The organism is Halopseudomonas maritima (genome assembly GCF_021545785.1).
Classification (GTDB): domain Bacteria; phylum Pseudomonadota; class Gammaproteobacteria; order Pseudomonadales; family Pseudomonadaceae; genus Halopseudomonas; species Halopseudomonas maritima.
Genome location: NZ_CP079801.1, coordinates 574875 through 632207 on the forward strand (window position 1 = coordinate 574875; position 57333 = coordinate 632207).

The 57333-nt window shown below is 61.6% G+C and carries 55 protein-coding genes (2 of these 55 running past the window's edge); 25 read left to right on the plus strand and 30 right to left on the minus strand.

The genetic code is table 11. The features are described 5' to 3' along the window. Window positions 1-1441, minus strand: partial view of an MFS transporter gene (locus HV822_RS02590; RefSeq protein ID WP_238872110.1) — the 5' portion only. Its footprint begins 11 nt before the window's first position; only the first 1441 of its 1452 coding nucleotides appear in the window; it begins with the start codon at window positions 1439-1441; its stop codon lies off the left edge, out of view. Window positions 1442-1791: 350 nt separating this feature from the next. On the opposite strand from HV822_RS02590, the gene HV822_RS02595 reads away from it, so the two are divergent. From HV822_RS02595 to bfr, 4 genes are all read left to right on the plus strand, one after another. Continuing rightward, window positions 1792-2967, plus strand: coding sequence for a YbfB/YjiJ family MFS transporter (locus HV822_RS02595; RefSeq protein WP_238872111.1), 1176 nt, complete (start codon window positions 1792-1794; stop codon window positions 2965-2967). Window positions 2968-3030: 63 nt separating this feature from the next. Next, window positions 3031-3489, plus strand: a complete 459-nt coding sequence (locus HV822_RS02600) for an anti-virulence regulator CigR family protein (RefSeq protein WP_238872112.1) — start codon at window positions 3031-3033, stop codon at window positions 3487-3489. Between the two features lie 181 nt (window positions 3490-3670). Then, complete coding sequence (locus HV822_RS02605; protein WP_238872113.1) at window positions 3671-3883, plus strand: bacterioferritin-associated ferredoxin; 213 nt, start codon at window positions 3671-3673, stop codon at window positions 3881-3883. 122 nt (window positions 3884-4005) lie between these two features. After that, window positions 4006-4473, plus strand: coding sequence for a bacterioferritin (gene bfr, locus HV822_RS02610; RefSeq protein WP_238872114.1), 468 nt, complete (start codon window positions 4006-4008; stop codon window positions 4471-4473). A gap of 131 nt (window positions 4474-4604) precedes the next feature. Here the strand turns inward: bfr and pyrF are convergent, their stop codons facing one another. The 12 genes from pyrF to HV822_RS02670 all read right to left on the minus strand — a co-directional run bounded on the left by pyrF (window position 4605) and on the right by HV822_RS02670 (window position 19849). Then, window positions 4605-5303 (minus strand): orotidine-5'-phosphate decarboxylase, encoded by a 699-nt coding sequence (gene pyrF, locus HV822_RS02615; protein ID WP_238872115.1) that lies wholly within the window; start codon window positions 5301-5303, stop codon window positions 4605-4607. Window positions 5304-5340: 37 nt separating this feature from the next. After that, window positions 5341-6504, minus strand: a complete 1164-nt coding sequence (gene lapB, locus HV822_RS02620) for a lipopolysaccharide assembly protein LapB (protein WP_238872116.1) — start codon at window positions 6502-6504, stop codon at window positions 5341-5343. Between the two features lie 5 nt (window positions 6505-6509). After that, a complete protein-coding gene (locus HV822_RS02625; RefSeq protein ID WP_235846767.1) occupies window positions 6510-6809 on the minus strand; it encodes a lipopolysaccharide assembly protein LapA domain-containing protein in 300 nt (99 codons plus the stop codon). Between the two features lie 69 nt (window positions 6810-6878). Next, window positions 6879-7172 carry an integration host factor subunit beta gene (gene ihfB, locus HV822_RS02630; RefSeq protein ID WP_083726708.1) on the minus strand — a complete coding sequence of 98 codons (294 nt, stop codon included), beginning with the start codon at window positions 7170-7172 and terminating at the stop codon, window positions 6879-6881. A gap of 406 nt (window positions 7173-7578) precedes the next feature. Next, window positions 7579-9261, minus strand: a complete 1683-nt coding sequence (rpsA, locus tag HV822_RS02635; protein WP_238872117.1) for a 30S ribosomal protein S1 — start codon at window positions 9259-9261, stop codon at window positions 7579-7581. Window positions 9262-9414: 153 nt separating this feature from the next. Next, window positions 9415-10104 (minus strand): (d)CMP kinase, encoded by a 690-nt coding sequence (cmk, locus tag HV822_RS02640; protein ID WP_238873670.1) that lies wholly within the window; start codon window positions 10102-10104, stop codon window positions 9415-9417. Continuing rightward, window positions 10104-12347, minus strand: coding sequence for a bifunctional prephenate dehydrogenase/3-phosphoshikimate 1-carboxyvinyltransferase (locus HV822_RS02645; protein ID WP_238872118.1), 2244 nt, complete (start codon window positions 12345-12347; stop codon window positions 10104-10106). Before HV822_RS02645 ends, cmk begins: the two co-directional genes overlap by 1 nt. Continuing rightward, window positions 12340-13452 (minus strand): histidinol-phosphate transaminase, encoded by a 1113-nt coding sequence (gene hisC, locus HV822_RS02650; RefSeq protein WP_238872119.1) that lies wholly within the window; start codon window positions 13450-13452, stop codon window positions 12340-12342. The genes HV822_RS02645 and hisC overlap by 8 nt, the downstream gene beginning before the upstream one ends. A 149-nt stretch (window positions 13453-13601) precedes the next feature. Continuing rightward, window positions 13602-14699: a prephenate dehydratase gene (gene pheA / locus HV822_RS02655; RefSeq protein ID WP_238872120.1), complete on the minus strand. Its 1098-nt coding sequence runs from the start codon at window positions 14697-14699 to the stop codon at window positions 13602-13604. A gap of 5 nt (window positions 14700-14704) precedes the next feature. After that, window positions 14705-15790, minus strand: a complete 1086-nt coding sequence (serC, locus tag HV822_RS02660) for a 3-phosphoserine/phosphohydroxythreonine transaminase (RefSeq protein WP_238872121.1) — start codon at window positions 15788-15790, stop codon at window positions 14705-14707. A 2-nt stretch (window positions 15791-15792) separates the two neighbouring features. Further along, a complete protein-coding gene (gyrA, locus tag HV822_RS02665) occupies window positions 15793-18552 on the minus strand; it encodes a DNA gyrase subunit A (RefSeq protein WP_238872122.1) in 2760 nt (919 codons plus the stop codon). A 256-nt stretch (window positions 18553-18808) separates the two neighbouring features. Beyond that, window positions 18809-19849 carry a translation initiation factor eIF-2B alpha/beta/delta subunit family protein gene (locus HV822_RS02670; protein ID WP_238872123.1) on the minus strand — a complete coding sequence of 347 codons (1041 nt, stop codon included), beginning with the start codon at window positions 19847-19849 and terminating at the stop codon, window positions 18809-18811. Window positions 19850-19960: 111 nt separating this feature from the next. Here HV822_RS02670 and HV822_RS02675 point away from each other — a divergent pair, with 111 nt between their 5' ends. The 5 genes from HV822_RS02675 to HV822_RS02695 all read left to right on the plus strand — a co-directional run bounded on the left by HV822_RS02675 (window position 19961) and on the right by HV822_RS02695 (window position 24513). Beyond that, a complete protein-coding gene (locus HV822_RS02675) occupies window positions 19961-21301 on the plus strand; it encodes a TRZ/ATZ family hydrolase (protein ID WP_238872124.1) in 1341 nt (446 codons plus the stop codon). Further along, on the plus strand, window positions 21291-21998 hold the full coding sequence (gene ubiG, locus HV822_RS02680) for a bifunctional 2-polyprenyl-6-hydroxyphenol methylase/3-demethylubiquinol 3-O-methyltransferase UbiG (protein WP_238872125.1): 708 nt from the start codon (window positions 21291-21293) through the stop codon (window positions 21996-21998). Before HV822_RS02675 ends, ubiG begins: the two co-directional genes overlap by 11 nt. Then, window positions 21998-22678: an HAD family hydrolase gene (locus HV822_RS02685; RefSeq protein WP_238872126.1), complete on the plus strand. Its 681-nt coding sequence runs from the start codon at window positions 21998-22000 to the stop codon at window positions 22676-22678. The genes ubiG and HV822_RS02685 overlap by 1 nt, the downstream gene beginning before the upstream one ends. After that, window positions 22671-23411, plus strand: a complete 741-nt coding sequence (locus HV822_RS02690; protein WP_238872127.1) for a YciK family oxidoreductase — start codon at window positions 22671-22673, stop codon at window positions 23409-23411. Before HV822_RS02685 ends, HV822_RS02690 begins: the two co-directional genes overlap by 8 nt. Before the next feature lie 181 nt (window positions 23412-23592). Then, window positions 23593-24513 (plus strand): GGDEF domain-containing protein, encoded by a 921-nt coding sequence (locus HV822_RS02695; protein ID WP_238872128.1) that lies wholly within the window; start codon window positions 23593-23595, stop codon window positions 24511-24513. Between the two features lie 57 nt (window positions 24514-24570). Here HV822_RS02695 and rluB read toward each other — a convergent pair whose 3' ends face one another. The 6 genes from rluB to HV822_RS02725 form a co-directional block, all read right to left on the minus strand. Next, window positions 24571-25467, minus strand: a complete 897-nt coding sequence (gene rluB, locus HV822_RS02700; RefSeq protein WP_238872129.1) for a 23S rRNA pseudouridine(2605) synthase RluB — start codon at window positions 25465-25467, stop codon at window positions 24571-24573. A 69-nt stretch (window positions 25468-25536) separates the two neighbouring features. Continuing rightward, window positions 25537-26427, minus strand: a complete 891-nt coding sequence (gene scpB / locus HV822_RS02705; RefSeq protein ID WP_238872130.1) for an SMC-Scp complex subunit ScpB — start codon at window positions 26425-26427, stop codon at window positions 25537-25539. Further along, on the minus strand, window positions 26402-27277 hold the full coding sequence (locus HV822_RS02710; protein WP_239031117.1) for a segregation and condensation protein A: 876 nt from the start codon (window positions 27275-27277) through the stop codon (window positions 26402-26404). Before HV822_RS02710 ends, scpB begins: the two co-directional genes overlap by 26 nt. 3 nt (window positions 27278-27280) lie before the next feature. Next, window positions 27281-28459 (minus strand): tryptophan--tRNA ligase, encoded by a 1179-nt coding sequence (locus HV822_RS02715; RefSeq protein WP_238873672.1) that lies wholly within the window; start codon window positions 28457-28459, stop codon window positions 27281-27283. Window positions 28460-28562: 103 nt separating this feature from the next. Further along, window positions 28563-29207, minus strand: a complete 645-nt coding sequence (locus HV822_RS02720; RefSeq protein WP_238872131.1) for an L-threonylcarbamoyladenylate synthase — start codon at window positions 29205-29207, stop codon at window positions 28563-28565. Window positions 29208-29240: 33 nt separating this feature from the next. Next, entirely contained in the window at window positions 29241-30092 is an 852-nt protein-coding gene (locus tag HV822_RS02725; protein WP_238872132.1) for a PHP domain-containing protein, read from the minus strand. Window positions 30093-30282: 190 nt separating this feature from the next. Here HV822_RS02725 and HV822_RS02730 point away from each other — a divergent pair, with 190 nt between their 5' ends. The 5 genes from HV822_RS02730 (at window position 30283) to HV822_RS02750 (ending at window position 33519) form a co-directional block, all read left to right on the plus strand. Beyond that, complete coding sequence (locus HV822_RS02730; protein WP_238872133.1) at window positions 30283-30585, plus strand: YciI family protein; 303 nt, start codon at window positions 30283-30285, stop codon at window positions 30583-30585. Between the two features lie 14 nt (window positions 30586-30599). Next, window positions 30600-31007: a hypothetical protein gene (locus HV822_RS02735; protein ID WP_238872134.1), complete on the plus strand. Its 408-nt coding sequence runs from the start codon at window positions 30600-30602 to the stop codon at window positions 31005-31007. Next, complete coding sequence (locus HV822_RS02740; protein ID WP_238873673.1) at window positions 31004-31684, plus strand: response regulator; 681 nt, start codon at window positions 31004-31006, stop codon at window positions 31682-31684. Before HV822_RS02735 ends, HV822_RS02740 begins: the two co-directional genes overlap by 4 nt. 128 nt (window positions 31685-31812) lie before the next feature. After that, window positions 31813-32172, plus strand: coding sequence for a Spy/CpxP family protein refolding chaperone (locus tag HV822_RS02745; protein ID WP_238872135.1), 360 nt, complete (start codon window positions 31813-31815; stop codon window positions 32170-32172). Between the two features lie 15 nt (window positions 32173-32187). After that, window positions 32188-33519 (plus strand): HAMP domain-containing sensor histidine kinase, encoded by a 1332-nt coding sequence (locus HV822_RS02750; RefSeq protein ID WP_238872136.1) that lies wholly within the window; start codon window positions 32188-32190, stop codon window positions 33517-33519. A 9-nt stretch (window positions 33520-33528) separates the two neighbouring features. Here HV822_RS02750 and HV822_RS02755 read toward each other — a convergent pair whose 3' ends face one another. Next, window positions 33529-34092 (minus strand): nitroreductase family protein, encoded by a 564-nt coding sequence (locus HV822_RS02755; protein WP_238872137.1) that lies wholly within the window; start codon window positions 34090-34092, stop codon window positions 33529-33531. A 5-nt stretch (window positions 34093-34097) separates the two neighbouring features. Continuing rightward, window positions 34098-35138, minus strand: coding sequence for an AraC family transcriptional regulator (locus tag HV822_RS02760; RefSeq protein WP_238872138.1), 1041 nt, complete (start codon window positions 35136-35138; stop codon window positions 34098-34100). A 170-nt stretch (window positions 35139-35308) separates the two neighbouring features. Between HV822_RS02760 and HV822_RS02765 the strand changes: the two genes are divergently transcribed. The 3 genes from HV822_RS02765 (at window position 35309) to HV822_RS02775 (ending at window position 37982) form a co-directional block, all read left to right on the plus strand. Then, complete coding sequence (locus HV822_RS02765) at window positions 35309-35629, plus strand: Mpo1-like protein (protein WP_238872139.1); 321 nt, start codon at window positions 35309-35311, stop codon at window positions 35627-35629. Window positions 35630-35723: 94 nt separating this feature from the next. Next, window positions 35724-36296: an HD domain-containing protein gene (locus HV822_RS02770; protein ID WP_238872140.1), complete on the plus strand. Its 573-nt coding sequence runs from the start codon at window positions 35724-35726 to the stop codon at window positions 36294-36296. Between the two features lie 306 nt (window positions 36297-36602). Beyond that, window positions 36603-37982: an adenylate/guanylate cyclase domain-containing protein gene (locus HV822_RS02775; protein ID WP_238872141.1), complete on the plus strand. Its 1380-nt coding sequence runs from the start codon at window positions 36603-36605 to the stop codon at window positions 37980-37982. 62 nt (window positions 37983-38044) lie between these two features. Here the strand turns inward: HV822_RS02775 and HV822_RS02780 are convergent, their stop codons facing one another. Further along, complete coding sequence (locus HV822_RS02780; protein ID WP_238872142.1) at window positions 38045-38863, minus strand: UDP-2,3-diacylglucosamine diphosphatase; 819 nt, start codon at window positions 38861-38863, stop codon at window positions 38045-38047. Between the two features lie 168 nt (window positions 38864-39031). Here HV822_RS02780 and HV822_RS02785 point away from each other — a divergent pair, with 168 nt between their 5' ends. Then, complete coding sequence (locus HV822_RS02785; protein WP_238873674.1) at window positions 39032-41206, plus strand: patatin-like phospholipase family protein; 2175 nt, start codon at window positions 39032-39034, stop codon at window positions 41204-41206. Between the two features lie 29 nt (window positions 41207-41235). Here HV822_RS02785 and recQ read toward each other — a convergent pair whose 3' ends face one another. Continuing rightward, on the minus strand, window positions 41236-43362 hold the full coding sequence (recQ, locus tag HV822_RS02790) for a DNA helicase RecQ (protein WP_238872143.1): 2127 nt from the start codon (window positions 43360-43362) through the stop codon (window positions 41236-41238). A 109-nt stretch (window positions 43363-43471) separates the two neighbouring features. Between recQ and HV822_RS02795 the strand changes: the two genes are divergently transcribed. After that, on the plus strand, window positions 43472-44062 hold the full coding sequence (locus HV822_RS02795) for a UPF0149 family protein (protein WP_238872144.1): 591 nt from the start codon (window positions 43472-43474) through the stop codon (window positions 44060-44062). A 6-nt stretch (window positions 44063-44068) separates the two neighbouring features. Here the strand turns inward: HV822_RS02795 and HV822_RS02800 are convergent, their stop codons facing one another. The 5 genes from HV822_RS02800 to HV822_RS02820 all read right to left on the minus strand — a co-directional run bounded on the left by HV822_RS02800 (window position 44069) and on the right by HV822_RS02820 (window position 48662). Further along, on the minus strand, window positions 44069-44710 hold the full coding sequence (locus HV822_RS02800; RefSeq protein ID WP_238872146.1) for a DsbA family protein: 642 nt from the start codon (window positions 44708-44710) through the stop codon (window positions 44069-44071). A gap of 316 nt (window positions 44711-45026) precedes the next feature. Then, on the minus strand, window positions 45027-45947 hold the full coding sequence (gene trhO, locus HV822_RS02805) for an oxygen-dependent tRNA uridine(34) hydroxylase TrhO (protein WP_238872148.1): 921 nt from the start codon (window positions 45945-45947) through the stop codon (window positions 45027-45029). A 423-nt stretch (window positions 45948-46370) separates the two neighbouring features. Further along, window positions 46371-46682, minus strand: coding sequence for a BolA family protein (locus tag HV822_RS02810; RefSeq protein ID WP_238872150.1), 312 nt, complete (start codon window positions 46680-46682; stop codon window positions 46371-46373). Between the two features lie 40 nt (window positions 46683-46722). After that, the gene (locus HV822_RS02815; RefSeq protein WP_238872152.1) at window positions 46723-47703 is read right to left on the minus strand and encodes a DMT family transporter; all 981 of its coding nucleotides are present in this window, start codon (window positions 47701-47703) and stop codon (window positions 46723-46725) included. A 92-nt stretch (window positions 47704-47795) separates the two neighbouring features. Then, the gene (locus tag HV822_RS02820) at window positions 47796-48662 is read right to left on the minus strand and encodes an HPP family protein (protein WP_238872154.1); all 867 of its coding nucleotides are present in this window, start codon (window positions 48660-48662) and stop codon (window positions 47796-47798) included. Between the two features lie 198 nt (window positions 48663-48860). Here HV822_RS02820 and HV822_RS02825 point away from each other — a divergent pair, with 198 nt between their 5' ends. From HV822_RS02825 to HV822_RS02835, 3 genes are all read left to right on the plus strand, one after another. After that, complete coding sequence (locus tag HV822_RS02825; protein WP_238872156.1) at window positions 48861-49196, plus strand: 4a-hydroxytetrahydrobiopterin dehydratase; 336 nt, start codon at window positions 48861-48863, stop codon at window positions 49194-49196. Window positions 49197-49588: 392 nt separating this feature from the next. Then, window positions 49589-51556 (plus strand): bifunctional tRNA (5-methylaminomethyl-2-thiouridine)(34)-methyltransferase MnmD/FAD-dependent 5-carboxymethylaminomethyl-2-thiouridine(34) oxidoreductase MnmC, encoded by a 1968-nt coding sequence (gene mnmC, locus HV822_RS02830; RefSeq protein ID WP_238873675.1) that lies wholly within the window; start codon window positions 49589-49591, stop codon window positions 51554-51556. 83 nt (window positions 51557-51639) lie between these two features. Beyond that, window positions 51640-54375: a hybrid sensor histidine kinase/response regulator gene (locus tag HV822_RS02835; RefSeq protein ID WP_238872157.1), complete on the plus strand. Its 2736-nt coding sequence runs from the start codon at window positions 51640-51642 to the stop codon at window positions 54373-54375. Here the strand turns inward: HV822_RS02835 and HV822_RS02840 are convergent. Beyond that, on the minus strand, window positions 54356-55111 hold the full coding sequence (locus tag HV822_RS02840) for a sulfite exporter TauE/SafE family protein (protein WP_238872159.1): 756 nt from the start codon (window positions 55109-55111) through the stop codon (window positions 54356-54358). The genes HV822_RS02835 and HV822_RS02840 overlap by 20 nt on opposite strands. A gap of 72 nt (window positions 55112-55183) precedes the next feature. On the opposite strand from HV822_RS02840, the gene HV822_RS02845 reads away from it, so the two are divergent. The 3 genes from HV822_RS02845 to HV822_RS02855 all read left to right on the plus strand — a co-directional run bounded on the left by HV822_RS02845 (window position 55184) and on the right by HV822_RS02855 (window position 56843). Then, a complete protein-coding gene (locus HV822_RS02845; RefSeq protein WP_238872160.1) occupies window positions 55184-55432 on the plus strand; it encodes a YheU family protein in 249 nt (82 codons plus the stop codon). A 166-nt stretch (window positions 55433-55598) separates the two neighbouring features. Next, entirely contained in the window at window positions 55599-55892 is a 294-nt protein-coding gene (locus HV822_RS02850) for a hypothetical protein (protein WP_238872162.1), read from the plus strand. An 87-nt stretch (window positions 55893-55979) separates the two neighbouring features. Further along, complete coding sequence (locus tag HV822_RS02855) at window positions 55980-56843, plus strand: pirin family protein (RefSeq protein WP_238872163.1); 864 nt, start codon at window positions 55980-55982, stop codon at window positions 56841-56843. Window positions 56844-56852: 9 nt separating this feature from the next. Here the strand turns inward: HV822_RS02855 and recR are convergent, their stop codons facing one another. After that, window positions 56853-57333, minus strand: partial view of a recombination mediator RecR gene (gene recR, locus HV822_RS02860; RefSeq protein WP_238872164.1) — the 3' portion only. It continues 119 nt past the right edge of the window; 481 of the gene's 600 nt are visible here — the last part of the coding sequence; its start codon lies off the right edge, out of view; it ends in the stop codon at window positions 56853-56855.

The window sequence follows — 57333 nt, forward strand, 5'->3', positions numbered from 1 at the left end:
CCCCCATCACGCTCAGACGTGCCTCGCGGCGCAGCACCCAGCGATGAATGCGCTCCTGACGCTCGGCGGTCAGCGGGTAGCGCCAAGCAATCACAAAGGCCGTCATATACAGCGCAACCGGCCCCAGGATGTACAGCACTCGCAGCGACAGCAACTGCGACGCGGTGTGCTCCGCCGCCTTGGCGTCAAAGCCGACCAGTGCCAGCAGACCCAGCGACAGCCCAAGCCCCAGCGCCATCGCCGCCTTCTGCGCCATCCCGCTCATGGCAAAGAACAAACCGGTGCGGTGCTCGCGACTACGCGCCGTATCCAGATCGACGATATCCGCGAGCATAGACAGCGGCAGAAACTGGAAGGCCGCAAAACAGAACCCCTTGATGGCAAACAGCACGGCGAACGGCAAAAGCTGGCCGGCGCCCAGGAAGAACATGCCAAGAATACTGGTGCTGGAAATCGCCAGTGCGGCGCAGAACGCACGGTGTTTACCGATGCGCTTGCCCACGTGCAGCCAGAAGGGAATGCCCAGAATACCGATGCCAAAATAAAGCAGATACATCAGGCCGATCTGCGCCTGAATCTGAATCACGTGCTGCATGAAGAACACCGACAGCGCGTTGCGGAAGGATTCGCCGGTCACCACCACCAGCAGCATCAGGATCATGCGCTTGAACGGGCCGTTGTTCTTCATCACCCGCAGGCCCTTCTTCCAGTCGGTGCGCTCAACCGACTGCGGCGGCGCTTCCTTGACGGCAGCAACCACCCAGAAGACCGTCAGCGGCAACAGGATCAGCATCATCCAGGCCATCACCGCGAGAATCGGCCCGTACCCAATACCCAGCTCACCATCGCGGCCAAACAGCATCACTGCCGTTTGCATCACCCAGCCGTCGGTATGGCCGGCCTGAAAGCGCGCACCCAGTGCCTGCACCAGTGCGGGAGCCAACGCCGCCAGAAATAACCCGATGAGTACATAACCTTCGCGTGACGCCACTACCCGGCTGCGCTGATGATAAACGTTGGACAGCTCCGCCCCCCAGGCACCGTAAGGCAGTGTCACCATCGTCCAGCCCAGATACATCAGCATGGTCCAGAACAGTAGATGCCCTATCCCTATGCCGTCGGGCGGCATGAATATCATCACCGTGCCAGCCAGCATCAGGGGCACGCCCATCACCAACCAGGGCTTGCGGCGCCCGAAGCGGGTGCGCCAGCGATCGCTCAGGGTGCCGATCAGCGGGTCGGTGATGACGTCAGAAAGCCGGGCGATGACCAGTACCAGCGCCATCAGCGCCATGTTCAGCCCCACTTCCTGGGCGTAGAAGGGTGGCAGGTAAACCACCAGCGGATAGCCGATAATCGCCAGCGGCATGCCGATAGAACCATGAAGAAGAATTGTTGAGCGCTTGAGAACGCCGTTGGCGTCCGTACTGGACTGCGACATGCCACTCTCCCGAGAGTCGACGGGTCGGTAACCCGTATTTTTATATTTATTGTTTGCCCGGCGCCCAGGGCAGTTCAGACCGCCCACAGGTGCACGTTTGTATACTCTATACCTCAGCTGAAGCGACTCATACCAGTGCGCCGGCCGGCAGCCAGTGCCAATTCATGCAATATGTTTCCAGCGCCGTTATACTCGCGGCCGGCTGCACGCCGCGAGATTGAGCGTTGGCGCGGCCTGTAGCCAGACCGGTCGCCTGCGCGCACCTCCATCAGCTCTGGCTATAGCACTCATTCGCCGCGCTGATGGCGAGGTCAGCGCAGCTCGATCCAGGTTTAAGCAGGAGCCGAGTAATGCCCAGTCGTCAGCCTTCAACCTTGCACGCGGTCTTTGCTGCCGCAGCCCTGCTGCTGGTCGTTCACGGCCTGGGACGCTTCATTTTTACACCGCTGATGCCCCTGCTGGTCGACGATGGCCAGTTCAGCACTGGCGAAGGCGCCGCCATCGCAACCTGGAACTACCTCGGCTATCTGCTGGGCGCACTCGCCGCGATCCGCTGGCACCGACCCGGGCAGATTCGTGCCAGCATCCCCTTTGCGCTGGCCTTGCACTGCCTGACCCTGGTGGGGCTTGCCGTAAGCGAACAGCTGACACTGATTACCCTGCTGCGCCTGGGCAACGGCATCAGCAACGGCCTGATCTTTGTGATGGTGCCCGCGCTGCTGATGGAGTGGCTCGCCGCTCGGCAGCGGATTGGTCTGAGCGGCCTGATCTATCTCGGGGTAGGTACGGGCTTGCTGTTGTCTGGTGTACTGGCTCACCCTCCAGGTACATCACTAACGTCGGCCGCCCGCTGGTGGCCTGTGGCCCTGCTCAGCCTGCCTTTGGCGCTGTGGGGTGGCTGGCTGATGCTGCGCTTGAACATCGACACAACCAGCCAGGACGATAGTGCCAGCACTCCGGCCCCCAGCGCGCTACTGGACGCGCGAACCTGGCCCCTGTTTCTGGCCTACGCCGGCGCCGGCCTTGGCTACATATTGCCGATGACCTTTTTGCCGATGATCGCCAGCATCCAGCTGGGCAGCACGCACCCAATGGTGCAGCAGAGCTGGCTGATTGTGGCAGCTGCAACCCTACCGGCGGCCTGGTTATGGAACCACTTGGGTCTGCGCCTGGGTGACCAGCGAGCGCTGCTACTCAACTACGCCATCCAGTTATTGAGTGTGATTGCCGCTCTGACCTTACCCGGCAGCACTGGCATCCTTCTGTGCTCTGTGCTGATGGGTAGCAGCTTTCTGGGCGCAGTACTGCTTACCCAACGCCTGGGCCGCAGCCTGCAGCCACACCAAGGGCCTCGCCTGTCGGCGGCACTGATCGCACTTTACAGCGTGACTCAATTGCTGGGGCCGTGGCTCGCGCGCGCATGGCTCGATCACGACGGCACATTACCTGAAACGCTTTGGCTCGGTGCGGGCGCGCTAGCCTGGGCGCTGGCCTGGACCTGGCGCACCGGACGCGCAACCCGGTGAGCGGGAACCTGTGGAACAGCATTGCACTCAAAGCTGAACAGAAATACCTGCAGAGACCAGACCATGCGCATACCTTCAAGATCGCTCCTCGCCGCCAGCCTATTGGCAATTGCCTTCGCCAGCCCCGCACACGCCAAGCAGGATGATCGCGGCAACGGCAATAGCCATCATGCCCAACAGGGCAACGACCGAGGCCAGGGAGCCAGACACAACGACCGTGACCCGGTTTCAGATCATTACAGCCGCCCTTCTGAGCGCATACAGGAGGACGTCATACGCAGCATCTTTCGTGACAACCGCGAATGGGTGCAGCGTGGCGACAACTTGCCACCAGGCATCCGCAAGAACCTGGCTCGCGGCAAGCCGCTGCCGCCCGGCATTGCCAAGCAGCTTGATCCGCGACTGGTCAACCGCCTGCCCCACTACGATGGCTATGAATGGCGTCAGATCGACGGCGACGTCGTCCTCGCCGAGATCGCTACCGGCATCATCGAGTCCATTATTTACGACGTGATCTACTGACCCCTGACCGGGCCTGCGGCCGCCAAACCGCTGGCCTATGCGATGTTTTGCGAGCGCGCTCACGCAAGCCGACAGACGGCGTCAATCGGCCTGATAAATTGACGCTATTTTCTTTGACAATCATTCTCATTCGAATTAGCATGCAGTCATCGTCAGCTATCCGCTGTTCAGGAGTCTCTGCATGTACGTTTGTCTCTGCAAAGGTGTAACCGATAACCAGATCAAGGACGCCATCGCTGGCGGTGCCTGCTCGATGCGCGACCTGCGTAACGATCTGGAAGTTGGCACCCAATGCGGCAAATGTGCCCGTGACTGCAAGTCTCTGTTGAGTGAAACCCTCAGCGCCAGTCCGGCGGCTGCCGGCATGCTCTCTGCGCAATACGTAGCGGCCTGATTCCTCCTCTCATTGATACTTGAGAATCATTTTTAACTCCTTTCTTTTCAAGCACTTAGATTTGACAAGAGCCTGTTGCGAGACCACACTTGGCGACTGAATAGTCCTGAGGGGGCATCGCTATGAAAGGCGACAAACAAGTCATCCAACACCTGAACAACGTTCTCGGCCTGGAGCTGATTGCCATCAATCAGTACTTCCTGCACGCGCGCATGCTCGAAGATTGGGGCTTGGAGAAGCTCGGCAAGCGTGAGTACAAAGAATCCATCGCCGCCATGAAGCACGCCGATCGCCTGATCAAGCGCATCCTGTTCCTGGAAGGGCTGCCAAACCTGCAAGATCTTGGGCGCCTGAAGATCGGCGAAAACACCCGCGAGATTCTCGAGTGCGACCTCAAGCTGCAAATGCAGGCACTACCCGACCTGAAAGAAGCAATCGCCTTCTGCGAAAGCGTGGGCGACTACGGTAGCCGAGAAGTCTGCGAAGACATCCTCGAAGCCGAAGAAGAACATGTCGACTGGCTGGAAACCCAGCTGAGCCTGTTTGATGCGGTGGGTGCGGAAAACTACCAGCAGTCTCAGATTGAGTAATCCGCTTTCGGACTGCCACAAAAAACGCCGCTTTTCGCGGCGTTTTTTGTGGCAGCTTAACTAAGAAAGCACCGATCAAGTCCAGGCGCACAGGTCGCTCGGAATCAATCAGCGCCTCCCTCAAGCGCGGCTTATCCGATGCTCGCGATAATCTCGTCCAGCGCCTGCGCCGGCTCGTGGGCGCGGGTAATCGGGCGACCAATCACTAGATAGCTGCTGCCATTCTCCAACGCCTGAGCCGGGGTCACGATGCGCTTCTGGTCGTCTGCCGAACTGTCGGCCGGCCGAATACCCGGCGTGACCAAAAGGAAGTCTTCTCCCAAGGCACCGCGTAGCGCCTTAGCCTCGCGCGCCGAACAGACCACACCATCCAAGCCGCAGTCCTGCGTAAGACGCGCCAGCCGCTGAACCTGCACCATGGGCTCGATATCCACGCCCACCTCTTGCAGGTCTTCCTGCTCCAGACTGGTAAGAATGGTTACAGCAGTCAGCAGCGGACGACCACCGGGACGGCGCTCAAGTGTCTCGCGGCAGGCCTCCATCATGCGACGACCACCGCCAGCATGTACATTGACCATCCATACGCCCAGCTCCGCGGCTGCACGCACGGCGCTGGCGGTTGTATTGGGGATGTCGTGAAACTTGAGATCCAGGAAAACCTCAAACCCCTTGTCTTGCAACGCCTCAACCACCGCCGGTCCGGCGCTGGTAAACAGCTCCTTACCCACTTTGACCCGGCATTTCTTGGGGTCAAGCTCATCGGCCAACTGCAGCGCCGCGCCCGTCTCAGGGAAGTCCAGGGCAACAATAATCGGGCTGATGTTCGACATATAACTAAAATCCTGTTCAAGATTGGGGTGGGCAGTCTCAGGACAACTCATGACCCTTTAGCGGTTTGACCGTGCTCCAACTCTGACAACTGGGGCACTGCCAATACAACTTGCTACCGGTAAAACCACAACTGTCGCAACGGTAACGTGGGCGCGCACGAACCAGCGCTTCCAGCAACTCAGGTAGCGGGTCGGTCTCGGGGGAAGCGGGTCCACGCAAACGCAGCAGCTCGTGAACGCCAGACAGGGACGGCTGCACCAGCAAGCGCTGTAGCAAAAAACGCTCTGCGCTGGCAGCACCCTGCTCTCTCTGGATTTGCCGCGTGCGTGCCAGCACCACAGACACCACAGGCTTGGTAGCGCGCTCCAGCGCCTGATCCAGATACTCTGCCAGATCAAGCGCGCCATTATCCGCACAGCGCTCTGCCAATGCCAGCACTTCCGGCACAAAGTCGGGTGCTTGTTCGGCCAGTCGTTGCAGCAAGCGCGCAGCGCCCTTGTAGTCACCGCCATGCACTTGCAGCTCTGCCGACATAATGAGGGCACGCACGCACAGCGGCTCGACCTTCAGCGCCGTGCGCAGATGCAGCTGTGCCTCGGCCGTCTCACGTCGCTGCACCGCGCGGGCGGCAAGCTCGCAATGGTACTGCGCCAGGGTAACCGAGAAATCGGCCCGCTCTCGCAACAGCCGCTCTCCCACCGCAATTGCCTCACGCCATTCATGCTGATGCTCGTAGGCGGCAACCAAATCAACCAGCGCTTCGGCACGCAAACTGGAGCCGGAGTCCGCCAGCTCCTCAAGCAAGCGTTCGGCGCGTTGATGCATGCCAACCGCCAGGTAGTCACGTGCCAGCTCCAATTGCACGCGATCTCCCTGCTCGGGCGTCAGGTTTGGACGCGCAAGCAGGTTCTGATGCACCTTGATAGCCCGCTCAACATCGCCGCGCTGACAAAACAGCTTGCCGATGGCGATATGGGTTTCAACGGTCTCGGGATTGACCTCAAGAGCACGAATGAAGGTTTCGATGGCTTCGTCAGGCTGCTCGTTAAGCAGATAGTTAAGACCAATGAAATACTGCTTGTCGACCGCACTGCCGTGCGGCTGCAGCATGAAACCGACCTTGATTGCCTCTCGGCGGCCAAGAAACCAGCCGATCGCCAGGGCCAATACAAACAGCCCGAGGAACATCAGTTCCTGCATGGTGATCAGCCTTTGACAGCCTGGGTACGCAGCTTGTCGATTTCCTTGCGGTAGCGGTTCAGCTCATTGCTTTGCACCATCAGCTTCAGCCGCAGACGGGTGGTGATCAGCCAGCCAACGAAGACGCCCAGTGCGCTACCGAGAATAAAGGCGAGTACAACATAGATGGAAAGAGGCAATGCAGGGGACTGCATTTCGAGAAATTGCAGGGAGGTGGCTTGCTGATTTTCCAGCATGAAATCCATGGTCGCCAAGGCTACCAGCAGCAGAACCAAGATCAGCAACACGCGCTTCAACCACAGCATGTGATACAACTCCGCATCCATTGAGTGTGTGCGAAGTATAACCCAGCACGGCGCGAGTGCGGCATAGGATCAGGCGTTTTCGAGTGACTCGTTAACCCTGTCACGCAACTCCTTGCCCGGCTTGAAGTGCGGCACATACTTACCCTCAAGCTCTACAGCATCACCGGTCTTGGGATTACGCCCTACCCGCGGCGCACGGTAATGCAACGAGAAACTGCCGAAGCCGCGAATCTCGATTCGCTCCCCGGTAGCTAATGCCTGGGACATATGCTCCAGCATGGTCTTGATCGCAAGCTCAACGTCCTTCGCCGACAACTGCCCCTGTTGTTCGACGATACGCTCGATCAACTCCGACTTGGTCATGGTTTTCCCTTTCTTATCAAGCGAGTAGACTCGTTTTTCGTTTTATAGGGTTTTACCATGCTTGACTAGGTTTGAACAGCCTGATAAGCGAAGCGCTCCCGCGCTTCGCAGCTGCAAGGCGGATGGCCGCCCCCTGCAAGCTGCAAGCTGCAAGCTGCAAGCTGCAAGCTGCAAGCTGCAAGCTGCAAGCTGCAAGCTGCAAGCGTAATCAGGATGTGTTGCCCTGCCAGGCCGTCAAGTCTTTTCTATGCGCCTTGTACGCATTCATCACCCTCATAGAACCCACACAACCGGCAAGCCAGGGTTTTACTTGCCGCTTGCAGCTTGAGGCTTGCAGCTGTGCCCGCCCAACGGGCGGGCACAAAAAAGGGCGACCGAAGTCGCCCTTTTTTACAGCTGGATAGGCTTAGTTGCCTTTGCCTTCCATCTGCTGCTTGATCAGATCACCAATGGTGGTCGGACCAGCGGCCAGCATTTCCTGCTTACGCAGGTCTTGCATGGCTTCTTTCTCGTCTTCAACGTCTTTCGCCTTGATGGACAGGCTGATAACGCGGCTCTTACGGTCGACACCAATGATCTTGGCTTCAACTTCGTCGCCAGCGTTCAGGACGTTGCGAGCATCTTCAACGCGGTCACGGCTGATTTCGGAGGCCTTCAGAGTGCCTTCGATGTCGTCCGCCAGGGTGATGATGGCGCCTTTGGCGTCAACTTCCTTGACGGTACCGGTGATGATGCTGCCTTTCTCGTTCAGGGAAACGAAGTTGGAGAACGGATCGTCTTCCAGCTGCTTGACGCCCAGGGAGATGCGCTCGCGCTCAGGGTCAACAGACAGGATAACGGTTTCGATCTCGTCGCCCTTCTTGAAGCGACGTACCGCTTCTTCGCCGGCTTCGTTCCAGGAGATGTCGGACAGGTGAACCAGACCATCGATGCCACCGTCCAGACCGATAAAGATACCGAAGTCGGTGATGGACTTGATGGAACCGGCGATGCGGTCGCCCTTGTTGAACTTGCTGGAGAACTCTTCCCACGGGTTCATCTTGCACTGCTTGATGCCCAGGGAGATACGGCGACGGTCTTCGTCGATGTCCAGAACCATAACTTCCACTTCGTCGCCAACGTTGACAACCTTGGACGGGTGGATGTTCTTGTTGGTCCAATCCATCTCGGAAACGTGAACCAGACCTTCAACGCCTTCTTCCAGCTCAGCGAAGCAGCCGTAGTCGGTCAGGTTAGTGACCTTGGCAGTAACGCGAGTGCCTTCCGGGTAACGACCGGTGATAGCAACCCACGGATCTTCGCCCAGTTGCTTCAGACCCAGGGAAACGCGGTTACGCTCACGGTCAAACTTCAGGACCTTAACGTCGATCTCGTCACCAACGTTAACGATCTCGGACGGATGCTTGATGCGCTTCCAGGCCATATCGGTGATGTGCAGCAGGCCGTCTACGCCGCCCAGGTCAACGAACGCACCGTAATCGGTGAGGTTCTTGACGATACCCTTGACGACTTGACCTTCCTGCAGGGTTTCCAGCAGGGCTTCGCGCTCGGCGGAGTTCTCGGCTTCCAGAACTGCACGACGGGAAACGACAACGTTGTTGCGCTTCTGGTCCAGCTTGATGACCTTGAATTCCAGTTCCTTGTTTTCCAGGTGGGTGGTGTCACGTACGGGACGTACGTCAACCAGCGAGCCCGGCAGGAACGCACGGATGGTGTTGACGTCGACGGTAAAGCCACCTTTGACCTTGCCGTTGATAACACCTTTGACGACTTCTTCTGCAGCGAAAGCAGCTTCGAGGACTTTCCACGATTCGGCGCGCTTGGCCTTTTCGCGGGACAGTTTGGTTTCACCGAAACCGTCTTCAACGGCGTCCAGTGCAACGTGAACCTCATCACCCACTTCGATGGTCAGTTCGCCCTGCTCGTCCAGGAACTGATCGCGCGGGATGACACCCTCTGATTTCAGACCGGCGTGAACGGTGACCCAGTCGGAGTCGATGTCCACAACGATACCAGTGATGATGGAGCCCGGCTCCATATCAAGGGTTTTTAGGCTTTCTTCAAAAAGTTCGGCAAAGCTTTCGCTCATTTGGAATCCTGTAAGTAAGTTTTAGGGCAGCTACCGCAAAGCCGTTTTAAAGCGCGCTATGCAGCTACTGTCCCGCCACGCCACCAGCTTGCGTGGGTTGATGGTATCAATGCCCTTTCCGGTGGTGCTGGTTGCCCGGAACAGACAGTCTGATCAGCCCAGCAGGTTGCGCTCGCGCGCCATCGTCTGGACTGCTTCAAGTACTTCTTCAATGCTCATCTGCGTGGAATCGATCACGATTGCATCATCCGCCGGCTTCAGCGGCGCGATGCTGCGGTTCATATCCCGCTCGTCCCGCGCAACGATCTCATCGAGAAGACTCGCCAGATTAGCAGCTTCACCCTTTCCGAGCAACTGCCGGTGACGGCGAGAGGCGCGCTCCTCGGCGCTGGCGGTCAGGTACACCTTCAACTGTGCATCAGCAAACACCACGGTACCCATGTCGCGACCATCGGCGACCAGACCTGGCGCTTCGCGGAACACGCGCTGACGCTGCAGTAACGCATCACGCACAGCGGGCAGCGCGGCTACCTGCGAGGCGCCGGCGCCTACATCTTCGGTACGGATGGCACGGGTGACATCCTCGCCCTCCAGGATAATCTGCTGCTCGCCACCGGCTTCACCGGCCACAAACTGCACATCCAGATGGGCCGCCAGCGCCTCCAGCGAGGTTTCGTTGGTCAAATCAACACCGTGATTGCGCGCCGACAGGGCGAGCAGGCGATACAAAGCGCCGGAGTCCAGCAGGTTCCAGCCAAGACGAGAGGCCAGCAAACCGGCGATGGTGCCCTTGCCCGACCCACCAGGGCCGTCGATGGTGATGACGGGGGCCTGTTGATCAATCACGCGTTGTCCTCCAGACGGACTTGCATGCCGACCGATTGCGCAAGGTCGATGAAGCCCGGGAATGATGTCGCCACATTGGCGCAATCCTTGATATGAATGTCGCCGGTGGCGCGCAGCGCAGCGACCGAGAACGACATGGCGATACGGTGGTCACCATGGCTTTCAACGCTGCCGCCACCGATAGCGCCGCCGTCGATAATGATACCGTCAGGCGTCGGCTCTGCCTTGACGCCCAGCGCCCGCAGGCCATCAGCCATGACCTGAATGCGGTCGGACTCCTTTACCCGCAGCTCTTCAGCATCACGCAGGATGGTGCGACCTTCAGCACAGGCGGCTGCCACGAACAGCACCGGAAACTCGTCAATCGCCAGCGGCACCTGATCGACCGGAATGTCGATGCCTTTGAGCGGCGCGTAACGCACGCGGATATCAGCCACCGGCTCGCCACCCACTTCGCGCTCGTTGAGCAGCTCCAGATTGCCGCCCATGGCACGCAGGATATTGATGATGCCGATGCGCGTGGGGTTGATGCCCACGTGCTCCAGCGTCAGGTCAGCGCCCTCGCAGATGCTGGCAGCGACCATGAAGAACGCGGCGGAGGAGATGTCGGCCGGCACATCAATGCGGCAGGCTTTGAGGGTATGGCCGGACTCGACGGTGGCAGTGGCGCCATCCACCTTGACCGGATAACCAAAGCCCTTGAGCATGCGCTCGGTATGGTCACGGGTGGGCGCAGGCTCGGTCACCGAGGTGGTGCCGGAGGCATACAGACCGGCCAGCAAAATGCAGGATTTGACCTGCGCACTGGCCATCGGCATCTGATAGTCCATGCCCATCATGCGGCTGCCACCCTTGATACGCAGCGGCGGGCGACCCTCGTCACCGGTGTCGATCTGGGCACCCATTTCGCGCAGTGGCTTGGCCACGCGGCCCATCGGGCGCTTGGACAGCGACGCATCGCCGGTCAGCACGGTGTCAAAATCCTGTCCGGCCAGCAGGCCCGACAGCAAACGCATGGAGGTACCGGAGTTACCCAGATACAGCGAGCCGGGCGGCGCCTGCAGCCCGTGCAGACCGACACCATTGATGGTCACCCGGCCATGGTGCGGGCCTTCAATCACCACGCCCATGTCGCGAAATGCCTGCAGGGTCGCCAGGCTGTCTTCGCCTTCCAGGAAGCCCTCGACCTCAGTCACACCCTCGGCCAGCGAGCCAAGCATGATGGAGCGATGGGAAATAGACTTGTCACCAGGCACACGAATGCTGCCGTTGACCTTGCCGCCGGGGCTGGCGATGAAGTTGAATTCTTGAGTTTGCATAGGTTCCATGTAAGCCCTGCGGGCCAGAATAGTGCTGAAATGCTCTCGTGCCGACTTGGCTCGGGTAAACACACCAAGCAGCGTATTGGCGTCACGGGTTTCCACCGCTTCACGCAGTCGACCCAGATCCTGGGTAAAGGCATCAAGACTGCGCAAGACCGCATCCCGATTTGCCAGAAAAACATCGCGCCACATCACCGGATCACTCGCGGCAATGCGGGTAAAGTCCCGGAAGCCACCGGCAGCGTAGCGGAAAATCTCCAGATTCTCGTTCCGCGACGCCAGGGTGTCCACCAGCGAGAACGCCAACAGATGCGGCAGGTGACTGGTGGCCGCCAGGACTTCATCATGGTCGGCCAGCGACATGCTCTCTACATCGGCATCCAGCGCCTGCCAGCAACGCTGCACCAGGCCGACCGCCTCTGCCGCCGTCTGCTCAAGCGGCGTGAGAATAACCTTATGGTGGCGAAACAGGTCCGCACGGGCCGCCTCGACACCGCTTTTTTCCGAACCGGCGATCGGGTGGCCCGGTACAAAGTTGGCCGGTACCGCGCCAAACACCTCTTCCACCGCCTGCGCAACCGCACCCTTGGTGCTACCCACATCCGTAATCACCGCGTCGCCCAGCTCCAGCGCGGCCAGTTGCGCCAGCACCGCGCGCATACCCAGCACTGGCACGGCCAGCATGATCAGATCAGCGCCCTGCACTGCCTCAACCAGATTGGCCGTGACCTTGTCGACCACGCCCAGTGGCACCGCCTGACGACGGGAGACCGGGTCCAGATCACAACCGATCACCTCGCGGCACAGGCCACTCTGGCGCATACCCTTGGCAAAGGAGCCGCCGATCAGGCCAAGCCCGATTACCGCAAGGCGACCGATTGTCGGTGTTACTGGTGACAGGCCGGTTACATCAGCCACGATTCAACACCTGCTTGAGCGCATCCAGAAAACGCTGGTTTTCTTCTGGCAAACCAATGGTTACGCGCAGGTGGTTCGGCATGCCGTAGTTGGCCACCGGACGCACAATGACGCCTTCGCGCAGCAGCGCCTGAAAAATCGGCGCCGCTTCACGACCCACATCGATTGCGAGGAAGTTACCGCGTGAAGGGATCCAGCTCAGCCCCAGGGCTGCGCAGCCGTCTTCCAGCTGCTGCATGCCTTGGCGGTTGATGCGTCGGCTTTCGATCAGGTAGGCCTCGTCCTGCAGGGCCGCCAGCGCTGCCGTCAGGGCAAGGCTGTTGACGTTGAACGGCTGGCGTACGCGATTTAGGGCATCGGCAATCACCGGACTGGACAAGCCATAGCCGACACGCAGCGCAGCCAATCCATAGGCCTTAGAGAAGGTACGCGAGACCAGCAGGTTGGGGTAACGCGGCAGGTAATCAACGCCGTTAGGCACCTCGTCGGTCTCGACGTACTCGGTGTACGCCTCGTCCAGCACCACAATGACGTTTTCCGGCACACGGTCGAGGAAGGCCTCGAGCGCACTGCGCTCAATCCAGGTACCGGTGGGGTTGTTGGGGTTGGCGATAAAGACCACCCGGGTCGCCGGGCTGATGGCGGCCGCCATGGCATCCAGATCATGCCCCCAATCCTTAGCCGGCACCGACACCGCCTTGGCGCCCACTGCTTGGGTCACAATGGGGTAAACAGCAAAGGCGTGATCACTGAAGACCACTTCATGCTCGGGGCCGACAAAGGCACGGGCCACCAGCTCGAGAATGTCGTTGGAGCCGTTACCCAGGGTGATGCCTACGGTATCCACGCCCAGCTTCGCAGCCAGCGCCTGCTTCAGCGCAAAGCCGTTGCCATCAGGGTAACGGGTCAGCTCTGCCAATGCTGCAGCGATAGCCTCACGCACCGCCGGGCTCGGGCCCAGCGGGTTTTCGTTGCTGGCCAGCTTGACGATATCCTGCGGCCGCAAGCCAAACTCTCGCGCCAGCTCCTCTACCGGCTTGCCCGGCACATAGGGAGACAGCTTCTGCACACCTGGCCGCGCCAGGCTGAGGAAATCACAACTCATAACACGCTCCGCACGGGCCGACGACGTCGGCCGCCTGAGGCTGAAGGCTTAAGGCTGGAAGCGCATCACCGCGCTGCCGCCAACCGCACCTGTCGAGCCACTCGCCAATAACCTGACCTTCCAGCCTCTGGCCTAAAGCCTTCAGCCGCTTACAAAACCGCCTTCGGATACGACCCCAGCACCTTGAGCGCTACCGAGTCGTCGTTGATCTTCTCCAGCACATCCTTGATCAGCGGATCGTGCTGGTGACCGAAGAAGTCGATAAAGAACACATAGGTCCATTTGCCGCTGCGCGAGGGGCGGGTTTCGATGCGGCTCAGGTCGATACCGTTGGAGTGGAACGGTTCGAGCAGGTGATGCAGCGCACCCGGCTTGTTGCGCATGGAAACGATGACCGAGGTCTTGTCGTCGCCGGTCGGCGGGACTTGCTGGTTACCGATAATCAGAAAACGCGTGGAGTTGTCCGGGCGGTCTTCGATTTTCTCGGCCAGACGCGTCAGCTCGTACAGGTCGGCCGCCATGTCGCCGGCAATCGCCGCCGAGTTCCACTCCCCTTTTACCCGACGCGCCGCATCGGCGTTGCTGGCAACGGCTACGCGCTCGACGTTCGGGTAGTGGGCGTCCAGCCACTTGCGGCACTGGGCCAGCGACTGGGCGTGGGAATACACGCGGGAGATCTTGTCGGTCTTGGTATTTTCACCGACCAGCAAATGATGGTGAATGCGCAGCTCTACCTCACCGCAGATCACCAGATCATGCTCAAGGAAGCTGTCGAGCGTGTGGTTGATAGCGCCTTCGGTAGAGTTTTCTACCGGCACCACGCCAAACTGCACCGCGCCGGCAGCCACCTCACGGAAAATCTCGTCAATCGCCGCCATCGGCACGCTGACCACAGAGTGACCAAAGTGCTTGAGTGCCGCGGCCTGGGTGAAGGTGCCTTCCGGCCCAAGATAGGCGACACGCAGTGGCTCTTCGAGCGCCAGGCAAGCGGACATGATCTCACGGAACAGGCGGGCCATTTCCTCGTTATCGAGCGGCCCCTTGTTCAGTTCCATGATGTGCTTGAGCACCCAGGCTTCACGCTCGGGGCGATAGAACAGCGGCTTGACGCCGGGCTCCAGCGCCTTCTGCTTGACGTGCGCGACGGTTTGCGCACAGGCAGCCCGCTCACTGATCAGGTCAAGAATCTTTTCATCAATGGTGTCGATGCGCTTGCGTAGCGCCTTCAACTGATCTTCATCAGACATGGGTATCAACCGTGCTGCTGTTCAAACTCGGCCATGTAGGCCACGAGTGCGTCGACCGCGGCTTGCGGCACTGCGTTATAGATGGAGGCGCGCATGCCGCCAACCGAGCGATGACCTTTCAGGTTGAGCAGTCCGCGCTCTTCGGCGCCGGCCAGGAACGGCTTGTCCAGCCGATCGTCTGCCAGACGGAAGGGGATATTCATCCAGGACCGGTCAGCGGCGTTAATCGGGTTGTTGTACAGCTCACTGCCGTCGATGGCCGAGTACAGCGCCTTTTGCTTGGCATCGTTGATGCGCTTGACCGCGTCCAGACCGCCCTGCTCCTTAAGCCACTGGAAGATCAGGCCGGACAGATACCAGGCAAAGGTGGGCGGCGTGTTGTACATCGAATCGTTCTTGGCGGCGACGGCATAGTCCAGCATGGTCGGGCAGCTGGCACGCGCGCGACCCAACAGGTCTTCACGCACAATCACTACCACCAGACCGCTCGGGCCGATGTTCTTCTGGGCGCCGGCGTAAATCATGCCAAAGCGTGAGACATCAACCGGCCGCGACAGGATGGTCGAAGACATATCCGCCACCAGCGGCACGTCACCGGTCTGCGGCACCCAGTTGAATTCCAGGCCGCCGATGGTTTCGTTCGGACAGTAGTGCACGTAGGCGGCGTCTGCCGACAACTGCCACTCGTTCTGACCGGGGATGGCAAAGTAATCGTAGGCCTTGGCACTGCCGGCCACGTTGACGTTGCCGAAGCGCGCCGCCTCGTCGATGGCTTTGCGCGACCAGATACCGGTATCGATGTAATCGGCGCTGCCGCCTTCTGGCATCAGGTTCAGCGGTATCTGGGCAAACTGCTGACTGGCACCGCCCTGCAGGAACAGCACCTTGTAGTTGTCCGGGATCGCCATCAGGTCGCGCAGATCCTGTTCGGCCTGCTGGGCTACCGAGACAAACTCATCGCTGCGGTGGCTCATTTCCATAACTGACAGGCCCTTGCCCTGCCAGTCAAGCAGCTCGGCCTGGGCTCGCTGCAACACCGCTTCCGGCAATGCCGCCGGTCCAGCACAGAAATTGAACAGACGCTTACTCACGATTACTCCTGATCATCCACGGGTTGCTGCTCATCACCTTCCGGCTGCTGGGCGTCGCCTTCTTCGGCATCCTCAGCGGCCAAGTCAATCTCGTCCTCAGTGGGCTCTTGGACGCGCTCCAGGCCGACCAGTTTTTCTTCCGGCGCCAGACGAATGAGCATGACGCCCTGGGTGTTACGCGACAGGCTGGATACTTCGCTGACGCGGGTGCGTACCAGCGTGCCCTGGTCAGAAATCAGCATAATTTCCTCACCATCGACCACCTGAACAGCGCCCACCAGCGCGCCATTGCGCTCATTGGAGACCATAGCGATCACGCCCTGACCACCACGACCACGACGCGGAAACTCTTCCAGCACGGTGCGCTTGCCGTAACCACGCTCGGAGGCGGTCAGAATCTGCGCCTCGGGCTCGGGGATCAGCATGGAGATCAGGCGCTGTTCGGTCGGCAGACGCATGCCGCGCACACCGCGTGCGGTACGGCCCATGGTGCGCACATGACGCTCCTTGAAGCGGATAACCTTGCCACCGTCGGAGAACAGCATGATGTCACGCGAGCCGTCGGTAATGGCGGCGGCGATCAGGGTGTCGCCCTCTTCCAGGCGCAGGGCGATCAGGCCATTGCTGCGCGGACGGCTGAACTGCACCAGCGGGGTCTTCTTCACGGTGCCGCGCGCGGTGGCCATAAAGATGTAGGAACCGGTAGGCTCGTCGTTGTCGTCATCGTCGCTGTCAGCGTCGCCATCGGCATCTGCCTCGACTTCAACGGCTTCACCTTCGATTACACCCGCCTCGTCCTCCAGCTCCTCGCCCTCTTCGGCGCTCTGCTGCTGCAGCGCCTCCAGGTCGACCTGCAACATGGCGGTGATCCACTCACCTTCTTCCAGCGGCAGCAGGTTGACCAGCGGGCGGCCACGCGCGGCGCGCGAGGCTTCAGGAATTTCGTAGGTCTTGAGCCAGTACACCTTGCCGCGACTGGAGAACAGCAGCAGCGTAGCGTGACTGTGGGCGACCAGCAGGTGTTCGACATAGTCTTCATCTTTCACGCCGGTCGCTGCCTTGCCGCGGCCGCCACGGCGCTGGGCCTGGTAGTCGGTCAGCGGCTGGCTCTTGGCGTAACCGCCGTGGGAGATAGTCACCACGCGGTCTTCTTCGGCAATCAGGTCGGCCAGGGACAGGTCCATGCGCGAGGCAACGATTTCGGTACGACGCTCGTCGCCAAAATCATCACGTACCTTTTCCAGCTCCTCGACGATCACTTCCATCAGGCGCTCCTGGCTGTTCAGGATGCGCAGCAGCTCGCCAATCTGCTCAAGAATCTGCTGGTACTCGGTCAGCAGCTTTTCGTGCTCCAGACCGGTCAGGCGATGCAGACGCAGATCCAGAATGGCCTGGGCCTGCTCAGGGGACAGGTAATACTTGCCTTCACGCAGGCCGTATTGCTCGTCCAAACCATCGGGGCGGCAAGACTCGGCGCCGGCGCGCTCGACCATTTCAACCACCGCGCCCGGCTCCCAAGCCGTGGCGATCAAGGCTTCGCGGGCTTCCGCCGGGGTGGGCGACTTTTTGATCAGCTCGATGACCGGGTCAATGTTCGACAGCGCGACCGCCTGACCTTCCAGGATGTGCCCGCGTTCACGCGCCTTGCGCAGCTCGTAAACGGTACGACGGGTCACCACTTCACGGCGGTGACGGACGAAGGCTTCGAGCAGCTCCTTGAGGTTGAGAATCTTCGGCTGACCGTCGAGCAAGCCGACCACGTTGATGCCGAACACGCTCTGCATCTGGGTCTGGGCGTAGAGGTTGTTGAGCACGACCTCAGGCACTTCGCCTCGGCGCAGCTCGATAACCACGCGGATACCGTCCTTGTCGGACTCATCGCGCAGTTCAGTGATGCCTTCGAGCTTTTTCTCTTTGACCAGCTCGGCGATCTTTTCGATCAGACGCGCTTTGTTCAGCTGGTACGGCAGCTCGGAAATGACGATCTGCTGGCGACCGCCAACCTTGTCGATATCTTCAATTTCGCAGCGGGCGCGCACGTAGATGCGGCCCCGGCCAGTGCGATAGGCCTCAACAATGCCGGCACGACCGTTGATGATACCGGCCGTCGGGAAGTCCGGACCCGGAATAAACTCCATCAGCTCGTCGATGCTGATGTCCGGGTTGCTGATCACGGCCAGACAACCGTTGATCACTTCAGTCAGGTTGTGCGGCGGGATGTTGGTCGCCATGCCGACGGCGATACCGCTGGAGCCGTTGACCAGCAGGTGCGGAATCTTGGTGGGCAGAACGTCTGGAATCTGCTCTTTACCGTCGTAGTTGGGTACCCAGTCGACGGTTTCCTTATCCAGGTCAGCCAGCAGCTCATGGGTCAGCTTGGCCATGCGCACTTCGGTGTAACGCATGGCTGCCGCGTTATCGCCGTCGATGGAGCCGAAGTTGCCCTGGCCGTCAACCAGCGGATAACGCATGGAGAAGTTCTGCGCCATACGCACGATGGTGTCGTATACCGCCGAGTCGCCGTGCGGGTGGTATTTACCGATAACGTCACCAACCACACGTGCCGATTTCAGGTACGGCTTGTTCCAGTCGTTGCCCAGCTCGCTCATGGCGTAGAGCACGCGACGGTGCACCGGCTTGAGGCCGTCACGCACATCCGGCAGAGCCCGGCCGACGATTACGCTCATGGCGTAATCCAGGTAGGACTGTTTCAGTTCGTCTTCGATATTGACTGGAAGGATTTCTTTGGCCAGTTCACCCATGAAACGGCATTCCTTTTATTGTCGGCGTCGAGATAACGCCAAAAGCAATGCAAAGGCCTGAATCCCCCGGCACATACGGGTTTTCAGCACCTCTGCGACACGCGCATTGGAAAGGCGAAAGCGCCGATCGGCCCACCTTGCAGAAGCGCTTCTGCAACGGGGCGCATTCCGCCCGATCAAAGCGGCAAAGGATACCACAGAGAACCCGCCGACGGGAGCTTATAGCGCGCCCGCCGCGGGCAGGGAGAGGCAACCATCAATGCAGCCGGCGAATACTCATGAGTTTGGCGATCTTGCCCTCATCGGGCCGCTCAATCACGCCTTTTTCCGTGACGATGGCGTCAATCAGCTCCACGGGCGTGACGTCCAGCGGCTGGCTGGCACCGGCTGCGCCATGCAACACCTCAGGCTCCAGCGCATCGCCGTCACTGAGACTCATGTCCAACGCCGCCGTGGAAGCCACCACCATAAAGCGCAAGCCGTGGTGCATGGCGAGAATGGCGAGCGCGTAGGTCCCCTGGGTGGTGATAACGTCACCGTTGGCAGCAATGCGCTCGGCACCAACGATCACCCAGGACACCGGGTCGCACTTCATGATCCGCGCGGCTGCGCTGTCGGCCATCAGCAGGTGCGGGACACCTGCACGCTCAAGCTCCCAGGCCGCCAGCCGCGACCCCGCCTGCGAGGGACTGGCCTCGCTCACCAGCACCTCCTTCAAGACGCCAGCGCGATAAGCTGCCTGCACGACACCCATGGCGGTGCCGCCACCACCGCCGGACAGCTCACCGCTGTAACCCAGCAGCATCAGCTTCTGCTCCGCTGAATGATGGCGGCGCAGCAGTTGCAGACCAAAGCGCGCCATGCTCCTGTTGGCCTCCTGATCGGCTGCGGCGATTGCTTCGGCGGCGTTCAGCAAGCGCGCAGGCACATCCACATCCGCCGCCAATCCCGTCAGGGTCTGCCGCATGATGCCCAAGGTCCAATGCACGTTGGCCGCCATTGGCCCGAGCGCGGCAAAAGCAGCAATCACCGGCTCCAGCGCCTGCGACCAGCTCCGCACCGGCGTGACCAGTTGTCGCGCCGCCAGCACCACACCAAAGGCCGCGGCAACGCCCATTGCCGCAGCGCCAGCCACCACACCACAACGTATGGCCGCCAACACCTCAACCTCATCGCGGCAATCCTGGGTTACCAGCTCGGGCATTCGGCGCTGATCCAGCAGCCTGACCGCACCCTCCGGCAGCCAACTGACTGCGCGCAACACCGTACTATCCGCTACCGCCTCTATCTGCAACATGACAAAATCCCCTCTGCTGACGCCGGCCTCGCCGGTGCACTTCGACCCCACGCTGCATTTGCTCACGACCAGCAGGTATACTTGCCGACCATGATGCAAGGCGAATTGAACATGACCACCCTGCCCGGCGAGCTCGACCTGTTGATCGTGCCTCGCTGGATCATCCCTGTTGTGCCACGCGGCGTGGTGCTGGAACAGCACGCCCTGGCGGTCCATCAAGGCCGTATCGTCGGCCTGTTGCCGCTGAGCAGCGCCAACGCCCTGCAACCGCGCGAACGCCGCGACCTGCCAAACCACGCGCTGATTCCCGGCCTGATCAACGCCCACGGCCATGCCGCAATGACACTGTTCCGTGGCCTGGCGGACGACCTGCCGTTGATGACCTGGCTCACAGACCATATATGGCCCGCCGAAGGACGCTGGGTCAACGCCGATTTTGCCCGCCTGGGCACCGAGCTGGCGATTGCCGAGATGCTGCGCGGCGGTACCACCTGTTTCTCCGACATGTATTTCTACCCGGATGTTGCAGCCGCGGCAGCACTGGATGCAGGCATGCGCGCGCAGCTGTGCTTCCCGGTAATCGACAATCCGATCCCCGGCGCACGCGATGCCGCCGAGGCGATCGCCAAGGGCTTGAAGCTGCGCGACGACACCCGCCACAGCGGGCTGATCTCCACCGCATTCGGCCCGCATGCGCCCTACACGGTAGGCGACGACACCCTGACGCGTATCCGCACCCTGGCCGACGAGCTCGACATGCCGATTCACATGCATGTCCACGAGACCGCCGGTGAGGTAGCCGATGCCGTCAACCAAACCGGCGAGCGACCGCTACAACGCCTGCAGCGTCTGGGCCTGCTCAGCCCCAGATTGCAAGCAGTGCATATGACCGAGATCAGCGATGCCGATCTGGCCTTGCTGGTCGAATACGGCGTACAGCTGGTGCACTGCCCTGAATCCAACCTCAAGCTGGCCAGCGGCATGATGCCGGTCCAGCGCCTGCTCGACAGCGGCCTGAACGTCGCCCTGGGCACCGACGGCGCGGCCAGCAACAATGATCTGGACATGTTCGGCGAGATGCGCACCGCCGCCCTGCTGGCCAAGATGGTTGCCGGCACCCCTACCGCCCTGGACGCCCACAGCGCCCTGCATATGGCCACGCTGGGCGGCGCACGGGCGCTCGGGCTGGACGAGGAGATCGGCTCACTGGAAGTCGGCAAGGCCGCCGATATCGCTGCCGTAGACCTCTCAGGAATCGCCCAGCAGCCACTCTACAACCCAGCGTCCCAGCTGCTGTACACCTGCAACGCCAACCAGGTCAGCGATGTCTGGATAGCCGGGCGCGTCAAACTGCGCGACGGCCAGCTGGTCGGCCTTGATACGCACACCACCTTGCAGCAAGCCCGCGAGCTGGCTGCCCTTATTGCCCAAGGGGAACCCCATGAGTCTTAACGTTGACCGCGCTGAAATCGCCAAATTTGAGGCGCTGGCAAGCCGCTGGTGGGACCGTAACAGCGAGTTCAAGCCGCTGCATGAGATCAACCCGCTGCGCACCAACTGGATCGACGAGCGCGCCAGCCTGGCCGGCAAGAAAGTACTGGACGTCGGCTGTGGCGGCGGCATTCTGGCCGAGGCTATGGCCCAGCGCGGCGCCCAGGTAACCGGTATCGACATGGGCGAAGCGCCCCTGGCGGTCGCCCGCCTGCACCAACTGGAATCCGGTGTCAGCGTCGAGTACGAGCAAAGCACCGCCGAAGAGTTTGCCGAGCTGCACGCCGGCACCTTTGACGTGGTGACCTGCCTGGAGATGCTCGAGCACGTGCCTGATCCAAGCTCGGTGATTCGCGCCTGCGCCAAACTGGTCAAGCCGGGCGGCCAGGTGTTCTTCTCGACCATCAACCGCAACCCCAAGTCGTTTATGTTCGCCATCGTTGGCGCCGAGTACGTCTTGCGCATGCTGCCGCGCGGCACCCACGAATTTGCCAAGTTCATCCGTCCGGCCGAGCTGGGCCGCTGGGTACGCGATGCCAGCCTTGACCTGCAGGACATCACCGGCCTGACCTTCAACCCGCTGACCCGCACCTACAAGCTGGAGCCAGACGTTGACGTCAACTACATGGTGCATTGCCAGCGCGAGGCGCAAGCCTGATGCTCAGTGGCGTGCTCTTTGATCTGGACGGCACTCTGCTTGATACCGCCGAAGACTTTGTTCAGATCATCCAGACCATGCTGCAGGAGCACGGTAAACCGGCAGTTGACGCTGCAGTGATCCGCGCCCAGGTATCCGATGGATCGATCGGCATGCTGTCGACCGCCTTCACCCTCTGCGCGCAGGACAGCGCCTTCGCGGCGCTGCGCGAGGACTTTCTACAGCGCTATGAGCAGGGTCTGGCACGGCACACCCGCCCTTTTCCCGGCATCAGCGAGCTGCTGGACTGGCTGGACGCCGAAGGTGTGCCCTGGGGCGTGGTGACCAACAAACTTAGCCGCTTCAGCATTCCGCTGCTGGAGCAAACCGGGCTCGCCACCCGCTGCGCCTCGCTGGTTTGCCCGGATCAGGTGTCGCGCGGCAAGCCTGACCCGGAGTCCGCCTTGAAGGCCTGCAGCGAAATGGGCATCGACCCGTCTGGCTGCGTATTTATTGGCGACCACCTGCGCGACATTCAGGCCGGTCACGCTGCCGGCATGACGACTATTGCCGCGTTGTACGGCTACCTGCCGGCCGAAGAAGACCCTATTGCCTGGCAAGCCACCCATAGCGTGCAGCACGCCAGCGAACTACTGCCCTGGCTGCAACAACGGCATCAACCGGAGACCCCCCATGTTTGAGTACACTGCCCCGGCCGATCTGCTGGCCGGCCGCGTCATCCTGATTACCGGTGCCGGCGACGGCATCGGCCGTGCCTGCGCCCTGAGCTGCGCGGCCCACGGCGCTACCGTGGTGTTGGTTGGCCGCACCCAAAGCAAACTGGAAGAGGTTTACGACGCCATTGAGGCGGCCGGCCATCCGCAACCGGCGCTCTGCCCGCTGAACCTGGAAACCGCCACCGAAAAGGACTACGAAGACCTGGCAGACCAGTTGTTTGATGCCTTTGGCAAACTGGACGGCCTGGTACATAACGCCGCCGAGCTAGGCCCGCGGACGCTGCTTGATGGCGTCAAGGCTGATGCCTGGCTGCGCGTCATGCAGGTCAACGTCAACGCCCCCTTCCTGCTGACCAAAGCGATGATGCCGTTGCTGCGTGCCGCCGATGACGCATCGGTCGTACTGCTGTCTTCCAGCGTTGGTCGCAAGGGCCGCGCCTACTGGGGCCCCTACGCCGTCAGCAAGTTCGCAGTGGAAGGCATGATGCAGGTGCTGGCCGATGAGCAGGACGGCACCAGCAACATCCGCGTCAACAGCGTAAACCCGGGCGCCACCCGCACTCGCATGCGCGCCACGGCCTACCCGAACGAGCCGGTTGAGACCAACCCAGAGCCGGAAGCGATCATGCCGGTGTTCCTGTATCTGCTCGGCCCGGATGGCAAGGCGCACAACGGCGCCGCGCTGAACGCGCAGTAGCAGAATCTTGACACCCGCTTGCCGCCTGCCGCGCCCCACTTGGCCGCAGGCGGCATTTTTTTGCCACCAACCTATAAATCCCCTCGAAAAAAATCTCAAGCCATTGATTTAAAACAACAAAATACAATGGCACATTGATTGCTTAAATAACGATACCAGACACTCCGCAGGTACCGTCAGTATGCCCGTACAGGGAAACACCATCGATTTCGACTCGGCTCGCGTCAAACTCGCCCAAGGCAGCGTGACGCGTAGACGCGGCAACAAGCCTAGCGCCAGCTTCGAAGCCGTGCAGCGCCAGCTCAACCTGACCCTGCAAACCAGCCTGGAGCTGGACCGGGTGCTTGGGATGTTTTTCGCAGGGTTGCAGGAGCTGCTGCAGGTTGACGGCATGGAGTACCGTCACAGCGCTGCGAACGCGAGCCTGAGCCTTGGTCAGGTCGCGTTGCATCGCTGCAGCTACCGCCTGTCACATGCCGGGAGCTACATGGGCGAGCTGCAATTCAGTCGCCAAAGCCGCTTTGCCGAAGCCGAGCTGGCGAGCCTGGAAGCGCTGCTAGGCACCCTGCTGTTTCCCCTGCGCAACGCGCTGATGTACCGCGAGGCGCTGGCCTGCGCGCTGAACGACACCCTGACCGGGGCTGGCAACCGGCTGGCACTGAACCAGAACCTGGAGCGAGACTTGCGACTGGCCAAACGCAGCGGCCAGCTTCTGTCAGTACTGGTGCTCGATGTCGATCACTTCAAGCGCATCAACGACCGCTATGGTCACGCCTACGGTGACGAAGCGCTCAAGGGTGTTGTGGACTGCGTAGCCGCCTCGCTGCGCAATGTCGACGGCTTGTACCGCCTGGGCGGCGAAGAATTTGTAGTGCTGCTGCACAACACCGACCCTGCCGCCTGCACCATGGTAGCCGAGCGCATTCGCAGCGCGATTGAACAGCTGCAGTTTGAGATCGACGGCCAACCGCTGCCCATGACTGTCAGCCTGGGGTGCAGCACGCTGCGTGCAGACGATGATGCCGCGAGCCTACTCAGCCGAGCGGACCTGCGCATGTACGAGGCGAAGCGAAGCGGGCGCAACCGCGTGGTCGGACAATAATCCCAGCATAAAAAAACGGCGCCTTAAGGCGCCGTTTTTTTATGCTTAGAGCAGCACTCAGCGATCGCGTCGGCGACCACCACGTGGCTGACGAGCCTGGTGCATGGACGGTTTGCGCGCCAGGCGCTGCATCTTTTCCTTGTCGCTGGTCTTCATCGCCGGCAGCGCAATCGGCTCCAGGCCCACTTCCTTGCTCAGCGCGTCCAACTCGTTCTGCTTGAGCTCGCGCCAGCGGCCAACGGGCAGTTCCGGGCCGAGGAATACCGGCCCGAAACGTACGCGCTTGAGGCGGTTGACGCGCATACCCTGGGACTCCCACAGCCGGCGTACTTCGCGGTTGCGGCCTTCCATCAGGCAGACGTGAAACCAGCGGTTGATACCCTCACCACCGGAAGCCACGATATCGGTGAACTTGGCCGGGCCGTCTTCGAGCATCACGCCCTCTTTCAGACGCTCGACCATGTCCTCTGTGACCTCACCCATAACCCGCACGGCGTATTCACGATCCATTTGATAGGACGGGTGCATCAGGCGGTTGGCCAGCTCACCATCGGTGGTAAACAGCAGCAGACCGCTGGTGTTGATATCCAGACGACCGACGTTGATCCAGCGGCCGTGCTTGAGGCGTGGCAGGCGATCGAAAACGGTGGGACGACCTTCCGGATCGTCGCGGGTACAGACTTCGCCCTCGGGCTTGTTGTACAACATGACGCGGCGGGTGACCTCGGAGCCCAGATCGCGGCGAATCGGACGATCGTCCACGCTGATCTGATCCATGCTGTCGACCCGGCAGCCGAGCTCGGCGGGCTGTCCGTTGACGCTGACACGGCCGGCGGCAATCCAGCCCTCAACCTCGCGCCGTGAGCCCAGCCCCATACGGGCCAGCACCTTTTGCAGTTTTTCGCCTGGCGCCGGCGCGGCGGGGTTGTCGTTTACGTCGATATCGTCAGTCATTGGAGCACCTCCCGGTGTGAAGCAGAGAAAAGCCGTGCAGGATACCACCGACCACAGGCGCCAGCCAGATCAGCTGCGCTGCCCTTCATCGGAATCATCAGCCCCCGACTGCTCGTCGAGGGCTGAGTTTTCTGAGGCAGATACCTCCGTAACCGGCATGTCCGCAACCGGCATGTCCGCAACCGGCACGTCCAAGACCGGCACGTCCGCCACCGGTATGTCATCAAAGTCACTCTTGAGGTTGGCTTCCATGGCGTTGAGCTCGTCCAGCAGGTTGCGAAAGCCGCTCTGGCCCTCTTCCGAATCCAGCGGTTTGAGCGGCTCCACCGGCAACCAGGGCGCATCGCCTGCGGCGTCGCCGTCACGCGCCTGGGCGTCGGCCTCCTCCGGTGACTGCAGCGCCAGCTCCGGCGCCATATCCAGCTCATCCAGATCACGCACCGCCGCCAGCGGCGGCAGCTCGTTCAGGCTGCGCAGGTTAAAGTAGTCGAGAAACTGCCGCGTGGTGGCGTACATGGCCGGGCGCCCCGGTACGTCGCGATGCCCCACCACCCTCACCCACTCGCGGTCCAGCAGGGTCTTGACGATCTGGGTGCTGACCGCAACGCCACGGATGTCCTCAATTTCGCCACGGGTGATCGGCTGACGGTAGGCGATCAACGACAGGGTTTCCAGCAAGGCGCGGGAGTAGCGCTGCGGACGCTCCTCCCACAGCCGCGCCACCCAGGGCCCGTACTGCTCACGCACCTGCAGACGCCAACCACTGGCTACCTCGCGCAGCTCGATGGCGCGCCCCTGATAGCTGGCTGCCAGCTTCTCAAGCGCCTTGCGGATATCCTCAAAGCCGGGCAGCGCATCCTCATCGAACAACTCACGCAGCTTTTCCAACGACAACGGCCGGCCCGCTGCCAGCAACGCAGCCTCAACAATGTGTTCAATCGGCGGCTGGCTCATGCTCACCTCGTGCCTTGACGTGAATGGGGGCAAAGGCTTCGCTCTGCACCAGATCAACCAGTTGTTCCTTGACCAGTTCCAATACGGCCATAAAGGTCACCACCACCCCGAGCTTGCCCTCGCTGGCGTTGAACAGGCTGACAAAGGGCACAAACTGGCCGGCCTTGAGACGGTCCAGCACCTCAGCCATGCGCTCGCGGGTGGACAGCGCCTCGCGGGTGACCTGGTGACTTTCAAACATCTCGGCCCGGCGCAACACTTCCGACAGCGACAGCAGCAGCTCCTGCATGCTGACCTCCGGGTGCGCGCGACGGCTCGGCAGCTCGCCTACCTCAACCCGTGCCGCCCAGGTCTCGCGCCCCATGCGCGGTAACCCGTCGATATCCTCGGCGGCCTTCTTGAAACGCTCGTACTCCTGCAGGCGGCGGATCAGCTCGGCGCGCGGGTCACCCTCATCGTCGTCCAACTCTTCCGGGCGCGGCAGCAGCAAACGCGATTTGATCTCCGCCAGCATGGCCGCCATCACCAGATACTCGGCCGCCAGCTCCAGACGCACCGCTTTCATCAGTTCGACGTAGGTCATGTATTGACGGGTAATCTCTGCGACCGGAATATCGAGGATGTCGATGTTTTGCTTGCGGATCAGATACAGCAGCAAGTCGAGCGGGCCTTCAAAGGCCTCAAGAAAGACTTCCAGTGCTTCTGGGGGGATATACAGGTCCTGCGGGACCTCGGTGTAGGCCTCGCCGTAGACAACGGCAAGCGGCAGCTCCTGCTGCCGGCCAACGCCGCGCGAACGGTCTATCGCGGCGTCGGTCTCGGGGCTGACCGCGGCATCCTCTGTCGGGTCAGCCATCGGTTACTGCCGGTACTGCAGGCCCATGGCCTGACGCACTTCGATCAGCGTGTCACGGGCCGCTTCACGGGCGCGCTCAGTCCCCTCGTTGAGGATCACGCGAACCGCATCCGGGTTGGCCTCGTACTCGCTGGCACGCTGCTGCATGGGCGACAGCTCGGCGCTGATGGCGTCGATGATCGGCTTCTTGCAGTCGATGCAGCCGATGCCGGCGCTACGGCAGCCTTCCTGCACCCAGTCATGGGTCGGCTTGTCGGTGTAGACCTGATGCAACTGGTACACCGGGCACTTGTCCGGGTTACCCGGGTCGGTACGACGCACCCGCGCCGGATCGGTCGGCATGCGACGCACCTTTTCCGACACTTCATCGGTGGTGTCACGCAGGGTGATGGTGTTGCCGTAGGACTTGGACATTTTCTGCCCATCCAGCCCCGGCATCTTGGAGTCCGGCGTCAACAGCGCCTGCGGCTCCGGCAGGATCACCTTGCCGCCGCCCTCGAGGTAACCGAACAAACGCTCCTGGTCACCCAAGGTAATATTCTGTTGCTCCTTGAGCAGCGCGCGGGCGGTTTCCAGTGCATCGGCGTCGCCCTGCTCCTGGTAGGCCTTGCGCAGGTTGGAGTAGAGCTTGGCGGCCTTTTTACCCATCTTCTTGATGGCAGCTTCGGCCTTGTCCTCAAAGCCCGGCTCCTTGCCGTACAGGTGATTGAAGCGCCGCGCCACCTCACGGGTGATTTCGACGTGCGCCACCTGGTCAGCACCCACCGGCACCTGGCCGGCGCGGTAGATCAGGATGTCGGCGCTCTGCAGCAGTGGATAACCAAGGAACCCATAGGTCGCCAGGTCGCGATCCTTGAGCTTTTCCTGCTGATCCTTGTAGGTCGGCACACGCTCCAGCCAGCTGACCGGGGTAACCATCGACATCAGCAGATGCAGCTCGGCGTGCTCGGGCACCTGAGACTGAATGAACATGGTCGACGAGGTCCCGCTGACGCCGGCGGCCAGCCAGTCGATCAGCATGTCCCAGACGTTCTGTTCAATGCTCTGCGGGTCTTCGTAATGGGTGGTCAGGGCATGCCAGTCGGCGGCGAAGAAAAAGCACTCGTACTCGTGCTGCAGCTTGACCCAGTTTTTCAACACACCGTGATAGTGACCCAGGTGCAGACGGCCGGTGGGGCGCATGCCTGACAGAACCCGGCGCTGCGAATCGACAGAACTCAAGGGGGACTCCTGAAAAGACCAATTGTAATAAGCGAACTGCGGCGATTATACCGATAAAGCAGGATCAGTCATGCAGCTCGCTGCGGCTGACACCAAAGGGCTCGGGATCGCCCCGCCCTTCGCGCAGCACTTCAACCTCGCCATCGAGCAGGCTGATCACCGTGGTGGGCTCTACCATGCAGGCGCCACCGTCGATAATCAGCTCAATTTGCTTGCCCAGGCGATCGCGGATTTGCTCGGGGTCGGTGAGTGGCAGGTTGTCGCCGGGCAACATCAAGGTCACGCTGAGCAGCGGCTCGCCCAGCGCCTCCAGCAGATCCAGCGTGATCTGGTGATCAGGCACGCGCAGGCCGATGGTGCGGCGTTTGGGGTGCAGCAGCAGCCGAGGCACCTCGGTGGTGGCGTTGAGAATAAAGGTGTAGGGGCCGGGGGTGGTCGCCTTCAGCAGACGAAAGGTGGTGTTGTCGACCTTGGCATAGACACCCAGCTCAGACAGGTCACGACACACCAGGGTGAAGTTGTGCTTGTCATCGAGCTGGCGCAGGCGCCGAATGCGCTCCAGTGCGTTCTTGTTGCCAAGCTGACAGCCCAGCGCGTAGGCCGAATCGGTGGGATAAGCCACCACCCCGCCCTGGCGGATAACATCGGCGGCCTGACGAATCAGCCGTGCCTGCGGGTTTTGCGGGTGAATCTGGAAGAACTGGCTCATCGAACTCTGTCCATGCTTTTTGTAAAGTCTAGCTCAGGGAAACAAACTGGTCTGCCAGACCGGCGTGCAGTCTGGCGGCAATGCGGTCATTCGGCCCAGTGCCGTCCAGGGTGATGCCGGGTTGTGAAAATCACTCCCGCAACTGGCAAGAAAACCGAACTCAACCGCCAGCTTGCCCAGATAGGCCACCTGGTCGACCGGCTGCTTGCCATTGACCACCTCAATGCCGCGGCCACCGGCAGCGGCAAACTGGCGCAGCAGGGCGCGCAACTTGCTGCGTGTCAGGCCGTAATGCCAGGGGTGCGCCACCACCGCCATGCCGCCAGCGCCACGCAGCTGCTCAACCACCTCTTCCAGCGTCGGCCAGTGCTGGCGAATATCGCCCAGCTTGCCCGCGCCCAGCCACTTGCGAAACGCCTCACCGTGGTCACGCACATAGCCGGCCTGCACCATCCACTCAGCAAAGTGCGGACGCCCTGGGGGCTGCGACACATCGCCGCCGGCCGCCCGCTGCGCCGCCACCGCGCCGTCAAAGGCGCCGGGCATGCGCTTGCCGGCCAGTCGCTCGCTAATCTGCTCGGCCCGCCGCCAGCGCCCGTCACGTACTGCTGCCAGAGCCTCTGTCAGCACCGGCGCGTCAGGGTCAAAGCCGTATCCGAGGATATGCAGGGTATGCCCAAACCATTGCGCGGACATCTCGACACCGCTCACCCACTGCACGCCCAGGCTGCGCGCGGTCTCGGCCGCTTCGGGCAGGCCATCAATGCAGTCATGATCGGTCAGCGCAACCATCCCCACCCCTGCCTCGGCCACACGTCGCATCAGCTCGGCCGGCGCCAGGCTGCCATCGGAGGCGGTACTGTGCATGTGCAGGTCAACAATCAAAGGCATTCTCCCAAAACAGATAACCACTCAAGGCGCTAACAACGCAGGCAGGGCATACGCGCCAACTTGACGCGCTGGCGGGGCTTTCGCCTATTATGCCGCCTGAGCCACCACAAGCCCATGCCCGGCCCCTCGGCCCGGCCGTTGCCAACCACCGCGTCACTGGACAGTCACGCAGCAAGGACATTTCATGCTCTACGCCATCATGGCTACAGACAAACCTGACAGCCTGAGCGACCGCCTGGCCGCCCGCCCCGACCACCTCGCCCGCTTGCAGCAGCTGCAAGACCAGGGTCGCCTGCTACTGGCTGGCCCGCACCCGGCCGTCGACAGCAACGACCCGGGCAGCGCCGGCTTTACCGGCAGCCTGGTGGTCGCCGAGTTTCCATCGCTGCAGGACGCGCAGCGCTGGGCCGAGGCAGACCCCTATGTGGCAGCCGGGGTCTATGAGCAAGTCAGCATCAAACCCTTCAAACGCGTTTTCCCGACCTGAGCAAGGAGGCAATCATGTTCCGTTCGTTGATCTGCGCCAGCCTGCTCGGCAGCGCCCTGCTGGTCACCCTGCCAGCCATCGCGCAGGAAACCACAGCGCCCACAACACAGCCCCAGCAAAACACCCAACAACAGGACATCGGCACCCTGCAGGCCGAGCTGGCCCGGGTTGAAGCCGAGCGCCAGCGCCTGGCCGACCAGCTCGACAGCGGCGCCCAGGACGCGCGAGTAGAACAGCTGGAAAGCGACAATCAGCAACTGCGCAACGACAACCAGGCAGCCCGTCTGGATGCCCAAGCTCGACTCATAGCCCAGCAGCAACGCTGGTTTCTGATCGGCGGCCTGAGCGTGGCGATCAGCGTGCTGCTGGGTTTTGTGCTTGCTCGCATGGGTCGCCAGAAGCGTCGCGAATGGCTGAACTGACACCCGTCCTGATCATCGATGACGACCAGGAGCTCTGCGAGCTGCTGCGCGACTGGTTGGCCACCGAACGCTTTACACTAACTGCCGCCCACGACGGCCCCAGCGGCCTCGCCGCTGCCCGCGCCGACAACTACGCCGCGATTATCCTGGATGTCATGCTGCCCGGCATGAACGGCCTGGAGATCCTCCGCGAGCTACGCCAACACTGCCAAACACCGCTATTGATGCTGAGCGCCCGTGGCGAGCCGGTGGACCGTATCTTGGGGTTGGAGCTGGGCGCTGACGACTATCTTGCCAAACCCTGCGACCCGCGCGAGCTAGTCGCCAGGCTGCGGGCGCTGCTGCGACGCAGCCAACCCAGCGCCGATGCTGGCAGCGAAGAGCTGAGCCACGGCAACCTACGCCTGGACACTGGCAACCTGATGGCCTGGCAAGACGACGAGCCACTGCAGTTGACGCAAAGTGAAGCGCTGATCCTCCGTGCGTTGATGGCGCGACCCGGGCAGGTTGTCGACCGCCAGACGCTGTCACGCGAGGCGCTGGGCAAGCCACTTGGCAGCTACGACCGCAGCCTCGACATGCATATCAGCAACCTGCGACGCAAACTCGGCCCGCACCCGGAGGGGCGCCCGCGGATTCAGTCCATTCGCGGGCGTGGCTACCTGCTTGGCACTTGAACAGTAAGTAGTGCGCTCAGGCTATTTACACAACCTTTACCAACCCCATGCCGCCGCTGACATAGCAATCTCTAGACTCTGCAGGCAATGAGCGGATTCCCCGGTCAGACACCAACGGAGAATGACCCATGAAAAAGACACTGATTGCTGCCACCGTGCTGCTGACCACCGGCCTGTGCGGCGCCGTAATAGCGGGTTCCAGCCACGACAACCCGCCGCCGCGCGAGCGTGGCTTCGAGCGTATGGCTGACGAGCTGCAACTGAGCGATGAGCAAAAAGCGCAGCTGGAACAGATTCGCGAAGAAGAGCACGAAAAACTCAAAACCCTGCGCGAAGAGAGCAAGGCACGTTTCGACGCCGTGCTGACCGCTGAGCAGCGGCAGAAAATGGAAGAGCTGCATGAACAGCGCCGCGAGCGCATGGAAGAACGCCGCGCAGGCCGTGAGGGCCGAGAGCACCACAAGCGATGCGAAGACAGCACCAACTAAAACAGGAAACACCCCATGCGGCTATTCTGGAAAGTCTTTGCAGTACTCTGGCTGGCAACCCTGCTGGTCGGTGGTTCAGGCTTTCTGGTCAGCCGCACCCTGCAGCAGGACTGGCTCCTGCTGCAGCTCAATCCCGAGTTGCGCGACTTTGCCGAGCAACTGGTCAACACCTACGAGCAGGACGGTCCTCGCCAGGCACAACGCTGGCTGGAGCAGCAGCGGCGCACCGATGATCTGCGCGCGCATCTGTTCGACGAAGCCGGCAACCTGCTGCTGCCTGGCACGCTGCCGGCAATTCCACGATTTGCCCCTGGACCAGGCCCGGAGCAGGCGCGTCGGGGTGAGGGCCCCGGCCGCGGGCGGCTATTCCAATTGGCCTGGGATACCGACAAGGCCAGCTACTTCGTCACTCTTCACGTTCCCCCACCCGCGCTCTGGAAAACCCAGCGCGCACCGGTTGCCCTGATTCTCAATGTCAGCCTGGCGATGGCGCTGCTGGCACTGCTTAGCCTGGTACTCAGCCGCTACCTGACCCGTCCGTTGCGGCAACTCGGCAGCGCCGCACAGGCGCTGGCCAAGGGGCGCTTCAGCGCCGGCAGCCTGCAGCAAACCAGTCAGCGGCGCGACGAGATCGGCGAGCTGGCACAACGCTTTGAAAGCATGGCCGAGCAGGTCCAATCACTGCTCGACAGCCAGCAGCAGTTGCTGCGCGATGTTTCCCACGAACTGCGCTCCCCGCTGGCCCGCTTACGGGTCGGCCTGGCGCTGGGCAGCCAGCGCGACCTGAGCGCGGATGATCCACTGTGGCAGCGGCTGGACCGCGAGTGCGACCGCCTCGACCGGCTGATCGACGGTATTCTGACCCTGAGTCGGCTGGACAGCCAGCGCGAACCGGCCACCGCGTTTGCGCTGGACCCACTGGTTCATCAGGTAGTGGACGACAGTCGCTTTGCTGCGGCCGACCTGCAGCTTGAGCTGTCAGGCCAAAGCGACCTGCGCCTGAACGGCTGGCCCGACCAGTTGCAGGCTGCACTCGACAACCTGCTACGCAACGCCGTGCGCTTCAGCCCCGCCGACGGCCAGATCACGATTGAGCTATCCGGTGACGCGCACGGCGCCCAGATCCGCATTGATGATCAGGGCCAGGGAGTACCGGATGAGTGGCTTCCACGCCTGAGTGAACCCTTTGTACGGGTGCCCGGGCAATCTGCCGACAGCGGTTATGGCCTGGGCCTGACCATTGCCCAGCGCGCCATTGCCCGCCACGGCGGTAGCCTGACCTTCGCCCGCAACAGCGCCGGCGGTCTGCGCGTAGTCGTCAAGCTGCCCAAAAGCGCCAGCAACTAAGCGACCCGTTCAGGCGGCAGGCCAGGCCCTGAAAAAACGCGTGACGTCCAGTTCCGGCGGGGTCCTGGGCTCTCCGACGGGCTGACCGACATACAGAAACGCCAAGATCTGCTCGTTGTCGGCCAGCCCCAACTCCTCGTGTACCAGCGGGTGATAGGCCAAGGCGCCGGTACGCCAGACCGCGCCCAACCCCATCGCATGGGCCGCCAGCAGCATATTATTGACGGCTGCACCGCAGGCGAGATCCTGCTCGATGGTCGGCACCTTGGGGTGCTCCTGATGACAGCTGATTGCCACAATCACCAAAGGCGCGCGCAGCGGCAACCCTTGAAAGCGAGCCAGCGCATCGGCCGACAAATCCGGCGTATCGGCCAAGGCAGCACGCGCAAACACCTCGCCCAGCGCGTTCAGCCCGGCGCCCTCGACAACCAAAAAACGCCAGGGCCGCAAGTAGGCATGATCAGGCGCACGCAGGGCGGCGCGGAACAGCACCTGCTGCTGCGCAGCGCTGGGCGCAGGACCGGTCAGGCGCGTTACGGAAGTCCGCTGGTGCAGGGCTGTCAGGGCATCCACTGGCGTTATTTCTCCTGAAAATCGACATCATTGCCATTGAGCACCTGGTCGCGGTACTGCCCCGGTGGCAGCCCGAACCAGCGCTTGAAGGCGCGAAAAAAGTTGCTCGGATCAGCAAACCCCAACATGCAGGCAATCTCGAACAACGTGAGCTGCGGTTGACCGAGATACTGCAGCGCCAGTTCCCGCCGCGTGCGCTCAAGCAACTGCTGGAAGCTCACGCCCTCATCCTGCAAGCGGCGCTGCAGGGTGCGCGTGCTCATATTCATGGCCTCGGCTACCGCCTGGCGCTTGGGCTCGCCTTGAGGCAAAAGGCGGCAGAGCGCCTGGCGGGTCTGGTGGGTCACCGGGTCAGCCTCAAAGCGCGCAAGAAACTCGCCAGCACAGCGGTCATGCAGCTTGGACAGATGTTCATTCGCTGTCGCCAGAGGCGCTTCCATTAACTGACGGGAGAAAATCAGGCTGTGCGCCGGCGCATCAAACTGCAGCGGGCACTGAAAAAGCTCCAGGTAGGGCGTCGGGTCAGCAGGTTCAGGGCAGACGAAGGTGGCTTGCAGCGGCTGCAATGGGCTCGCGGTCATCCAGCGGCAGAACGCCAGCGCGTAGGCCATGGCCGCCTCGACACTTTGCCGCGCGGCAGGCAGCCGATCGCCATGAATGGCAAACTGCAGTCGACACTGGTCGGGCTCGAGCTGCAGCATGACGTCGGCCGACTCACCAATCAGGCGCTGGTAGCGCACCACCCGATTGAAGCCTTCCAGCAGGGTCCGACTGCTCATCAGCGAGTAGCCCACCACGCTGAAATGCCCGGGCCTTACTACCTGCGCCATGTGCAAGCCGATGGCCGGATTAGCGCTGCGCTCGACCGCGAGATGCCAGACACGGGTCATGCCATCCTGGGCAACGCGCGCATCCGGATCGACCAACAACGCCGGGTCCAGCCCCGCCAGGGTAAAGAGTTCGGCAATATCCAACCCCTCGACGGCCAGTGCATGCCCAATGGCCGAGGCCCAGCCTGATGAGGTGGTCCGTTGCACTTGCAACATGCTGTTTTACACCCTGTTCCCTAATATTATTTGATGAGGTTGCGTCACGTGACCGGCAGCAGTCACTGCTCCCCTGGCCCCATTGATTGCGTCGTGCTCGGCGGCTGATCATAGACTAAAGTACAGCTGAAACAAAAACCCCCGCAGCGCCACGCGCCGAGGAGTCCGCCATGAACCCTGTCGCCAACTCGCATTCATTCAACAGCTTCGCCGAGTTTTATCCCTACTATCTGAGCGAACATCAAAATGACAGCTGTCGCCGCCTGCACTATGCCGGCAGCACCCTGGTGGTTCTTCTGCTGGTCTATGTTCTACTCAGCCAGGCTTGGCTATGGCTTCTGGCCCTGCCGTTGGTCGGCTACGGCTTTGCCTGGGTGGGCCACTTCTTTTTCGAGCACAATAAGCCTGCGACCTTTAAGTACCCGCTCTACAGCCTGATGGGTGACTGGGTCATGTTGCGCGATGCGCTGACCGGCCGAATCCGCTTCTGAAACGGACTGTCAGCGGCACGACAGTCACTTGTGCAGACAGCCTCTATGATGCGCTGACAGCCTGACGCACAAACAAAAAAAGAGGAATGCAACCATGGGTGAACAACGCGCACAGTTTCGTGCCATGCAGGAAGGCACCGCTGAAGACTGGGGCATTATCTCCAGCCATTTCGGCCCCTTCGCCAAGGAACTGCCGGGGCGAATCATCAAACACCTGCAACTACTGGACGGTGACTTTGGCGGTTTCCCCATCGACCGTCTCCAACATTCGCTACAAACCGCGACTCGCGCCCACCGTGATGGCCGCGACGAGGAATACGTGATCTGCGCGCTGCTGCACGACATCGGCGACACGCTGGGCACCTATAACCACCCGGACATCGCGGCGGCAATCCTGAAGCCCTTTGTCAGCCCGGAAAACCTGTGGATGGTCGAAAAGCACGGCGTGTTCCAGGGCTACTATTTCTTCCATCACCTGGGCATGGATCGGCACCTGCGCGATCAGTTCAAGGATCACCCGCTGTATCAGTACACCGCAGAGTTTTGCGCCAAGTACGATGCCCCGGCCTTTGATCCGGATTATGAAAGCGAGCCGCTTGAGTTTTTCGAACCCATGCTCAAGCGCCTGTTCGAGCGACCGCGCAACAGCATCTACAAAACCGAGTAAGGCAACGCCCCATCGCCGTCCGTGAGCGCTCAAAGGTGCAGATGCCCCTTTGAGCGCTCGCGCAATGGCCACAGCTATTCTCCCCTCCCGCCGTTAATGCCACCAGCCCGCGCCGTGCAAAACCGAAACATGGCCTCCCGGCGACAAGCAAACCAAACGGCAATCGTCCTACTGTCCGTCGACTGATCACGCCGTTGAGACCACCGGCAATTGTCGCACCAAAGCCCAAGCCCTATGATGCTCAGTCATACGACTTGACCGGGTGCCTGCCCGCCAAGGCCGTCTCAGCCACGGAATTGCCCGAACATGACGATCGACACCCGCATTGCGCCCGTCAAACCCCCGCTTGACGGCTACTACTCCCGTATCATCGCCTACCTGTGCGTAGCTCTAACTTTCAGCGCCTTGCTGGTCGAGAACGGCCACCGCCTGAGCTACCTCATCACCATTGTGTATGCGCTGGCCTACCCGCAGTTGGCCCAGTACCTGCCAGCCAAGCTGCCACGCTTGCCGCACCTGCCCCAGAGACTCAGCCTGCTGGCACTGGATGCGCTACACACCGGGGTGTTTATCGCGTTACTGGGCTTCAACTACGTGCCCAGCATCGTGTTTTTGCTGCTGCTTGGGCTGTCCTGCCTGATTGCCGGGGGGCCGGCTTACCTTACCGCCGGCTGGCTGCTGGCACTGGCCGGTGTGCTGCTGGGCGCAGCCGCCTTCACGCCGGAGGTCAGCTTGCATAGCACACCACTGGTTACTCTGGTCAGTCTGCTGAGCGGCGCTTTGTTCGTTCTGATCATGGCCGCTTTTGTCCACCGCCAGGGACGCCGACTGGAAGAGGCGCAGCAGCAGATCCAGCGCGAGCAGGAGAAAACCGCGCGCCTGGCGGCCAACCTGTCGAAATACCTGTCGCCACAGGTGTGGGAATCGATCTTCTCGGGCAAGCGCACCGTCGAGCTGGAAACCCGGCGCAAGAAACTCACCGTGTTTTTCTCGGATATCCGCGGCTTTACCGAGCTGGCAGAAGAGCTGGAAGCAGAAGCTCTGACTGATCTGCTGAACAACTACCTGGATGAAATGTCGCGCATCGCCCTGCAATACGGCGGCACCATCGACAAATTCGTCGGTGATTGCGTCATGGTGTTCTTTGGCGACCCGAAAACCCAAGGTGCCAAGCAGGACGCCGAGGCAGCGGTTTCCATGGCCATCGCCATGCGCAAGCACATGAAAGTTCTGCGCCAGCAATGGCGCAGTCGAGGCATCAAGAAGCCGCTGGAAATACGCATGGGCCTGACTACCGGTTACTGCACGGTGGGCAACTTTGGCGCTGCCACACGCATGGACTACACCATCATCGGCCGCGAGGTGAACCTTGCCAGCCGGCTGGAAAGCGCCGCCGACGCAGGCGAAATACTGATCTCCCACGAAACCTATTCGCTGGTCAAAGACCTGATCATGTGCCGCGACAAGGGGCAGATCAGCGTGAAAGGCTTTACCCGGCCGGTGCAGATATATCAGGTGGTTGGGCTACGCCGCGAGCTGGGCGCGGCGCCCAGCTTCCTCGAGCGCGAGCTGTCCGGCTTTTCGATGTACCTGGACACCAACCACGTGCGCAATTACGACAAGGACGAGATCATCAAGGCACTGGAGCAGGCGGCGCGCAAGCTGCGTGACAAGGTCATCGTCTAGGGTCTGTTGACGTTTCCTTCATCCGCCGCCGGTTTACGCCAACGGCGCAGCAGGCAACCGCCTCAGGCGGCGCTACCCTCCAGCGCGTCAGCCACCGGCTGCAGCGCGCTGGCCTCTGCCTCGTCCCAGCGATACAACTCGATCCGCCCGTCATGGTGCTCAATCAACGCCGTGCAGGATTCGACCCAATCACCACAGTTGAGGTAGTCGATGCCGTTTACCTCACGAATTTCAGCGTGGTGGATATGCCCACAGACCACGCCCTCATAGCCTCGTTTGGCGCACTCATGGGCCAGCGCCTCTTCAAACTCGCTAATAAAGTTGACGGCTTTTTTGACTCGGTGCTTGAGATAGGCTGACAACGACCAGTAGCCGTAACCAAAACGCGAACGCCAGTGATTGAGCCAGCGGTTGAGTACCAGGCTGAACTCGTAGGCGTAGTCACCCAGAAACGCCAGCCAGCGGTGGCAGCGCGTAATCACGTCAAACTGGTCACCGTGGATCACCAGCAGACGCCGACCATCCTGGCACTGGTGCACAGCCTCATCCACCAACTCGATATTGCCCAGCAGCAAGGTCGAATAACGGCGCAGGAATTCGTCATGATTGCCGGTGACATAGGTCACCCGCGTGCCACGCTTGCTCATGGTCAGCACGCGGCGCAGCACATTGGTATGCGCCTGCGGCCAATAAATGCCCTTGCGCAAGCGCCAGCCGTCGATAATATCGCCGACCAGATACAGCTGGTCGCAGTCATAGGATTTAAGAAAGGTTGCCAGCTTGTCGGCCTGACAGCCCCGCGTACCGAGGTGCAGGTCCGAAATCCACAGGGTTCTGACGCGCTGCTTGTGTTCTTTGGGCAAAGACACGGCGGTATTCATGCGGCTGTCCTCCTTGAGACGTTAGGAAAACCGTACCCCCCCGTAGTGACTGCCGCATGGCAGAAAAATGACGGAAAGATGACCGCAGGAACCCGCCGCAGCACGGCGCTGCTTCATATACAATGGCGCCTTTGCCCATCGCCCTCCGCTGCCCGGACCTGCTTCATGTTGAAACGCCTGCTGCCGCTGCTATTGCTGATCATCTCCGGCTGGACCCTTGCCGAGCCGCTACGCACCGGGTTGGTACTGTCCGGCGGAGGCGCCCGGGGCCTGGCCCACATTGGCGTACTCAAGCAGCTGGAAGAGATGAATATCCCTATCCATGCGATTGCCGGCACCAGCATGGGGGCGGTGATTGGCGGCCTCTACGCCGCAGGCTACAGTGCCGATGAGCTGGAGGCGCTGGCGCTGGAGCTGGACTGGCAGGAGACCCTGAGCGACACCCCGCAACGCGAAGCTATCCCTTTCCGCCGCAAGCAGGATGACCGTGATTTTCTGGTCAAGCAGCGCCTGACCTTCAAAGATGGCGAACTCAGCTTCCCGCTTGGCCTGCTGCAGGGGCAAAACATGGGCGTGGTGCTGGAAAGCCTGTTGGTGCACACCAACGAAATCGACAACTTTGACCGTCTGCCCATTCCCTTCCGCGCGGTGGCCACCGATATTGCCACCGGCGAGGCCGTGGTGTTCGACCACGGCCACCTACCGCTGGCGATTCGCGCCAGCCTGGCTCTGCCCGGTTTCTTTGCGCCGATTGAGGTCAACGGGCGGTTACTGGTGGACGGCGTGCTCAGCAAGAACGTGCCAATCGACGTGGCCCGCTCTATGGGCGTGGACCGGGTGATTGTGGTGGACATCGGCACGCCGCTCAAATCCGCTGGCGAGCTGACCTCGGTGCTCGACATCATGGACCAGACCACAACCCTGCTGACACGTGCCAACACCGAGCGTCAACTAGCCACCCTGACCAGCGCCGACCTGCTATTGCAACCCGCGCTGGGCGATATGGGTTTCAGCAGCTTTGACGAGATCCATCAGGCCATCGACGCAGGCGCCAGCAGCCTGGCCAACGCCAACGGCGTGTTGGCATTTGTCGCACCACAAGGCAGCAACGCGGGCGGCAGTCTTGCCAGTATCCGGCCCCAGCGACAGGCGATCATTCACGCCATTGAGGTCGACAACAGCGGCAAGGTGGCCGACGAGGTGGTACTGGGCATGATTCGTCAGGAAATCGGCAAACCGCTCAACCTGTCACGCCTGCAGACCGACATGGGCACCATCTATGGCACCGACTATTTCAGCCGCGTCACCTACGAAGTGGTTCACGAAGAAGGCCGCAACACCCTGCTGGTACACACCGCTGGCCGCCGCACGGGCACCAACTACCTGCGCCTGGGCCTCAATCTGGTGGATGACTTTGAAGGCGACAGCCAGTACAACCTGGGTGCCAGCTTCCGAGTCAACGGTCTCAACCCGCTGGGCGCGGAATGGTTGACGCGCCTGCAGATCGGCTCGGATCAGGAGCTTTACACAGAGTTCTATCAACCACTGGACTACGGCTCGCGCTACTTTGTAGCCCCCTTCATCGATGCCGAAGCGCGTAACCTGGAGGTGATCGACGACAACGAGCCCGTCGTTGCCTACCGTCAGAAGCGCTATGGCGCGGGTTTGAATATCGGGCGCCAAATTGCCAACAGCGGCGAGGTGCGCTTCGGCCTGTCGCGCTACCGAGGCAACTCGCGGGTACGGATCGGCGACCCGGCACTACCGTCCATCGACTTCGATGAAGCCTTCTACTCAATCGAGATTGACCGCGACACCCTGGATAACGTCAACTTCCCGCGCTCCGGCGATGAAGCGCTGATCAGCTGGCGGCAGTCCGAACCCACCCTGGGTGCGGACGAGCGCTACCAGCAGATCGAGCTGATGGCGAATAAAGCCTTTGGTGTGGGCCCGAACAGCTGGCAGATTGGCGCCTTTCTTGGCCGCACCGACAGCGACGTGAATGTGGCCCAGAGCAGTTTTGTACTCGGCGGACCCGGCTGGTTCTCCGGCTTCCGCCAGGATGCGCTGGCCGGGCAAAACTATCAGCTGGGCCGTCTGGTCTACTATCGCCGGCTAACCCCCAGTTATCTCAACGCCGTCAGTTTGCCGCTCTACCTGGGCGCCAGCCTGGAATACGGCCGGGTTTACAACCGTGACGACACCGACTTTGACACCGGTTACTTCGGCGCCGGCAGCCTGCTGCTGGGCATGGACACCCTGCTCGGCCCGCTGTTCTTTGGGTTGGGTGCCAACGAGGAAGGCTATGAGGCGCTGTATATGAAGCTGGGGCAAACCTTCTGAGGTGGGCCTGACGGCGGCGGGGAGATCAGCTAGCCGCTGATCTCCTGCACCAACGCCGCCCGGATGCAGTGCAGCACGCCCTCTTCAACCGGCTCCTCCAGCTCACGGGCCACGGTGCGCACACCAGGCAGCTCGTCGCCATCGTGATTGAGGAAGTGATCCTGAATGCGCTCAAGCTGGGCCGGGCCGATATCAATGGCCTGTTCCAGTGACAGATTGCCCGTGCTGATGCCCTGCGCCAATTGGCCATAGACCTTGCGCAGCGGCTGGCCGAGCTGCGCGGCAGCCTGCTCGGCGGTCATGCCGGCCAGCACCAGCGCCAGCGCCTCGTGGGATTCACGCGCCTCGGTATCAGCCTGGGCACCCTCGGCCCCCAGCACCTGCAGAAAGTCTGCGCCGTAACGCTCCAACTTATGCGAGCCAACACCGCTGACCAGTGACATATCCTGCAGCGTGGTAGGTCGTTGACGCAGCATGTCGACCAGGGTGCTGTCCGGGAAGATCACATAGGGCGGCACGCCATGGGCGTCTGCCAGCTGCTTACGCCGCGCCCGCAACGCCTCCCACAGCTCGCGATCGGCGTCGGCAATCACCGGCTTGTTGCTGCTGCGACCGCCGCTGCTGGTTGGCTTGCTGACATCACGGCGCAACTGCAGGCTTTGCTCACCGCGCAACAGGGCGCGGCAGCTTTCGGCCAGGCGCAGGCTGCCATAGCCGTCCAGATCAATCTCTACCAGCGACCTGGCAATCAGTTGCCGGAACACCGAGCGCCACTCGTTCTCACCCAAGCCCTTGCCGATGCCCCAGGTCGACAGGTGCTGGTGCCCGGCGTTGCGAATCTTCTCGTTGTCACGACCTAGCAAGATGTCGATCAGATGACCAACGCCATAGCGCTGACCGCTGCGGTACACCGTGGACAGCGCCATCCGCGCGGCTTCGCTGCCATCCCAGGTATCGACTGGCTCAACACAGTTATCACAGTTACCGCAGGGCTCTGACAGGGTTTCACCAAAGTAGCCCAGCAAGGTCTGCCGACGACAGCTGGTCAGCTCGCACAACGCCAGCATGGCGTCGAGCTTGTGCCGCTCTATTCGTTTGTGGCGCTCATCGCCTTCGGAGCCGGCCATGATCTGGTTAAGCATCAGCACGTCCTGCAGGCCGTAGGCCATCCAGGCATCGGCAGGCAGGCCGTCGCGCCCTGCCCGGCCCGTCTCCTGGTAATACGCCTCCACACTCTTGGGCAGGTCCAGGTGCGCGACAAAGCGCACGTTGGACTTGTCGATGCCCATGCCAAAGGCAATGGTCGCGACCATGATCAGCCCTTCCTCATTGAGAAAGCGCTTCTGGTGGGTTGCTCGCAGCTCTGCCGGCAGACCCGCGTGATAGGGCAGCGCCGGCCAACCCTGATCACACAGCCAGGCGGCGGTGTCTTCTACCTTGCGGCGCGAGAGGCAGTAGACAATCCCCGCGTTGCCCCGGTGCTCGCGCAAAAAGCCCTGCAACTGCTGGCGGGGTTTGTCCTTCGGGACGATGCGGTAAAAAATGTTCGGTCGATCGAAGCCGGAGACAAAGCAGGCGGCGTGTTCCAGCTTCAGGCGCTGCATCATTTCGCCACGGGTACGCTCATCGGCGGTGGCGGTCAGCGCCATGCGCGGCACACCCGGAAACTGCTCGGCCAGCTGGCCCAACTGCAGGTATTCCGGACGGAAGTCATGCCCCCACTGGGAGACGCAGTGCGCCTCGTCGATGGCGAACAGAGCGATCTCCAGCGACTGCAAGAAGGCGATGGTGCGCGGCTTGAGCAGACGCTCCGGCGCCAGATAGAGAAACTCCAGCTCGCCGGCGCGCATCTGCCGAGCGATCTCGCGCTGAGCATCTTCACTGAGCGTGGAGTTGAGCGCGGCGGCGCGCAGGCCCAGTTCGTTGAGCGTGGCAACCTGATCGTCCATCAATGCAATCAGCGGTGACACCACCACTGTCAGCCCCTGACGCAGCAGCCCCGGCACCTGGTAGCACAGCGACTTGCCGCCGCCAGTCGGCATCAGCACCAACGCATCGCCGCCACGGGCTACCTGATCGATGATATCGGCCTGCTGACCACGGAACTCACCGTAGCCAAACACGTCTTTCAGTTGCTGCAGGGCTTGCTCGCGCATGGGTCTCCTTGCTCACGCCGGATGATTCAGCGGCCGCAGAGTATAACGTCTTTGGCAATTGGCCGGGGCATGCGTAAAATGCCGGGACAATTGATAGAGAGGTGTCCCCATGTCCTTTACCGACCAGCTCCAGCGCCTGCAAGCATTCCTGGACGCCGACGACCTGCACGACGAAGCGCTGGACTACATGGCCGCCTGCGGCTATCTCACCGCCCTGGCGATCAGCCCCGAGGTGGTAGAGGACGCGGAAATGCTCGCCGAGCTGTTTGCCGAGACGCCCGATTATGCAGACGACGCGCAGCAGGCAGCCATTGAAGGCACGCTGCTGGAGCTCAAAACGCGCATCGCCCGTGAGCTGGCCAGCGACGAAGACCTGGAACTGCCGTGCGAGCTGACGCTGGGTGACGAGCCGGACTACTCCGACCTGCGCAGCTGGTGCATCGGCTTTATGGAAGGCGTTTTCCTACGCGAGGAAGCCTGGTTCAGCAATGATGAAGAGCTGGTCAGCGAGTTGTTGCTGCCCATCATGGTTGGCTCGGGGCTGTTTGCCGATCAGCCCGAATTTGCCGAAATCCATGAAGACGAAGACATGGTAGAGGATATGGCTGAGCACATTCCCCAGGTACTGACCCAACTCTTCCTGCTGTTCAACGCGCCAGAAGAGAAGCAGAAGCCGGCGCTGATCACCAAGCGCCGCTAACAAAGATCAGGCGACCGACTGGCGGCCTTCCCCGGCCGCCAGCCAGCGCTCCAACAACGCCAGCACATCCGCCTCCGGGCGATAGCCGGTACTCAGCAGCGCCAGCTGGCCGTCACGCTCGCCAAACAGAATCGGCAGCTCGGCCAACCCCAAGCCCTCGACCCACTGCAAGTCCCGCTCCAGCCGCTCGGCACTGGCCGGGGCATCAAAGCGCTCGGCAAACACCCCGGCGTCGTATCCGGTTGCCTCGGCCACTGCGACCAGCACCGCCGTTTGCGTCACATCCTGCCCTGCCACATAAAACGCTTCTTGCAACGCCCGGGCGAAGGCCCAGCCAAGCGCCGGGTCAAGCTCACGCGCCACAATCAGCGCACGGCTGGCGGGCCGGGTGTCGTAGACCAGGGTGGCGGGTAGCGCCTGCGGATCACCAAAGGGTTGGCCACTGAGGCTGGCGACCGCCTGCCAGTGCGCGGCCAGCGCCTGACGCGAGTGCTGATCCAGCGGCGCGCCATGGTTGGCGCGCAAGCTGGCGGGCATCAAATGCAAGTGCAGATCAGGCCAGCGCTGGCGGATACGATCAAGCAGCGGCGCCATCCCCCAGCACCAGGAACACATGGGGTCCATGACGTGGATAAGGCGCTGCTGCATCGGTGCATCTCCTGCGGTGGTCAGTCGTCCCGGTGGGCGTTGGGTGAGGCGAGGGTCTGTTGACGTTTCGTTCGCCCGCCTGCCGGAGGCCATTTTTTGGCCAGGCAAGGCGGAGGAAGCGCAGTGTAGTCGCTCTACATAAGCGACCGACAACGCAGCATGGCCAAAAAATGGCCCCGGCCCTGAGGGTTGCGCCTGTAAAGCCGCCACTCGGCGTCACTCGTCACTTATTTGGAGTGACCAAACTACGCTCCTCGCTCCTTGATTGGCGGCTTTACAGGCAGCAACAGGCTGGCGAACGAAACGTCAACAGACCCTACCTAGCGGGTTTGCCGATAGGATGCGGCTCGTTGCGGCGTTTGGCCAGTTCAATCTGCCGCTGACGTTCCTCGGCGCGCTGGCGGGTCTTCTCCGGCAAGCTGTCGTAGCAGTGCGGGCAGCTGATGCCCTCAGCGTACTGGCTTGACGCCTTGTCCTCAGCCGAGACCGGGTGGCGGCAAGCGTGGCACTGATCGAAGGAGCCCGGTGCCAGATCGTGCCGCACGGTCACGCGGTTATCGAACACAAAGCACTCGCCATTCCACATCGACTCTTCGGCCGGCACATCCTCAAAATACTTGAGAATGCCGCCCTTGAGGTGAAACACCTCACCAAAGCCTTCCTCAAGCATATAGCTGGACGCCTTTTCGCAACGGATGCCGCCGGTACAAAACATTGCCACCTTTTTGTGACGTTTTGGGTCAAAGTGCTCGCGCACGTACTCGGGGAACTCACGAAAGGTCTTGGTTTGCGGGTCGATGGCACCCTCAAAGGTACCAATTGACACCTCATAGTCGTTGCGGGTGTCGATCAGCAGTACCTCCGGGTCGCTGATCAGCGCATTCCAGTCCTTGGCGTCGACATAGGTGCCTACCTTGCGCGTTGGCGAGACACCCTCAACGCCCAGGGTGACGATTTCCTTCTTCAGCTTGACCTTGGTGCGGTAGAACGGAATCTCGTCGCAAAAGGACTCCTTGTACTCCAGATCACTCAGGCGGTCGTCACTGCGCAGCCAGTCCAGCACCGCTGCCATGCCCGCCTGGGGGCCGGCGATAGTGCCGTTGATGCCTTCTTCGGCCAGCAGCAGAGTGCCTTTCACGCCGTTGGCGGTCATCACGTCCAGCAGGGGCTGGCGCAGGGCTTGATAGTCATCCAGACGGACGAACTTGTAGAGTGCCACAACAACAATTGCAGACATGCATACCTCTTCTTCAGTGGGCGCCCGCGTAAAGGGCGTACCGTTGGGGGCGGCGATTCTAGCAAAAAATGGGGGGGTTCGAGAAATGGGGACGTTGTGGAGGCAAGGAAAGAAGCCCACTGGCTGGACGTTCCCACAAGCATGCTCAGCTAGACCTGACGATTGTGCCATTCGCCTGGTCAGCCTTTCGCCTTTACGGCGAGCCAAGGGGGGGCTGCTTGCCCAGCCCCCCTTAGCGATCCCCCGGGGCACCCGGCTACGCGGCCCTTCGGGTCCGCTGCGTTGCTCGCCCGCGTAAACGGGACTGGATTCCGTGCACACTCCACCCTAGCTGATCATTCCCACGCTCCGCGTGGGAATGTCTGTCAGGAGGCTCCGCGTCCGGCTAGAGTGATGGCAGAAGCTAAAATCAGGCCAAGCCCATCAACCGCGCTTGCTGCCACCCAGACAATTGGGCGAGTCTGGCGCCTGTTGGCGTTGCTGCCATTCCTCTGCCGTGTAGGTGTGCAGCGCCAGGGCATGAATACGCTGCATCAGTTCACCTAGGGCGCGATACACCGCTTGGTGTCGTTTCACGGCGTTCAACCCGGCAAAATCCTCGCTGACGATGACCGCCTTGAAATGCGATTCCGAGCCCGGCGGCACGCTATGCATGTAGCTTTCGTTGATCAGTTCCAGATGACTGGGCTGCAGCGCCTGCAGCGCTTGGTGCAGGGCTTCCTGGGTCGTCGACATGGCTGTCTCCTGTGGCGGTTTCACGGTCCGCTAGTCTAACTCAGGAACCGGCCGGTGGTGGCGTGACGCTCAGGCGGCGCAGGCGACGTTGGCGCAAATTCTGAATCAGGCTGGGCGCCAGCGCGATCAGCGCCGAGCCCAACACCACCAGCAGCGCGCCTACATAAGCGAGATTGTTGAGCACTTCAGGTTCGATCAGGCCGGGCCAGAGCATCGCGCCCAAGGCCACCATGGAGAAGGTGAACAGCGGTGTTGTGGTCACCGTTGCACTAACCCGCGACGCCTCCCAATGCGCCAGCGCCTCGGCAAAGGCGCCGTAGGCCACCAGCGTATTCAGGCAGCAGCCCAGCAGCAGCCAGGCCTGCAGGCTGGACAATTGCAAGACTTGCGCAGGACTGGCCAGCGGCCAGATCAGCAGCGCGCAAGACAAGTAGATGACCATCATGACCGTAACCGACGACCAGACCGTCAGCAGCTGCTTCTGCGCCAAGCCGTAGAGCGCCCAGCTAAAGGCCGATGCCAGCGCGATCAGAATGCCCAGGGTGTAACTGCTCATCTGCGACAGCAGCTCAGCCAGTCGCTGGTTGAAGAACAGCACAAAGCCCGGCAGCAGCACCAGCAACCCCAACACCTGCCCCAGGCCAAAGCGCTCACGAAACACCAGCATACTGCCCAGCATCAGCATTACCGGCGCCGTCTGGATAATCAGCTGCATAGTGCCGGCAGACAGGCGATTCAGCGCCATCAGATACAGCACGTAATTGAAGGCCAGCCCCAGAATGGCCACCACCAGCAGCCCGCGATTGCGCCCCGACAGGGCCGTAATAGAGGGCAAACGCCGCTTGGCGGCCAGCCAGCAGAACAGCACCAGCCCGGCACTGAGCAGGCGATACCAGGTCACGGTGTAAGGGTCCATAACCTGCAGCACCTGCTTGAGCATGATCGGCAGTACGCCCCACAGCAAGGTGGTGGTCAACGCCAATAGAAAACCATAGAGCCAGCGCCCGGAGGAGACGTGCATGGGGAAAACTCAAGGAAGGGAGAACAAGAGCCCCATTGTAGAAAGACGCTGCAATCATCGACAGTGACAGTTTGCAACGGCAACTGTACCGGTCAGCTACTTTCCTCTTCGCCCGTCACCCGGCGCCACACCCGCCGCTGTTCGTCGGGCTCGACCCGGTAACGTGCCCAGCGCACAAACTCACTGACCCGGCAGATGCCATTGCCACCCTCACCAGCGCCCTTAACGATACGGTAGCGCACCCGCCCTGCTCGGCCTGGCCGGTTGACCACCTGCTGCACTTCGCGCACGGACCAGTTGCGTCCAGGCAAACCGTTGCTGTAATAGGCACCGGTCACCAGGTCTGCAGCGGCTACCCCCTTGCTTTGCGCGTTGTTGTTGGCCAGCTCGACCAGACGCAACAGATCGTCAAAGTCGATATCCATATAGGCATTCATCTGCTTCAGCGCGTGCTCAAAGTCTTCCGGGGCAATGCCTGGCGCGCGAGACACCTGATGACGCACCAACGGCAGCGGGTAGCGTCGCCCCTCAAACAGCGCATTGAAGGCTACGGCAAAGAGCACGATAACCAGCACATCGAGCAGAATCGGGTACACCACGAAGGCAAACCCGGCCTGGGTGATCTGCGGCCCACCCAACACCACAATCATCGCTGTCGCACTGCCAGGCGGATGCAGGCAGCGGGCATACATCATGATGACCACGCTGCCGCCCACCGCCAGCGCGGCCAGCCAGAAGCCGGGCGGCAGCCACTGCACGCAGGCCACGCCAAAAGCAGCTGACAACACGTGCCCACCAATCACCGACCAGGGTTGTGACAGCGTGCCGTGGGGCATGGCAAACACCAGCACCGCGCTGGCACCCATGGACCCGGTCACCCAGAGCGCTGCCTCGGCCATCACCAGATGGGTAACCCCATACAGCAAAATCAGCGCGAGCGTCGTGCCGAGCGCAGACACCAGCTTTTCCCGGTGACTAGTGCTGTCAGGCCGCCAGCCCAAAAAGCGCAGCCCCCTGCGAAACCACCGCACGCGAATCACCCGCAATCCCTCTCCCTTCCAGTTAGGCCGACATGATACCTGACGCACCCTTGTGGCTACCTATCACAGACAGGCTTGGCTGCTATGCTAGGGGCTGTTACTGATCGGAGCCCCCTCATGACCGACCTCGCCGACCGCCCACTGACCCAAGGCCAGCCCATTCTCAGCCTCACTGAGGTACGCCAGCAGCTGGATGCCCTGCCCCACTGGACACTGAACGAACAAGCCGCTGTACCGCGTATTGAAAGGGTATACCGGTTTGCCGACTTTGCTCAGGCACTGGCCTTTGTCAATCAGGTCGGCGCGCTGGCCGAGGCCCAGAATCACCACCCGGCCCTGCTACTGGAGTGGGGCAAGGTCAGCGCCAGCTGGTGGAGCCACGACGCTGGCGGCGTGCACACCAACGATCTGACCATGGCGGCACGCACCGAGCGCCTCTTTCAGCAAACCTGATCAGCGCAGTTCATCGCGTGTTGCTGTGCTAATCCACATTCTTGTAGCCAATTTGTCTAACACTGTCACATCCCTGGCATCGACGGCGCCCTGCAGCGTGCTATAAAGAGGATTGGGTGCTGGCAATAGCCTCCACCACCGGTGCCACCTCTCACCAAGAGCAGGCACCCCAAGGTGCTCACAAGGCGCCGATCCAATAAAAACAAGAAGGCGTACGCCATGAAACCGTTTTACAAGGCCAAGTGGTCCACCGTGGCCCTGGTTGTACTGGCCACCTGGCTGTTGCTGATTTTGCCCAATCTGGGTTGATGCCCGGATACAATGGCGCCCATGCCCAGCTGCCCGGAGCCATTGTGAGCCACACCCCAGTTGAATCAGCCGACCTGACCTGGATGGACGGCGATCAGCCGTTCTCTACCCGCTTTGCCGATGTCTATTTCTCACGCGATAGCGGCCTGGACGAAACCCGACATGTCTTTCTGCAGCACAACCAGCTGGCCGAGCGCTGGCGCGCGTTGTCTGCTGGCGAACACTTCTGTATTGCAGAGACCGGCTTTGGCACCGGCCTGAACTTCCTTGCGGCCTGGCAGCGCTGGGACGCCTGCGCGCCACCGGATACCTACCTGCATTTTGTCAGCACTGAAAAGTACCCCCTCAGCCGGACAGACCTGCAACGTGCACTGACCATCTGGCCAGAACTGCGCACCTACGCCGATGAGTTGCTCGCCCAGTATCGAGACCTGACTGCCGGCTGGCAGCATTTTTCGCTAGGCGCTGGCCGCATCACCCTGACGCTGCTGATTGGCGACCTGTTCGACACCCTGCCGCAGCTCGATGCGCCAGTCGACGCCTGGTTTCTTGACGGCTTTGCACCGGCACGCAATCCGCAAATGTGGCAGCCCGCGCTCTACCAGCGCATGGCCGAGCTGTCTCGCCCGGGCGCTACCGTTGCCACCTTCACCAGTGTTGGCGACGTTAGACGGGGTCTGCAGGCTGCCGGCTTCGCCATGCGCAAGGTGAAAGGCTATGGCCGCAAACGCGAGATGCTTTGCGGGCAGCTGGAACAGTCGCCGCAGAAGGCCTGGCAGGCGCCCTGGTTTGCCCGACCGGGCAGCGCCGCTGATCGTCGGGCGGTGGTGATTGGCGGCGGCCTGGCCGGCGCCTGCAGCGCCCATGCGCTGGCCCGGCGCGGCTGGCAAGTGACGCTGCTGGAGCGCCAGGCCGAGATAGCACAGGCCGCGTCTGGCAACCCCCAGGGCATCCTGTACTGCAAGCTGTCACCCCATCACCCGCCGCTGTCGCGCTTTGTGCAAAGCAGCTATCAGTACAGTCTGCGCCTGCTGGCACGGGCCTTGCCAGAAGGTCCGGACAGCTGGCAACAGTGCGGCGTGCTGCAACTGGGCGGTGACGCGCGCGAACAGCAACGACAACAGGGGCTCGCCAGTCAGGGCTATCCAACAAGTTTTCTGCAGGCCCTCAATGCCTCCCAAGCGAGCACCACCGCCGGTGTGGCTATCGAGCACCCAGGGCTGTGGTTTCCCGGCGGCGGCTGGGTCAGCCCGCCAACCCTGTGCCGGACATTGCTGCAGCACCCGCTGATCGAGGTAAAAACCCACAGCCAGGCGCTGCAGCTGCAACGCGTCGACACCCAATGGAAGGTGCTAGACCCGCAGGGTGAAACACTGGCCTGCGCTGCCTGCGTGGTCCTCTGTACCGCACAGGACACAGGAGCTTTCAGCCAGAGCACGCACCTGCCACTTAAGGCCATTCGCGGACAAATCACCCACCTGCCAGCCACCAGCGAGAGCGCCACCCTGCGCACCGTGCTGTGCGCCGATGGCTATATCTCGCCCAACCGCGAGGGCACGCATCACCTAGGGGCCAGCTTTCGCTTTGACCGCCTGGATCTGGAGCCAAGCGGCGAAGAGGACCAGCACAATCTGCAGTTGCTGGAAAAACTGTCGCCAGCGCTGCATCAGGTGCTGCAGCAGGCGCCAATCAGCGGTGCCCGCGTGGGCCTGCGCTGCACCAGCCCCGACTACCTGCCACTGATCGGCCCGCTGGCAGCCGCCAATGACTTTGCGCGCGACTACGCCATCCTCGGCAAGGACGCCTCTGCCCGACCGGATAGCCCCGCGCCCTGGCATGACGGGCTCTACGTCAACATCGCCCACGGCTCACGCGGCCTGATCAGTGCGCCGTTGAGCGGCGAGCTGCTGGCCGCCTGGATGGGCAACGAGCCACTACCGCTGCCGCGGGAACTGGCCGAAGCCGTGCACCCGTCGCGTTTTCTGCTGCGACAGCTGGTGCGCCAGAATGCCACCGACCGTCCGAAAGCCCGGCGCCGGCAGGGTGGCTGATACGGCCTTGTGCTAGCATCCAGAACAGCGCTGCCGGAAAGCAAAAAATACAATGGAACCAGCAGCCGGGCGGAAACCAGTACATGCGTCTTTGCTGTCTACTCCTCTTGTTTTGGGTGCTGTGCAGCAGTCTTGCCTACGCACAGCCCCACCTCGCCACCACACCGGAACCAACGCCGGTCGAGGTGGATCAGTACAGCCCGCGCATCAGCCTGGCCCACCAGGTCTTCATGCTGGAAGATCCAACAGATAGGCTCGACGCTCGCCAGTTACTCAGCGGCAGCCAGCATCTCCCGTGGCGTCCGGTCACCTCTCGCTTCGTCAACGAAGGCAAGAACCAGTCAACCTTGTGGCTGACATTCGCCCTGCACAACCCTGACACACAACCCGTTCAAGGCGTGCTGCAACTCGATTACGCCCTGCTGGACCAACTTAACCTCTACCAACTGACGCCTGACGGCCAGTTACTTGAGCAGACCGGCGGCGATCACCAGCCGTTTAGCGAGCGCTCTGTCGCCGTGCGCAACCACTGGTTTCCCCTGGAACTGTCGCCCGGCGTGCACCGCTTTATGCTGCGGGTAAATACCAGCAGCACCCTGTTTGTGCCGCTCTACTACGCCAGCTGGCCGGGCAGCAGCGCACAGCTGGAAAGCAGTATGCTCTTGCATGGTCTGTTCTACGGCGTGCTATTGGGCTTGCTGGCCTACAACCTGTTTCTCCTGTCCTCGCTGCGCGAGCTGACCTACGTCTGGTATCTCCTGTACTTGCTCAACATGGTGCTGTTTATTGCCACTTTCGACGGCCTGGCCTGGAAGTGGGTGAGCGCCAGCGTGCCGGTACAAACGCTCACCATCTACACGCTGATGTTCCTGCACTGCGCTGTCTCCACGCAGTTCAGCCGGCACTTCCTGCACACTCGAGAACAGTTTCCCCTGCTGGACCTGATGCTGCGCTGCGCCATTGGGCTGGTGCTTCTGGCGATGATCAGCCTGCCGTTGATCAGCACTAGCCTGTACAACAGCATGGCCAGCCTGTTCGTACTCGTCAGCTCCATCATGCTGCTGTGCAGCGGCCTGTACGTCTGGCGCAAGGGTTTTCGCTACGGCTCCTACTACACCCTGGCCTGGAGCTTGCTGCTGGTGTCGCTGATGCTATCGACCGCCGGTTCGCTGGGGTACGAGCTACCTGGCATTAGCTACGGCTCTCACTGGGTAAAGATTGGCACCTGCGCCGAAATGATCCTGCTGTCGCTGGGGCTCGCTGATCGCATCAATGTGCTCAAGGAAGCGCGCTTCCATGCCGATGAGGCAGCCCGTCAGGCACGTCTGGAAAGTCAAGCGCAAAGCCGTTTCCTCGCGCGCATGAGCCACGAGATACGCACGCCCATGAACGGCGTGCTGGGCATGCTGCAACTACTGGGCGGCACCCGGCTGGACAATCGGCAGCGCTTTTATCTGGACACCATCAGCAAATCCGGCAACACCCTGCTGACCGTCATCAACGACATCCTCGACTTTGCCCGGTTGGAATCCGGCCGGGTCGAGCTGGAGGCGCTGGCCTTCGATCCGGATGAACTGACCTCTGACGTCGCCAGCCTGTTCACCGCCCAGGCGGCAGAAAAACAGTTGAACCTGTATTGCAGCGTCGCGCCCGAGTTGCCCCAACAACTGGTGGGCGACCCTACCCGCCTCAAGCAGATTCTGATGAACCTGCTGAGTAATGCCTTCAAGTTCACAGAGCAGGGCCACGTCAGCCTGCTACTCGACGGTCAACCCGACGGCAACGGCGAACGCTGGCAGCTGCGGTTTACGATCAGCGATACCGGCATCGGCATCCCCGAACAATCCCAGAGACAACTGTTCCGCTCCTTTACCCAAGCCGACAGCAGCACCACCCGACGTTACGGCGGCACCGGGCTAGGACTGGCCATCAGTCAGGAGCTGGCGCGGCTGATGGGCGGAGATATACAACTGGACAGCACACCGGACGAAGGCACCCGCATCTGCGTCAGCGTGACGCTACCTGCATCCAAGTCGACAGCCGCCCCAGCGCTCGGCGAACAGCCGCTTGCCGGCCTGGTTGCACGTCATGCTGATGCCCTGCAGAACTATCGCCGCCAACTCGAACGCTTGGGTTATCGCGTGCTTTCTCAAGCTGACCCGGAGCAGGACAGCTGCGCGTTTTGGTTGATCGACAGTCAGGGTTTAACCATCGACCAGCTGCAGTCTCTGCTGTCGCAAATCGCCGAGCCGGTGCTATTGCTGCGTGCCCTGGATGATCACCGCCCATTAAACGGCGCTCAAAGCCCCCGCCTGGAACAGACAACGCCACTATTGCCTTCACAGCTGCGCGAACTCTTGCGCCAACTGCTGGAGCCGGGAAGCACGGCCGCACAGGCGCCGGTCGTCGAACCACAGGCCGAGGCAACGCGCGGCCACCTGCTGGTAGCCGAGGACAACCCGGTCAACCAGCTGGTTGTGCGCAGCCTGCTGGAAAAGGCCGGCTACAGCCTGGACATGGCAGCCAACGGCGCGCAAGCGCTGCAGCGTTATCGCGCAGCCCCGGCCAGCTACAGCCTGATCTTGATGGATTGCGAGATGCCGGGTGTCGACGGCTTTGAAGCGACCCGGCGCATCCGTGCCCATGAGCAGCGCGAGCACCTGCCCCGCGTGCCGGTTGTGGCACTCACCGCCCATGTGCTGGACAGCCACCGCCTGGAAGGCATGGCCGCGGGCATGGATGACTACCTTGCCAAACCCGTGGAGAGCCAGCAGTTGTTTGCCTGCCTGCGCCGGCTGGTCAGGCCAATAACCCCATAACCCCCTCGACCAGCAGCTTGCCACCGGTCAGCAGCAGGAAGACATAGCACAGCTGATAGATCAGCTTCTCATTACTGCGCTGCAGCAACCAAAAGCCGCAACGCACCCCAATAGGCGCCAGCGGCATCAGCACCAGCGACGTCAGCAGGTTCTCAGCAGAAAATTGGCCAAGGTACAGATACGCCGGCACCTTGACCCAATTCACCAGCGTGAAGAACACCGCCAATGTGCCCATCAGCAAGGTTTTCTCCAGCCGTTGGGGCAGCATATAGACATTGATCGGCGGGCCGCCGGCATGAATGCCGAAGCTGGTAAAACCAGACAGCATGCCCCAGAAACGACCTCGCCAGGGGCTGGCCGGTCGCGCCTGGCTCTGATCACGACGCCACCAGGCATTGATCACAAAGCTGACCGCAATAACCCCGATCAACAGACGAATATGCTGCTCGTTCATCAACCTGAAGGTGAGCGCTCCGATCAGTACGCCCACCATCGCTGCCGGCAAAATGATGCGCAAATTGGTGCGATCCCAGCGCCCCCGGAACGTGCGCAGGGCAACCAGATCCATCAAACAGAGAATCGGCAGCAGAATAGCTGCGGCCTGCTGCGGCGCCACCACCAACGCCATCAGCGGCACCGAAACAATCGCGATATTGCCGCCGAAGCCGCCCTTGGCGATGCCGTACAACAAAACGGCAGGAATGGCACACAGGTAGAAAAACGGGTCGGTAATCATGGCGCAACAATAGGCTGGAAAAGGCCGCAAGTGTACCATTGAGAATCCACACGTCAGCCGAGAATCAGACGTATGTTGATCCCCTACCAGATGCTGGAACCCACCACCCTCGACGCCCTGCTGGAAGACTTTGTAACCCGCGACGGTACTGACAACGGCTATGAAGACAGCCTTGAACGGCGAGTGCTGCAGGTACGGCGCATCCTGGAGAAGGGTGATGTGCTGATCGTTTTTCATCCAGATACCGGCGATACCAGCCTGGCGCATCGCCACAGCATTCCCGCCGAGATGCTGCGCGCATTCCAAGCAGATCAGCAATAGCGAGCGCTTGCCAATGCCCTTGTACCCTGCGGGGCGCGCGGTGTTCAGCAACGCTACCGTGCTGTGACATTTCAGCGCAGCCACCAGCTCCAGGGTCATCGGCGCTTGGAGCCTGGGCCCGCAGCAGCTAACATGGAGGACTTCCGTGTGCCCGCATGAGGTAACAATGAAAACACTCGCAATCTGGACCCTGGGCGGCCTGCTGAGCCTGAGCACCTTCTCAGCCCAGGCCTGCACCCCCGAAGAGGCCATCGCCAAGGGCGAACACCTGGCACAGCTGATCTATGACCGCACCAAGGACCAGCCGGGCAAGGCCGAAGAGCTGAACGCACGCCTCAAGGCCCTGCAAGAGCAGGATCCGGCTAACGGGCGTTATGACTCTTGCCAGGGCTATCAGCGCATCATCGATGAACTCAACGCTGAACATCCCGTCACCGAAGCACTGCAAAACGATCAATAAAATCGATACGAATAACGCATATCTTGCGTTATTCAATCAATTTTTCCGTTAATACAATGGCGCATAACCTGGTTGAGGAGATGCGCCATGATCCACTATCGCAGTTTGCTCAGTAGCCGCACCGGTCAACCCGCCAGCGACGGGGACGGTGTGCGCCTGACCCGTGTATTCGGCGGCGCCGACAGCCGGCACCTTGACCCTTTCCTGATGCTGGACGAGTTTGGCTCCGACGAAGCTGCCGACTACATTGGCGGCTTTCCGTCCCACCCGCACCGTGGCTTTGAGACCGTCACCTACATGCTTGAAGGTCGCATGTTGCATGAGGACCACCTCGGCAATCGCGGCCTGCTCGGCCCAGGTGGCGTACAGTGGATGACCGCGGGGCGCGGCATCATCCACTCCGAGATGCCGCAGCAGGATCACGGCAGCATGCGCGGCTTCCAGCTCTGGCTGAACCTGCCCGCCGCCGAAAAAATGCAACCTGCACACTACCAGGACTTGCCGCCCGACGCCTTTCCCGTGGTGCGGTTAAAGGGCGGCGGCCAGCTCAAGCTGATCGCCGGCAACCTGGCACTGGCAGACCAGAACGTGCAAGGGCCAATCCAGGGCGGCAAGACTCAGCCACTGTATATCGACCTGCAACTGGGCGCAGACCAGACACAGGAACTGCCGACGCCCGTCGGCCATACCACCCTGCTGTACGTGTACGAAGGGGCGGTGGCTGTCGACGGCAACGACACGCCAGCCACGCTGACGCGTGGCCAGCTGGGGTTGTTGAGCGATGGAGAGCTGGTGCGCCTGACAGCGCAGTCGGCCGACACCCGGTTGCTACTGATGGCGGCCAAGCCAATCGGCGAGCCGGTTGTGCAGTACGGCCCGTTCGTCATGAATACGGAAGCTGAAATACGTCAGGCGGTGCGCGATTACCAGCTTGGTCAGCTAACCGACTGAGCGCGCGCCTCAGAGAATCTGGGTACGGCCCGCGAGTGCGTGGGCCAGTGTACCGCCGTCGATGTACTCCAGCTCACCACCCAGCGGTACGCCATGGGCGATGCGAGACACCTTGATACCACGGGGGCGCAGCAAGCCGGCGATGTAATGCGCGGTTGCCTCGCCCTCTACGGTCGGATTGGTTGCCAGAATGACTTCCGTCACCGCGCGCCCCTCCAGACAATCGAGCAGTGCTGGCACACCAATCTCTTCCGGCCCCATGCCATCAAGCGGCGACAGGTGCCCCTTGAGCACAAAGTAGCGGCCCTGATAGCCGCCAGCCTGCTCCACCGCCCAGACATCAGCCGGGCTCTGCAATACGCAGAGCAGACTGTCGTCGCGGCGCGGATCACTGCACAGCGAGCAGATATCGGTCTCGCTCAGCGTCCGACAGCGGGTGCAGTAGCCCACGCCGTCAATGGCAGACTGCAGCGCCTGCGCCAGATGAGCC

Excerpts from the sequence above, each read along its gene's own strand:
- HV822_RS02595 (WP_238872111.1), top strand. The coding sequence starts at position 1,792 with ATGCCCAGTCGTCAGCCTTCAACCTTGCACGCGGTCTTTGCTGCCGCA.
- HV822_RS02600 (WP_238872112.1), top strand. The coding sequence starts at position 3,031 with ATGCGCATACCTTCAAGATCGCTCCTCGCCGCCAGCCTATTGGCAATT.
- HV822_RS02605 (WP_238872113.1), top strand. The coding sequence starts at position 3,671 with ATGTACGTTTGTCTCTGCAAAGGTGTAACCGATAACCAGATCAAGGAC.
- bfr (WP_238872114.1), top strand. The coding sequence starts at position 4,006 with ATGAAAGGCGACAAACAAGTCATCCAACACCTGAACAACGTTCTCGGC.
- pyrF (WP_238872115.1), bottom strand. The coding sequence starts at position 5,303 with ATGTCGAACATCAGCCCGATTATTGTTGCCCTGGACTTCCCTGAGACG.
- lapB (WP_238872116.1), bottom strand. The coding sequence starts at position 6,504 with ATGCAGGAACTGATGTTCCTCGGGCTGTTTGTATTGGCCCTGGCGATC.
- HV822_RS02625 (WP_235846767.1), bottom strand. The coding sequence starts at position 6,809 with ATGCTGTGGTTGAAGCGCGTGTTGCTGATCTTGGTTCTGCTGCTGGTA.
- ihfB (WP_083726708.1), bottom strand. The coding sequence starts at position 7,172 with ATGACCAAGTCGGAGTTGATCGAGCGTATCGTCGAACAACAGGGGCAG.
- rpsA (WP_238872117.1), bottom strand. The coding sequence starts at position 9,261 with ATGAGCGAAAGCTTTGCCGAACTTTTTGAAGAAAGCCTAAAAACCCTT.
- hisC (WP_238872119.1), bottom strand. The coding sequence starts at position 13,452 with ATGAGTTGTGATTTCCTCAGCCTGGCGCGGCCAGGTGTGCAGAAGCTG.
- pheA (WP_238872120.1), bottom strand. The coding sequence starts at position 14,699 with ATGTCTGATGAAGATCAGTTGAAGGCGCTACGCAAGCGCATCGACACC.
- gyrA (WP_238872122.1), bottom strand. The coding sequence starts at position 18,552 with ATGGGTGAACTGGCCAAAGAAATCCTTCCAGTCAATATCGAAGACGAA.
- HV822_RS02670 (WP_238872123.1), bottom strand. The coding sequence starts at position 19,849 with ATGTTGCAGATAGAGGCGGTAGCGGATAGTACGGTGTTGCGCGCAGTC.
- HV822_RS02675 (WP_238872124.1), top strand. The coding sequence starts at position 19,961 with ATGACCACCCTGCCCGGCGAGCTCGACCTGTTGATCGTGCCTCGCTGG.
- ubiG (WP_238872125.1), top strand. The coding sequence starts at position 21,291 with ATGAGTCTTAACGTTGACCGCGCTGAAATCGCCAAATTTGAGGCGCTG.
- HV822_RS02685 (WP_238872126.1), top strand. The coding sequence starts at position 21,998 with ATGCTCAGTGGCGTGCTCTTTGATCTGGACGGCACTCTGCTTGATACC.
- HV822_RS02690 (WP_238872127.1), top strand. The coding sequence starts at position 22,671 with ATGTTTGAGTACACTGCCCCGGCCGATCTGCTGGCCGGCCGCGTCATC.
- HV822_RS02695 (WP_238872128.1), top strand. The coding sequence starts at position 23,593 with ATGCCCGTACAGGGAAACACCATCGATTTCGACTCGGCTCGCGTCAAA.
- rluB (WP_238872129.1), bottom strand. The coding sequence starts at position 25,467 with ATGACTGACGATATCGACGTAAACGACAACCCCGCCGCGCCGGCGCCA.
- HV822_RS02710 (WP_239031117.1), bottom strand. The coding sequence starts at position 27,277 with ATGGCTGACCCGACAGAGGATGCCGCGGTCAGCCCCGAGACCGACGCC.
- HV822_RS02715 (WP_238873672.1), bottom strand. The coding sequence starts at position 28,459 with ATGCGCCCCACCGGCCGTCTGCACCTGGGTCACTATCACGGTGTGTTG.
- HV822_RS02720 (WP_238872131.1), bottom strand. The coding sequence starts at position 29,207 with ATGAGCCAGTTCTTCCAGATTCACCCGCAAAACCCGCAGGCACGGCTG.
- HV822_RS02730 (WP_238872133.1), top strand. The coding sequence starts at position 30,283 with ATGCTCTACGCCATCATGGCTACAGACAAACCTGACAGCCTGAGCGAC.
- HV822_RS02735 (WP_238872134.1), top strand. The coding sequence starts at position 30,600 with ATGTTCCGTTCGTTGATCTGCGCCAGCCTGCTCGGCAGCGCCCTGCTG.
- HV822_RS02745 (WP_238872135.1), top strand. The coding sequence starts at position 31,813 with ATGAAAAAGACACTGATTGCTGCCACCGTGCTGCTGACCACCGGCCTG.
- HV822_RS02750 (WP_238872136.1), top strand. The coding sequence starts at position 32,188 with ATGCGGCTATTCTGGAAAGTCTTTGCAGTACTCTGGCTGGCAACCCTG.
- HV822_RS02760 (WP_238872138.1), bottom strand. The coding sequence starts at position 35,138 with ATGTTGCAAGTGCAACGGACCACCTCATCAGGCTGGGCCTCGGCCATT.
- HV822_RS02765 (WP_238872139.1), top strand. The coding sequence starts at position 35,309 with ATGAACCCTGTCGCCAACTCGCATTCATTCAACAGCTTCGCCGAGTTT.
- HV822_RS02770 (WP_238872140.1), top strand. The coding sequence starts at position 35,724 with ATGGGTGAACAACGCGCACAGTTTCGTGCCATGCAGGAAGGCACCGCT.
- HV822_RS02775 (WP_238872141.1), top strand. The coding sequence starts at position 36,603 with ATGACGATCGACACCCGCATTGCGCCCGTCAAACCCCCGCTTGACGGC.
- HV822_RS02780 (WP_238872142.1), bottom strand. The coding sequence starts at position 38,863 with ATGAATACCGCCGTGTCTTTGCCCAAAGAACACAAGCAGCGCGTCAGA.
- recQ (WP_238872143.1), bottom strand. The coding sequence starts at position 43,362 with ATGCGCGAGCAAGCCCTGCAGCAACTGAAAGACGTGTTTGGCTACGGT.
- HV822_RS02795 (WP_238872144.1), top strand. The coding sequence starts at position 43,472 with ATGTCCTTTACCGACCAGCTCCAGCGCCTGCAAGCATTCCTGGACGCC.
- HV822_RS02800 (WP_238872146.1), bottom strand. The coding sequence starts at position 44,710 with ATGCAGCAGCGCCTTATCCACGTCATGGACCCCATGTGTTCCTGGTGC.
- trhO (WP_238872148.1), bottom strand. The coding sequence starts at position 45,947 with ATGTCTGCAATTGTTGTTGTGGCACTCTACAAGTTCGTCCGTCTGGAT.
- HV822_RS02810 (WP_238872150.1), bottom strand. The coding sequence starts at position 46,682 with ATGTCGACGACCCAGGAAGCCCTGCACCAAGCGCTGCAGGCGCTGCAG.
- HV822_RS02815 (WP_238872152.1), bottom strand. The coding sequence starts at position 47,703 with ATGCACGTCTCCTCCGGGCGCTGGCTCTATGGTTTTCTATTGGCGTTG.
- HV822_RS02825 (WP_238872156.1), top strand. The coding sequence starts at position 48,861 with ATGACCGACCTCGCCGACCGCCCACTGACCCAAGGCCAGCCCATTCTC.
- mnmC (WP_238873675.1), top strand. The coding sequence starts at position 49,589 with ATGGACGGCGATCAGCCGTTCTCTACCCGCTTTGCCGATGTCTATTTC.
- HV822_RS02835 (WP_238872157.1), top strand. The coding sequence starts at position 51,640 with ATGCGTCTTTGCTGTCTACTCCTCTTGTTTTGGGTGCTGTGCAGCAGT.
- HV822_RS02840 (WP_238872159.1), bottom strand. The coding sequence starts at position 55,111 with ATGATTACCGACCCGTTTTTCTACCTGTGTGCCATTCCTGCCGTTTTG.
- HV822_RS02845 (WP_238872160.1), top strand. The coding sequence starts at position 55,184 with ATGTTGATCCCCTACCAGATGCTGGAACCCACCACCCTCGACGCCCTG.
- HV822_RS02850 (WP_238872162.1), top strand. The coding sequence starts at position 55,599 with ATGAAAACACTCGCAATCTGGACCCTGGGCGGCCTGCTGAGCCTGAGC.
- HV822_RS02855 (WP_238872163.1), top strand. The coding sequence starts at position 55,980 with ATGATCCACTATCGCAGTTTGCTCAGTAGCCGCACCGGTCAACCCGCC.